Here is a 55632-nt window from a genome sequence, read left to right as displayed (position 1 = left end):
TGCAGGATCTCCGCCAGCGGCGCCGGGTCGGCGACCAGCGCGTCGAGCCGGAACGACCACGGCAGGCGCGGTCGGCAGCCCTCGCTGGCCAGGCGGCGGACGTGCTCGTCGCGATCGGTGGTCCAGCGCGTCATCGTCTTCAACGTGCCGGTCAGGTCCTGGCGCAGGAAGGGCCGGATCGCGAATTCGGCGGTGCCATGCGCCGTCATCCGCTTGAGCGCCTTCAGCGACGCGGCAGGGTCGTGCAGGCCGTAGCTCGCGACGAAATCGCACAGCCCCATGTTCACGAACGCGCCGCCCGTGTGCGGCGCCGCGGTGACCACGGCATCGAGCTTCGCCGCGAAGCTGCCGGGCAGCGCGGCGTCGAGCGCCTCGGCGACGCGGTGCACGCGCTGCATGATCGACAGCGGCTCGAGCCCCTCGGTCGCCACGGCCAGGAAGCGCTTGCGCTGGAAGCCGGGCGCGGACTCCGCGAACACCGATGCCAGCGATCGCAGCGCGGTGTCGCCGATCAGGTCCTTGAGGTTGTAGCTGGAGGTCGAGGCGGCGTCCGTCATGGGGCTCGGTGAACACGAAGTGCGCCGCAGCGTAGCGCGCGCGCCGCCATCGGCTGTCAGCAGGCGCAGCAAGCTCGTACAAGCAGCGGGTGCGGGCAGCGCGGAGAATCACGGCATGAGCAAGAAATCCGCCCATGTCAGCGAAACGCTGGCGACGCAGATGCTGCGCCAGCACAAGGTCGCGTTCGGGGAACATGTCTACGACTACGTCGATCACGGCGGCACCGGCGAGTCCTCCAAGCAGCTCGGCGTGCCCGAGCACGAGGTCGTCAAGACGCTGGTGATGCAGGACGAGAAGGCGCAGCCGCTGATCGTGCTGATGCACGGCGACTGCACCGTCAGCCTGAAGGAACTCGCCCGGCAGATCCCCTGCAAGAAGGTCGAGCCCTGCAAGCCGGACGTCGCCCAGCGTCACAGCGGCTACCTCGTCGGGGGCACCTCGCCGTTCGGGACGCGCAAGGCGATGCCGGTGTTCGTCGAGTCCACCGTGCTGGCGCTGCCCCGGATCCTGATCAACGGCGGGCGTCGCGGCTACCTGGTCAGCATCGAACCCCGGGTTTTGACGGAGCTGCTCGAGGCCCGTCCGGTCGAGTGCGCGCTGAAGTCCGGGGCAGAATAGCGCCCCATGCAAAGTGTCCTGTTTCCCTTGTTGGCTGTCGTGGCCGGGTATCTGATCGGTTCGCTGTCCTTCGCGGTGATCGTCAGCCGGTTGATGGGCCTGTCCGATCCGCGCAGCTACGGCAGCGGCAACCCGGGCGCGACCAACGTGCTGCGCTCCGGCAACAAGGCCGCGGCGATCCTGACGCTGGTCTTCGACGCGCTCAAGGGCTACGTCCCGGTCCTGCTGGTGCTGAAGTTCGGCGAGCCGTACGGCCTGGAGGAGGGCACCGCCGCGCTGGTCGGCCTGGCGGCCTTCATCGGGCACCTGTGGCCGGTCTTCTTCAGGTTCGTCGGCGGCAAGGGCGTCGCGACCGCGGCCGGCGTGCTGCTCGCGATCAACCCGTGGCTCGGCCTGTCCGTGCTCGGCGTGTGGATCGTGATGGCAGCCGTGTTCCGCTACTCGTCGCTGGCGTCGCTGTCCGCTGCCATCGGCGCGCCGCTGCTGCAGATGCTGGTCTGGGACGTCGGTCCCGAGCTGCCGGCCATCGCGCTGATGAGCCTGCTGCTGATCTGGCGCCACGCCGCCAACATCAGGAAGCTGATGGCGGGCACCGAGAGCAAGCTCGGCCAGAAGGCGGCCCCGGTGGCCGCCGGGCCCGCCGCCAAGTCCCATCGACACGAGCAGTCGCGCGCGCGCAAGCGCGATCACAAGCATTCCAACAAGCCCCATCAGCACAGCAAATGAGCAACATCGAACGTTTCGACGTCGGCCCGCGTCTCTCCGAGATGGCCATCCACAACGGCGTGGTCTACCTGGCCGGCCAGGTGCCGGACGATGCCACCGCCGACGTCAAGGGCCAGACCGAACAGGTGCTGGCCATGATCGACAAGCTGCTGGCCCGCGCCGGCAGCGACAAGACGAAGATCCTGCGCGCGCAGCTGTACATCGCCGACGTCAAGGACCTGGCCGGCATGAACGCCGCCTGGGACGCCTGGGTGCCGGCCGGCCACACGCCGCCGCGCGCGACGGTCGAGGCCAAGCTGGCCAAGCCCGAGTGGAAGATCGAGATCGTGATCACCGCGGCGGTCTGAACCTCCGAGAGGCCTGCGGGCCTCTTCAAGCAAAACGCCGGCTTCGCGCCGGCGTTTTGCTTGGTGCCTCGAACGGGCGTAGCACCCGCTCGCGATTCACTCGTCGGCTTCGGCCTCTTGGAGCTCCAGGCCGAGGCAGGCCGGATCTCCGCAGCCGCGCCGCACGAGCACCGGCGGCTCGGCCGTGAGGTCGACGACGGTGGTCGGCTTCATCGGGCAGGCGCCGGCGTCGATGATCAGCTGGATCAGCTTGTCGTAGCGGGCGGTGATCTCTTCGGGGTCGTTGATCGGCTCATGCTCGCCGGGCGGGATCAGCGTGGTGGCCAGCAGCGGGCCGCCGATCAGCGCAAGCAGGTCCTGCGTGACGCGGTGGTCCGGCACGCGCAGGCCGATGGTGCGGCGCGACGGGTGCGAGAGCCGCCGCGGCACTTCCTTGGTCGCTTCCAGGATGAAGGTGAACGGCCCCGGCGTGGCCGTCTTGATCATCCGGTACTGCTTGTTGTCGACGCGCGCGTAGCTGCCGAGCTCGCTGAGGTCGCGGCACAGCAGCGTCATGTGGTGCTTGTCGTCGACGCCGCGGATGCGGCGCAGCGCCTCGGCGGCGGCCTTGTCGTCGAGCTGGCAGACCAGCGCGTAGCTGGAGTCGGTCGGGATGGCGCCGACGCCGCCCTGGCTCAGGATCTGCGCCGCCTGGCGCAGGAATCGGGCCTGCGGGTTGTCGGGATGGACTTCGAAGATCTGGGCCATGGTCCTCACCTGTGGCAATCGGCGTGCGAGCCGATCATGGAGCCGGTCTGCGCCGGCGGATGATTCCGGTGATCCCTGCCGCGATGCCCGGGGATCCGAAGCGGTCCCCGGCGGTCCGCTGCAGTGGGGGGATCAGGCCGGCCAGTGGATGCGATGCTCGAGCGCGCCCCACACCGGTTTCAAGCGGCCGGAGAGGTGCTGGTCGAGTTTGCCGACGTCCACGCGGCTCTCCTCCGGACTGTGGAAGTCGGAGCCGCGCGACGCGAGCAGGTCGAATTCGAGCGCCGTGTCGGTGTACTGGACCATGTCGCCCGACGTGTGGCTGCCGGTGACGACCTCGATGCCGCGGCCGCCGTGCGCGATGAATTCGGTGATCAGCGCGTACTCCTCGGTCGGCGTGAAGCCGTAGCGGCCCGGGTGCGCGATGACGGCCAGCCCGCCGGCGTCGACGATCCAGCCCACCGCGTCGCGCAGCGCCGCCCAGCGGTGCGGCACGAAGCCGGGCTTGCCTTCGGTGAGGTAGCGGCGGAAGACCTCGGGCACGTCCGAGCACTGGCCGGTTTCCACCAGGAAGCGCGCGAAGTGGGTGCGGGAGATCAGTTCCGGGTTGCCGGCGAACTTGAGCGCGCCTTCATAAGCGCCGTGGATGCCGGCCCTGGCCAGATCGTCCGACATCTCCTTCGCCCGCGCGCCGCGACCGCCGCGCGTGGCGCGCAGGCCGGCGACGATGCGCGGGTCTTCATGGTCGAAGCCCAGCCCCACGATGTGCACGACCTTGCCGGCGAAGGTCACGGAGATCTCGACGCCGGTCAGGTAGGGCAGCCCCGCCGCCCGCGCGGCAGCCATGGCGCGCTGCTGGCCGCCGACCTCGTCGTGGTCCGTCAGCGCCCAGAGCTCGACGCCGTTGGCCTTGGCGCGCGCGGCCAGCGCTTCCGGCGACAGCGTGCCGTCGGAGACGGTCGAGTGGCAGTGGAGGTCCGCGTTCGTCTGCGCGTGCAGCGCAGGCACCGCCATCTGCCCGGGCGCGGCGGCGGAAGCCGGCGGCGCGTCGGTGGGGGCGGAGGAAACCGGCGGAACCGGCAGAACGGGGGAAGGGGTGTTCACCCCACCGATTCTAGGAGCGGCGCCATGTCCGTGGCGCCGGCGCTGGATCGACGGCGGTCGACGAAGTAGCGGCTCGGTCCGGTGCCGCACTTGGCCACGTGCTTGGGCTCGGCCAGCGCGGCGGACAGCGCGCGCACGCTGTCGAAGGCGCCGGGCTGCACCTGGATCACGCCGGCGCTCAGCGTCGGCAGCGGATTGAAGGACTCCTGGTTCTGGCGATTCAGCGTCACGTAGCCGCCCAGCGCCTGGTGTTCCGCCGAGAAGAAGGGGCGGATCTGGCGATCGAACTCGCGGCAGACGCGCGTGATGCGGGCGGTCCAGTCGGGCGAGCCCAGCACCATCACGAAGTCGTCCCCGCCGATGTGGCCGACGAAGTCCAGCGCCGGGTCGGCGGCGTCCTGCAGGATCTGCGCGCAGAGCTTGATGATGTCGTCGCCGGCGGCGTAGCCGTAGACATCGTTGAAGGGCTTGAAGTGGTCGATGTCCCAGGCGACGACGACGAACTCGCGGCCCTCGTGCAGCAGCGCGTCGAGGTGCTGGTCGGTCGGCACGTTGCCCGGCATCAGCGTCAGCGGGTTGGCGTAACGCGCGCTGTGGACCTGCAGGTCGGAGACGGCCTTCAGCAGGTCGGTGCTGCGGCCGGTGCCGAAGTATTCGCCATTGCGGGTGACGATGAAGCCGTCGACCATCAGCCGGTCGTCGAGGCTGGAGATCGCGTCGCTCATCTCGCGCAGCGAGGTGCCCGCGTCGAAGATCAGCGGCTGCGGGTCCATCAGCGCGGTGCACGAGCGCTTCTCGTGGATGTCCATGAAGTAGCGCTCGGCGCTGCGCTTGAGCACCTGCAGCGAGCGCAGGATGCCGATCGGGCGGTTCGATTCGTCCAGCACCGGCATCGAGAACAGCTGCTCGTCGCGCTGGAACATGTCGGCGACGGTCTGGCAGTTGAGCTTGGGCGTGACGGTGTGGCTACGGCGGGCCAGCTGCGCGGCGGTCGTGATCGCGTCGGGCGGCAGACGCATCCAGTCGGCGTTGCGGCGGCGGTGCTCGGGCGCAAGCAGCGCGTCCACCTCGGCCCGCAGCGCGGCGCGCGGCGCGGCGCTCGGACGCGCGAGCAGGTAGCCCTGGCAGACCGGCACGCCGAGGCGGCGCAGCACGGTGAGATCACTGAGCTGTTCGAGGCCCTCGGCGACGACGGTGCAGCCGGAGCTGGCGGCCATCTCGAGGATCGAGCGCACGAACTGCTGCTTGAGCGGTTCCTGCGCGATGCCGTCGATGAAGTGGCGGTCGATCTTGACGAAGTCCGGCCGGATGTCCATCCAGCGCTTCAGGCTCGCGAAGCCCTCGCCCAGGTCGTCCAGCGCGACGACGAAGCCCAGCTCCCGCAGGCTGCGCATGCTGTCCTGCAGGCGTTCGGGCTCGAGGATGGGCCGCGTTTCGGTAAGTTCGATGACGACGCGCGACGCAGGCAGGTCGAGTTGCGCGAACTCGCGGGCGATGAGCGCGCCGCGATCGCTGGTGGCGAGCAGCGTGTCGGCGGTGAGGTTCAGGAAGAGCTGGCCGGGGAGCTTGAGTTCCTTGAACCGGCGCAGCGCGCGGCGCACGACCAGCCGCTCCAGTTCCACGAGCCGACCCAGGCGCGCGGCGGTCTCGAACAGCACCAGCGGCGAATGCAGCGGCGTGTCCGCCGGCCCGCGCGTCAGCGCTTCGTAACCCAGGATGTTCGCGCGCTCGACCTCGACCAGGGGCTGGAAGTGGATGTCCAGCGCGCCATCGCGAATGATGGCGGACAGGGCGATGCTCAGCGGGTCGGGCGGTTGCAGATGGGTGGTCGGCATGGGAGGACACCACGACGGACGGTGCGCCGCGTGGTGTCCCCATTCTGGGTGGCCTCTATGTCATCGATTTGACAAACAGTTACAGCAGGGGTCAGGTGTGAAGGACCTCACGGCTTCTGCTTGCTGAAGTCCCGCTCCGGGAACAAGCGGGTCGTGAGCGCGCCCAGGCTTTCGTGGACGACGTCGACGTTGGTCTCGTCGATGATCAGCTTGGTGATCTGCGGACTCAGCGCCTTGCGCAGCAGGCCCAGGAAGCGCGGTGCGGCCACGACACGCAACTGCGTCACCTCGCCGTTGTTGTAGCCGTCGTCCAGGGTCTTGGCCACGCGCGCGGCGAAGCTGATCGCCTCCTGATGCGATTCATCGACGCTCGCCGACGAGGTCACGTTGTTGCCGCGCCGGCCTTCGGCGTCGCGGCGCAGGTCCGCGTTGTTCGCATGGGCGGCGGCATCGGTCAGCGTCGTGACGTCCTCCAGGTCGCCACCTTCCTCCGGCAGCTTCAGCAGGCGCGCCACGCCCTCGTCGGCCACCAGCACCCAGAGCTTCCCGTCGTCCTTGTAGGCAGTCATCTCGTTCCTTCAACAGAGTTCTCGTTGGACCCAGGGCGGCAATCGTCGTACCCATCGCCCTCTGCGTTCCCTGCACCGCTGGGGAAACACCGGTAGAACGGGCACTCCCGGGCATGGTCCACTTCTTGTTCGAAGAACAGACATCGATTTTCGGGAGGGATATGACACACGAGAGGGAGAGCCGCCGGGCGTCGAGCCGGCTCGCGGGGTGGGCGTTGCCGGTCGTGGCGGCGCTGTTGACCGGCTGCGCCGCCAGCAACGTCGCGCCAACCTACGTCCCGAAGGTGGAGTCCGGGAAGGGCGTGCTCGTGGGGTCGATCACCTACACCGGCCCGTTGGGCAGTTATGGTTTCAGCATGCGGCCCGTGGAGGGCGGCGGGCCTTCGACCAAGATCGCTCACGGCACGGCGATGATCGTGAATCCGTTCGAGATCCGTGATCTGAAGCGGATCGACCCGGACTTCAAGTCCCGCGGCTCGCTCTTCGCCGTCGAGATGCCGGCGGGACGCTACGTGATCGAGGAATGGGCCATCGACGTCGGCACCGTCCACGTCCGATCGACGGGCATCCTCAACGACGTCGTCATCGACCTCGAACCCGGCAAGGCCGTGTACCTGGGCAACTACCACTTCGTGGCGGATCGGGAGTTCCTCAACCTGATCTCCGGTGGTCGGGTCACGCTGACCGAGAAGTTCGAGCGCGACCAGGCCGCCTTCCGCAAGCGCTATCCGGGCATGAGCGACACGCCCTTCAGTTCGGCGATCCAGTCCGGCACGAAGATCGAGAACTTCGGCGGCCGGACCCAGACGCGCATGGACCCCATCTACGTTCCGATCGTCCGTTGAGACGCACCGCGGCGCCCGCGTGCGAGACGGTCCGTCCGGCATGCGGTTTGCCCGACACCGGCAGGCGGGCCGCCTCGGGCACGTCTCCTTTCGCGAGTGAACGATTCCATGGACACCTCCGCCGCCGTCAGCCTCCACATCGTCTGCCCCTCGTGCGGCGCGAAGAACCGCGTGCCGCGCGAGCGCCTGGGCGAAGCGCCCGATTGCGGACGCTGCGGCACGCCGCTGATGCGGCCGGAGGCCGTGGACCTCACGCCGGAGGTGTTCGACAAGTTCATCGCGGGCACTGAACTGCCGGTCGTCGTCGACTGCTGGGCGGCGTGGTGCGGCCCCTGCCGGATGATGACGCCGCAGTTCGAGAAGGCTGCGGCGATGTTGCCCGAGGTGCGCTTCGTCAAGCTCGATACCGAGGCCGCGCCGCAGCAGAGCGCGCGCTACGGCATCCGCAGCATTCCCACGATGCTGCTGTTCCTCGACGGGCAGGAGATCGCCCGGGAGTCCGGCGCGATGCCGGCGGCGGCGATCGTGGAGTGGGTGCGCAAGCAGTTGCTCGGCTGAGCGCCCCGGCCGATCTACTCGGCCATCGCCTCCACGACCATCTGCACGCGCTGCTGGCCCTGGAATTCGTCGAGGCTCAGGCGATACGCCAGCGTCACCTGCTCCGGCAACTGCTCGGTGTGGCCGAACCAGATGGCATCGCGGATCCAGGCCCCCTGGCGCAGGCGCAGCTTGAGGTGGCGCTCCCCGACGATGCGCTGGTTCACGACCTGCACGCGGTCGCAGAACAGTGGCGCCTCGAAGGCCTGGCCCCAGACCTGCGCTTCCAGCTCCTGGACGGTTTCGGCGCAGAAGGCCTCCGGCGGCAGCGGGCCGTCGGTGCGCAGCGTGCGGGTGAGCGAGGCTTCGTCCAGCCATTCGCGTGCGACGTCCTCGAAGGCCGCGGCGAAGGCCTCGACGCCGCCGGGCGCGAGCGTGCAGCCCGCCGCCATCGCGTGGCCGCCGAACTTGCGCAGCAGGTCCGGGTGGCGTTTCGACACGAGGTCCAGCGCATCGCGCAGATGGAAGCCGGGGATGGAGCGGCCCGAGCCCTTGAGCTGGCCGTCCGCGCCCTCGGCGAAGACGAACACCGGGCGATGCAGCCGGTCCTTGATCCGCGAGGCCACGATGCCGACGACGCCTTCGTGGAAGTCGGCGTCGAACAGTGCCAGTGCGGGCGGCGGCGCGCCGTTCAGGCGCGGATCCGTCATCAGGCGTTCGAGCAGCGCGAGCGCCTGCTCCTGCATGCCGGCTTCGATCTCGCGACGCTCGCGGTTGATGCGATCGAGTTCGCGCGCGAGGGCCAGGGCCTGCTCGCTGTCGTCCGTCGTCAGGCAGGTGATGCCCAGCGTCATGTCGTCGAGACGGCCGGCGGCGTTGATGCGCGGGCCGAGCGCGAAGCCGAGGTCGAAGCTGTTGGCGCGTGACGCGTCGCGGCTGGCCGCGGTGAACAGCGCCTGCACGCCCGGCTGCATGCGGCCGGCGCGCATGCGCCGCAGGCCTTGCGCCACCAGGCGCCGGTTGTTGGCGTCGAGTCGCACCACGTCGGCGACGGTGCCCAGCGCGACCAGGTCGAGCAGGCCGTCGAGCCGCGGCGGCGCGTTCTCGCCGAAGGCGCCGCGGCGGCGCAGCTCGCCCCGCAGCACCGTCAGCACGTAGAACGCCACGCCGACGCCGGCGAGGCTCTTGCCGGGGAAGGGGCAGCCCGGCTGGTTGGGATTCACCAGCGCGTCGGCGTCGGGCACGGTGGGCTGGCCGTCGGCGGTGACCGCGGGAAGGTGGTGGTCGGTGACCAGGACCTTCAGCCCGAGCGCGCGCGCGAAGGCCACGCCGGCGTGGCTGGCGATGCCGTTGTCGACGGTCACGAGCAGCTTGGGCTCGTGCTTCAGCGCCAGCTCGACGATGGTCGGGGTCAGGCCGTAGCCGTGGACCGCACGGTCAGGCACGACGTAGCTGACCGTGCCCGGCTTCGCGTCGAGCAGCGCCAGTCCGCGCAGCATCACCGCACAGGCGGTGGCGCCGTCGCAGTCGTAGTCCGCCACGATGCAGATGTGTTCACCCCCGGAGATCGCGTCGGCCAGCAGCACTGCGGCCTTGTCGATGCCGAGCATGCCCAAGGGACCTTCGGGCGGCAGCAGGTGCTTCAGGTCGGGGTCGAGCTCATCGCGGGACAGCACGCCCCGTGCCGCGAAGAGGCGCGACAGCAGCGGCGAGAAACCGGCCGCCTGCAGTGCGTGCGCGGAGTCCGGCGGGACGTCGCGGGTCAGGATGCGGGGACTGCTCACAGATGCTCCAGGGCGGTGGCGACGGCGGCGCTCGGCGCCGCGAATCGTTCCTTGAGCCGCTGCCAGCCGCTGGCCGGCTGGCGTCTCCAGGTGCGGGCCAGGCGCTCGCCGCTCAGGGTCAGCGAGACCGGCTCGCCCGTGCGCGCGGCGTTCAAGGCCTGCTCGATCGGGCCCTGGTCCAGCGCCTTCCATCCTTCGCTCCACGCGTACAGGTCGCCGGTCAGCATCGGCGCGCGCAGGCGCGTGTCGATGAGGAGTCCGGCAGGCAAGGCATTGCCGCGCTCACGGGCGCCGCCGCCGATCCAGACGGCGTTCAGCGGGCGCAGGCCGCGCTCGTCGCGGGCCTGGTTGAGGGGGTGATCGTGCAGCAGCATCTGCGCCTCGTTGAGCAGCGTGCGCAGGCGGCGCGCGCGCGGGTACCAAGTCTCGACACCGCGGTTGAGCACGCGATCCGCGCTGGCGGCCTCCAGGCCGTCGAGGTCGTCATGGGCGATCGCCCATTCGCCGGTGGACAACCAGGCGGTCCGCCATCCCTCGGCGGCGGGGAACAGCACGGTCGACAGCGCGTCGAGGAAGGCGCGGGATTCCGCCTCGTCCAGATCGAGCGTCTCGGGACCGAGCGCGGTGACGCCCTCGGTGCCGACGGCGAAATGGGCCGGCGTCAGCAGGGCCCAGGCGGCGTCGGCGGGATCCTGCCCGGCGGCACGCACGCGCCAGGCGGCGATCGGTGGATGGTCGTCGGCGACGCCGCGGCGTCGCGCCAGGAAAAGGTCGTGCGGGGGGAGCGGGGAAGTCTCGTCGGCGTCGCCGACATCCTCCACCGGGGCCAGCAACCCGAGCAGGCGGCTCAGGTTCGGCAGCTCCAGCTCGCGCAGGGCGCCCTCGAAATGAGGGTCCAGCGAGCTGGCGAAGGGGATCATCACGTGCATGGCGGGGGATTATCGGCGGTCCGGTCATCAAGCTTTCATCCAGGGTCGGCAACCTGTGGGGCCATGCTGACCGACACCCTCATGGCCGCCGCTGTTTCGAACGAACCGCCTGGGGCCGAGGCGGAAGACGGCGGGTCGATCCGCGTGCGCACGGTGTGGATCTCCGATCTGCACCTGGGCACGCCGGGTTGCCAGGCCCGGGCGCTGCTCGACTTCCTCAGGGAGGTCGAATGCGAGCAGCTCTTCCTCGTCGGCGACATCGTCGACGGCTGGCAGCTGCGCCGCAGCTGGTACTGGCCGCAGGAGCACAACGACGTCGTCCAGAAGCTGCTGCGCAAGGCACGCAAGGGCACCCGCGTGATCTACGTGCCGGGCAACCACGACGAATTCGCCCGCAAATACCTGCAGCACAGCTTCGGCGGCATCGAGGTCGCGCACGAGTGGATCCACGAGACCGCCGACGGCCGCAAGTTCTGGGTCACGCACGGCGACCTGTTCGACGGCGTCATCCAGCATGCGAAGTGGCTCGCCCATCTGGGCGACACGCTCTATGAGTTCACGCTGAAGCTGAACCGCCACCTCAACTCGCTGCGCGCGCGCATGGGCCTGCCGTACTGGAGCCTCAGCAAGTACCTGAAGCTCAAGGTCAAGCGCGCGGTCTCGTTCATCGGCGAGTTCGAGCAGGCGCTGGCCCGCGAGGCCCGCAAGCGCGGTGTGCAGGGCGTCGTCTGCGGCCACATCCACCATGCCGAGCTGCGCGACATCGACGGCATCACCTACGCCAACGACGGCGACTGGGTCGAGAGCCTCACCGCCCTGGTCGAGCATGCGGACGGCCACCTCGAGATCCTGGACTGGGCCGAGCGCCAGCGCCTGATCGCCGAGCAGGGGACTGCCGAAGCGCTGGCCGCCGCGATGCGCCAGCCGGCCTGACACGACCCGACCCTGGCAGGGGGCTCCGTCGTCCTGACGGGGGCCGGACCTCGTCCTCGACCGCGGTGCAACGGGGTGTGACCCGCCCGAAAGAGGGTCACCTGACTGTCACACCAGCTTCATAGAATCAGTCCATGACTTTGCCTGACGTTCCGCTGCTCAACCGCGAAAACGCGATCCTCGAGTTCAACCGGCGCGTCCTGGCCCAGGCCCAGCGCGTCGACGTGCCGCTGCTGGAGCGGCTGCGCTACATCTGCATCGTGTCCAGCAACCTCGACGAGTTCTTCGAGGTGCGCTTCGCCGACATGCTGGACGTGCAGCGCGACGGCAGCGGGCTGGTGACGCCGCGCGACGTGGAGCGTGTCGGCCGCGCCGCCCACGACCTGATCGACGAGCAGTACGGGATCTTCAACGATCAGGTCATGCCCGCGCTGCGCGAGCACAACATCCAGATCCTGAACCACGCCGACCGCACCGATGAGATCCGCGCGTGGGTCGCCAAGTTCTTCGAGCGCGAGGTGCGTCCGCTGCTGGTCCCGGTGGGCCTGGACCCGGCGCATCCGTTCCCGCAGGTCGGCAACAAGTCGCTGCACTTCATCGCCCGCCTCTCGGGCAAGGACGCGCTGGGGCGCGACAACCGCATCGCCATCGTCAAGGTGCCGCGCGTGCTGCCGCGCGTGATCAAGGTGCCGACGGCCATCAGCGGCGGCAAGCAGAGCTTCGTGCTGCTGACCAGCGTCATCCGCGCGCATCTGGAAGAACTGTTCCCGGGCCGGCATGTCGAGGCGTTCTCGCAGTTCCGCGTCACGCGCGATTCCGACCTCGAAGTCGACGAGGAAGAGATCGCCAACCTGCGCCACGCGCTGCGCTCCGGCCTGACGACGCGGCACTTCGGACGCGCCGTGCGACTGGAGGTGGTCAACACCTGCCCCGAGGAACTGTCGCGTTTCCTGCTCGAGCAGTTCGACCTGCCGGAGGCGGCGTTGTACCGGGTCAACGGACCGGTCAACCTCGTGCGCCTGAACGAGCTGATCGACCAGACCGACGCCGAAGACCTGCGCTTCCAGCCCTACGAGCCGAGCTGGCCCAAGGGCCGGCTGCCGCGCGGCAAGTCGATCTTCGACAAGCTGCGGACCAAGGGCGACGTGATGCTGCATCACCCGTTCGAGAGCTTCGATCCGGTGGTGCAATTGCTGCGCGAGGCGGTCGAGGATCCGGACGTGCTGGCGATCAAGCAGACGATCTACCGGACCGGCAGCCAGTCGGTGCTGGCGGACCTGCTGATCGAGGCGGCGCGGCGCGGCAAGGAAGTGCTGGCGGTCGTGGAGCTGAAGGCGCGCTTCGACGAGGAGGCCAACATCAACTGGGCGGAGCGGCTGGAGGCGGTCGGCGCGCAGGTGGTGTACGGCATCGTCGGCCTGAAGACGCATGCGAAGCTGATGCTGATCACGCGCCGCGAGGGCGGCAAGCTGCGCCGCTACGGGCATCTGTCGACCGGCAACTACAACCCGAAGACGGCGCGCTTCTACACCGACCTCGGGTATCTGACCGCCGACTCGGAGATCACGGCCGACATGGACCTGGTCTTCAGCCAGCTGGCGTCCTTGTCGAAGTTCAAGGCACCCAAGAAGTTGCTGCTGGCGCCGTTCAACCTGCACCGCACGATGTGCGAGCTCCTGACGCAGGTCGAGGAAGCGGCCCGGCGCGGCGAGACTGCGCGGGTGGTCCTGAAGATCAACGCGCTGACCGATGCCGAACTGATCAATGGCCTGATCCGTGCGGGCAAGGCTGGCGCGAAGATCGACCTGATCGTGCGGGGCGCCTGCATGCTGCCGCCGGGCCTGCCGGGCGAGACGGACAACATCCTGGTGCGCTCGGTGGTGGGGCGTTTCCTGGAGCACTCGCGGATCTTCTATTTCCGCTGGGGCAAGGACGAGCAGGAGGCGCTGTACCTGTCGAGTGCCGACTGGATGGCGCGCAACATGCTGAGACGGATCGAGGTGGCGTGGCCGATCACGGACGCGAAGCTGCGTCAGCGCGTGATCGACGAAGGCCTGACGCCCTACTTGTACGACACCCTCGACGCCTGGCAACTGGGCCCCGACGGCACGTCACAACGCATCGGCACCGAGGGCAACCCGAACAGTGTCTGTGCGCAACAGGCGCTGATGCGCCTCTACCGCGAAGAGCTCTGACCTGACCCCAAACGACGCTGCCCCAAACGGACCAGAGCCCAGACGAAGTCCTCGTTCCCGATGGACAGGCATGGCCCGGGCCGGCGACGAAGTCGAGCTTCAAAAAAACTGACTTGGGCGCCGTCTGTCCGAGCGGCGCGAACCGCAGGTGAGCAAAGCGAGTTGGCGCCCGCTCGACGCCCGGCGCCGGCCCGGGCCATGCCTGTCGCGCTCGGTGACGTCAGGCTTCCAGTGCCAACTGGACCTTCCCGACCTTGGCCCACGCTTCCAGCTCCTCCCGGAGCAGGAAGTGAGCGCGGGGATGGGTGTCGGCCCAGCCCTTGCGCATCTCGATGGTGACGTCCATGCCGTCGCGGCGGATCTTGATATCGGCCGGATCGACGTTGCTGCGCGCATGGCACTTGATGGCGGCGAGGCGGAGCGCGAGCAACTGCCAGACCATCGGTTCTTCCTGCAACTGCTCCTCCAACTTGCGCAACCCACCGCGCTGACCGAGCGCGAGATCGCCGAGGCGCCGCAGCTGGTTCTGCGAGAAGCCTGGCGCGTCGACATGCGACAGCAGATAGGCGCTGTGCCGATGGTGGTCGTGATGGGAGACCATCATGCCGATCTCGTGGAGCGCGGCGGCCCACGAGAGCTCGCGACGATGCTCTTCCTCGGCCTTCGGCGACAGCTGCGCGTGCAGACGCTGCGCCAGTGACTGGACGCGGCCGGCCTGATCGCGATCGACGGCGAAGCGGCGCTGCAGCTCGGCGACGGACTGTTCGCGCATGTCGCGGCCGGCGGCGAGCAGACGCGGATCGAGGCGTTCCGCGAGATCGAAGATGACCCCCTGGCGGAGCGCGCCCCTGGCGGGGTGCAGGCGGTCGATGTCGAAGTGGGTGAGCAGCGTGTACAGGATGCACAGACCGCCGCCGACGACGGCGCGGCGGTCTTCCTTCAGACCGGCGAGCTTGAGCGCATCGACGCGGCCGGCGACCAGGCACTGCTCGATGCACCAGCGCAGACCGTCGAGGGTGATGGAGCCGTCGGGGCTGACGCCGTTGGCGGCCAGGATCTGCGCGACGGCGCCGACGGTGCCGGACGATCCCAGCGCCTGCTTCCAGCGCGGTTGCGCCGACTGGCGCGAGAACTGGGTGATGGCTTCCTCCAGTTCCGCGCCCGCAGCGACCTGCGCGGCGCGGAAGGCTTCGGCCGTGAAGCGGCCTTCGGGGAAGAAGCGCATCGACAGGCTGACGCTGCCGATCTGGAAGGATTCCGTGCTCACCGGCTGCGGGCCGCGGCCGAGGATCATCTCGGTCGAGCGGCCGCCGATGTCGATGACCAGGCGCGGGTCCTCGGCCGTCTGCAACCGGGCGACGCCGGCGTAGATGAGACGGGCCTCCTCGCGGCCGGAGATCACCTCGATCGGATGGCCCAGCACCTCCTGCGCCCGCGCGAGGAAGGCGTTGCGGTTGCGCGCCTCGCGCAGCGTCTGCGTGGCGACCGCGCGCACCTGCCGGCCGGGCAGGCCCGACAGGCGTTCCGCGAAGCGGCGCAGGCAGGCGAGGCCGCGCTCGGTGGCCTCCTCGGTCAGCATGCTCATCGCATCCAGGCCCGCGCCCAGGCGCACCGTTTCCTTCAGGTAGTCCAGCCGGCGGTACTGCCCGTGCTGCAACTGGGCGAGTTCCAGACGGAAGCTGTTGGAGCCCATGTCGATGGCGGCCAGGATCAGGGGAACTTGCGCTTGCGTCATGGGTCGCGATTGTCGCGGTGTTTGGCGTCCCCGCCGGGAACGAAGTGCTTTCATCCTGCGGTTCATCATGCTGTCGCACGGCACCCGCGCTAGCATCCGGCGTTCCGTCCACCACGTATCCCAGCAGAGGAGCCGCAGATGACGAATTCCGATTCCCGCGCCGAAGGCGCCGCCGGCCTGTCCCCTGAACAGGCCGACGCGATCCGCGATGACATCGACACGCTGACGCCGGGCCGGGCCTTCAGCCGGCGGGCCTTCGTCGGCACGGCGGTGGGCAGCGGTTTCGCGGCCGCGGTGCTGCCGGTGTCCGCGCAGACGATCACCACCGACACGCAAGGCCTGGATGCGGGGCCGGTGTCGATTTCCGTCGGCGACTTCAAGATGCCGGCGTACGTCGCCCAGCCGGCGGGCAAGAAGAACGCCCATGTCGTGCTGGTGATCAGCGAGATCTTCGGCGTGCACGAGCACATCGCCGACGTCGCGCGCCGCTTCGCGAAGCTGGGCTATCTGGCGATCGCGCCGGATCTGTTCGCGCGGCAGGGCAACGCGACCGTGTATTCGGACATCGCCAAGCTTCAGAGCGAGATCATCCAGCGCACGCCTGATGCGCAGGTCATGAACGACCTGGACGCGGCGGTCGCGTGGGCGAAGCAGCAGGGCGGCGACACCTCGAAGCTGGCGATCACCGGCTTCTGCTGGGGCGGTCGGATCGTGTGGCTGTATTCAGCGCACAGCAAGGCGGTGAAGGCCGGCGTGGCTTGGTACGGCCGCCTGCAGGGCCAGACGAATGCGATGACGCCCAAGCATCCGATCGATGTCGTGGGGCAGTTGAACGCCCCGGTGCTGGGCCTGTACGGCGCCCAGGACAACGGGATTCCGGTCTCGACGGTCGCCGCGATGCAGGAGGCGCTCAAGCAGGGCAGTGCCGCGGCCAAGGCGAGCGAGTTCGTCGTCTACCCGGACACCGGCCACGCCTTCCACGCCGACTACCGCCCCAGCTACAAGCCCGAGCCCGCCAAGGACGGCTGGGCACGTTGCCAGGCGTGGTTCAAGCAGCACGGGGTTTGAACGTCCTCCGAAGCAGGGGGGCTTGACGAGTCTGAGACAATTTTCAGAACCCCAACCGGCGCACCCCCAGTGGTGCGCCTTTTTTATCCATGACCCTGACCTACATCCTGCTGGTGACTTTCGCCGGCGGTCTTGCCTCCGTGACGATCGCGGCGATGCTGACGGTTGGCCTGCTGAGCCGCATCGTCAAGCATCTGGTGAGTCTGTCCACCGGCGTGCTGCTGTCGACCGCGCTGCTGCACGTGCTGCCGGAGGCATTCGAGAGCGGGGCGGATCCGCACAACCTGTTCCTGGCGCTGCTGGGCGGGCTGATGTTCTTCTTCCTGCTGGAGAAGGCCGAGCTGTACCGCCACACCCACCACCACGAGGGAGACGGGCACCACCACCATCACCATTTCGACCAGGAGCAGGCGGGCCGGGGTGGGTTGTCGGTGCTGGTGGGGGACTCGATCCACAACTTCTGCGACGGGATCATCATCGCCGCCGCCTTCCTGGCGGACCACCACCTGGGCTGGGTCACCGCGATGGCGATCGTCGCCCACGAGATTCCGCAGGAAGTCGGCGACTACATCGTGCTGCTGAACGCCGGCTTCACACGCAAGAAGGCCTTGTTCTTCAACGCCGTGTCGGGGATGGCGGCGGTGGTCGGAGGGCTGGTCGGCTACTACGTCGTGGGGCCCTGGCAGCAGCTGTTCCCCTACCTGCTGGTGGCCGCTTCGAGCAGCTTCGTCTATGTCTCGGTCGCCGACCTGATCCCGCAACTGCAGCGTCGGCTGCCCTGGAAGGACACCGCCTTGCAGCTGCTGTGGCTGGGCGTGGGCATCGTGTTCGTGCTGATCGTCGTGGGCGGCAAACACGCCCACTGAAGCCGGCCGGAGGCGCCCGGGAGGGCGCTCCGGTCAAGGTCCGGGACGGATCACTGCGGCGCGCCTTCGCCGTGCACCACCAGCACCGGGAAGGCGCAGTGCGTCAGCACCTTCTGCGTCTCGCTGCCGAGCAGCAGGGCCTGCAGCCCGCGCCGGCCGTGCGTGGCCATCACCAGCAGGTCGGCGTTGACGCGCTTGGCGTGCTCGATGATGGCTTCCCAGGGGTGGAGCGCCTCCACGCTGTGGGCCTCGATCTCCAGGCCCTGCGCCTGCGCCAGTGCGAGCACCTGCGCCAGGCGCTCCTGCGCGATGCGCTCCTGGGCGTCGAAGAACTCCTGCGGCGGCGTCGGCTGCATCTCCGACACGGCGCTGTAGGGGAAGGGCTCCTTGACGCTGATGGCAAACAGCCGGGCGTCGTGGAACTTTGCCAGCTTGATGGCGGTGTCGATCGCCTTGGCGGTGATGTCGGAACCGTCGGTGGGAATCAGGATGCGCTGGAACATGGCGAGCCTCCTTCGAGCGAACGGGGTAGGGCTGAGTGGACCCGACCCCCACCACAGGCGGGGTCAGGGCTTGCCTTCGCAGTCTGACCTTCCCATGGTGCTCGCGCCATGCGCGTTGTCAATAAGGGGACGCGTCAGCCCTTTGCCAGGGGGAAGCGCGGGTTCGCGCTCCATTCGCTCCAGGAGCCGGGGTAGAGCCGGCTGCCCGGGAGCCCGGCATGGTGCATCGCCAGCAGGTTGTGGCAGGCGGTGACCCCCGATCCGCATTGGTGCACCGTCCCGTCCGCGCCCTGCGGGCCGAGCAGCGCGCTGAATTCTTCGCGCAGCTGGGCGGCGGGCTTGAAGCGGCCTTCCGGCGTCAGGTTGGACTTGAAGAACCGGTTGGTCGCGCCCGGGATGTGACCGGCCTGGGTGTCCAGCGGTTCGACTTCCCCCCGGAATCGCTCGCCCGCGCGGGCGTCGATCAGGCGGACCCGGCCGAGTCCGGCGAGCAGATCCTGCGCGGACCACGGCGCTTCGAGCGGCGCGCGTGGTTCGAAGGCGGCGGAAGCGGCCGGTGCGCCGGCGGGGACGTCCGTTGTCACCGTGGCGCCGGCCTGCTGCCAGGCGGCGAATCCACCGTCCAGCACGGCCACCTGCGCATGGCCGAGCCAGCGCAGCATCCACCACACGCGCGCCGCATACATGCCGTCGGCGGCGTCGTAGGCGACCAGCTGCCGGCCCGGTGTCATGCCGAGGTCCCGCAGCCGCGCGGCGAAAGCCTCGCGCTCGGGCAACGGGTGGCGCCCGCGGAACGCGCCGAAGGCGTCCTGCTTCGGACCGCTGAGGTCGCGGTCCAGGTGCAGATAGAACGCGCCGGGGACATGGCCGGCCGCGTAGGCGCGCTCGCCCGCCGCGGTGTCGGCCAGGTCGAAGCGGACATCGACGATCAGCGGCGGCGCCGACGAATTCATCAGCGCCTGCAACTGCTCGACCGTGATCAAGCCGTCAAGACCCGCTCCGGTGGGGGCGGTCCCGAGGGACGTCGAGGGAGAAACCGGGTGCGGCGTCGCTGGAGTCGTCATGGCCGTTCAAGATTCCTGGACCGAGTGCTGGGCGTCCTTCGGCGTGTTCCGGGCGCGCAGCAGCGTCGCCCCCAGGCCCGCGACGACGATCAGCAGGATGCCGATCCACGAGAGCAGGCCCAGCAGGTCACCGAAGATCAGCACACCATACAACGCCGAGAACACGATGCCCAGGTACTGCAGCGACGCGTTCACCAGCGGCTTGCCGGTGCCGTAGGCGCGTGTCATCAGCAGTTGGGCGGCGGTGGCCAGCACGCCGACGGCCAGCAGCAGCGCCGCGCCGGTCCAGGTGTGGGCGTGCCAGCCGCCGTGCGACACGATCGTCGTCAGCGCGCCGGCGACCACGCCGCCCATCGAGAAGTAGAAGACGATGCGGAATTCCGGCTCCCCCGCGCGACCCAGCGAGGTCACCTGCAGGTAGGCCATCGCCGACAGCATCCCCGAGGCCAGCCCGGCCAGTCCGTGCCAGACCTGCTGGTCCTCCATCGCCGGCTGCAGCACCAGCCCGACGCCGACGAAGCCCAGGAGCACGGTGATGATCAACCGCGGATCGACCTTGGCCGCGCCCATCAGCACCGCGCCGCCGATCAGGAACAGCGCCATCCACACCGAGGACATGTAGTTCAGCGTCATCGCCGTCGCGAGCGGCAGCTTGCTGATCGCGAAGAACCACAGCGACAGCGCGATCACCCCCGACAGGCTGCGCCAGAAGTGCATCGCCGGTACGCTGGTCTTCAGCGACAGCCCCTTGGCCCGCGACAGCGCGAACAGGAACAGCGTGCCGACGAGGCCGCGGTACATGACGATCTCGCCCGCGCCGTAGTAGGCCGAAGCCAACTTGACGCAGACACCCATGGTGGCGAACAGCAGTGTCGCCAACACCATCAGAAGGGGTGCAGACATGCCGGCGATTCTCGCGCCGAAGCCCGGTCCGGCCTGTTGCGCGGAGCCGCAAAAACGAACGCCCCGCAAGAGCGGGGCGTTGTGCGCACCTGGATCGATGCGAAGGGGGCGGGGCGTCAGCACGCCGTCGACACGGCGTCAGCGCTTCATCAGCCCGCGGTACCACTCGTGGAAGTGCTTCATGCCGTCTTCCATCGGGGTCTGGTAGGGGCCGACCTCGTTGTCGCCGCGTTCCATCAGCGCCTTGCGCCCGGCGTCCATGCGCAGCCCGATCTCGTCGTCCTCGATGCAGGTCTCCATGTAGGCGGCCTGCTGGGCGTCGATGAGGTCGCGCTCGAAGGCCACGACTTCTTCCGGGTAGTAGAACTCGACGATGTTGGTCGTCTTCTGCGGCCCCTTGGGGAACAGCGTCGACACCACCAGCACGTTGGGGTACCACTCCACCATGATGTTGGGGTAGTAGGTCAGCCAGATGGCGCCCTGGTCCGGGGACTGGCCGCCCGAGAAACCCAGCACCTGGTCGTGCCACTTGGCGTAGACCTCGGAGCCCGGCTTTGCCAGCGCCTTGTTCACGCCGACCGTCTGCACCGAGTAGTCGCGGCCGAATTCCCACGCCAGGTCGTCGCAGGTGACGAACTGGCCCAGGCCCGGGTGGAACGGGCCGACGTGGTAGTCCTCCAGATAGACCTCGATGAAGGTCTTCCAGTTGTAGTCGCACTCGTGGACGTGGACCTTGTCGAGCTGGTAGCCGCTGAAGTCCAGCGCGCCGCGCGGGCCCAGCTTCGCCAGGTCGGCGGCGATGTCGCGGCCGTTGTCCTCGAACAGCAGGCCGTTCCACTCGCGCAGCTTGTAGCGGTTCAGGTGCAGGCAAGGGTCCTGCTTGAAATGCGGCGCGCCGACCAGCTCGCCCTTGAGGTCGTAGGTCCAGCGGTGCAACGGGCAGACGATGTTGCTCTGCGTGTTGCCGCGGCCGCGCAGCATCACCGCCTGGCGATGCCGGCAGACGTTGGAGATCAGTTCCAGGCCTTGCGCGCTGCGCACGATGGCGCGGCCTTCGCCCTCCTGCGGCAGGGCGTAATAGTCGCCGACCTCGGGCACGGCGAGCGCGTGACCGAGGTAGCGGGGGCCGTGCTGGAAGATCAGTTCCTGTTCGCGGCGGAACAGGTCCTCGTCGAAGTAGGAGGTGACGGGCAGCTGGAGGTGGCTGGGGGCCGTGCTGCGTTCAAGCGCGCTGAGAGGGATGCTCAGGTCGGACATGATCCAAGAGGGTCTCCAAGACTCCAATGTCAACCGTGACGGCCGCCCCCCAGATTGGACGGGCCGGTATGGGGACTGAATGAAAAGCCCGCCGGCCCTTTTAGGGCATAGCAGCGGGCAAAGGAACCGGTGATTGTACCCGGCCCGCCTCTGGAGGGGAAACGGGTGGGTGTCAGGTGTCACCCAGCGCCCGAAACACCCGCTGACGCCTGTGGCGGCGCGCTCACATCCCCCGACGGTCGGAAGGCGGGCAGGGTGGTGGCGGTGCTTACAATCAGCCTTTTCGCGTTTTGAAATGAGCAAGCCTTCCGCCAGCGCCAAGACGGCGCAGCCCACGATCCAGGAGCAGGAGCCCGCCAGCTATGAGCTGGCGGTCGAGGAGTTGGAGCGTCTGGTGCAGGCCATGGAGGCCGGGCAACTGCCGCTGGACCAGTTACTGGCCAGTTACCAGCGGGGAGCCGCCTTGCTCAAATACTGCCGCGCACGACTTCAGGCCGTCGAACAACAAGTACAGGTCATTGAGGGTGGGAGCGCGCAGGCTTGGGGAGATGAATAAGTGGATGCGGGTATTTTCGAACGTTGGGTAAAGCAGTCGCTCGAGGACGTCGAGCAGGCGCTGGAGGCCTGGGTGCCCGAAGCGGCGCCGGCCGGCCTCGGCGATGCGATGCGGTATGCCGTCCTCGGCGCCGGGAAGCGCTTGCGCCCCCTGCTGGTGCTGGCCGCGGCCGACGCCGCGGGCGGCCAGCGCGAGGCCGCGATGCGCGCGGCGTGCGCGGTGGAGTTGATCCACGCGTATTCGCTGGCGCATGACGACATGCCCTGCATGGACAACGACGTCCTGCGCCGCGGCAAGCCCACGCTGCATGTGCAGTACGGCGAGGCGCAGGCGATGCTGGCCGGCGACGCGATGCAGGCGCTGGCCTTCGACGTGCTGACGCCGGACGAGGGCGTCGCCCCCGCGCTGCAGGCCAGGCTGTGCCGGCTGCTGGCGCGCGCCAGCGGTTACGACGGCATGGCCGGCGGCCAGGCGATCGACCTGGCCAGCATCGGCAAGCCGCTGGACGAAGCCAAGTTGCGCGACATGCACCGCCGCAAGACCGGCGTGCTGCTGCAGGCCAGCGTCCTGATGGGCGCCGCGTGCGGTGAGATCACGCCGGCCGCGTGGGAGTCGCTGAGCCGCTACGGCGCGGCGATCGGCCTGGCCTTCCAGGTCGTCGACGACATCCTGGACGTGACGCAGGACAGTGACGTGCTCGGCAAGACCGCCGGCAAGGATCAGGACAACAACAAGCCGACCTACGTCAGCGTGCTGGGCCTCGAGCCCGCCCGCGCGTACGCGCTCCGCCTGCGGGACGAGGCGCATCAGGCGCTCTCCGGCAGCGGTCTGGCCGACACCGCCTGGCTCAGCCTGCTGGCTGACAAGGTGGTGGAGCGCGACAACTGAGATCCTGCTCGGATCCCGCAAGGATCCGGCAACAAGGAGAGGCGACGCCATGAGCGACAACCCACCGAACGCGACGGCCGCGCAGACCCTGCTGGGCACCATCGAGAGCCCCGCGGACGTGCGCCGGCTGTCCCGCGGTCAGCTCCCGCAACTGGCGGACGAGGTCCGCGCGCACATCCTCAACAGCGTGTCCAAGACCGGCGGCCATCTGTCGTCGAACCTGGGCACCGTGGAGATGACGGTCGCGCTGCACTATGTCTACGACACGCCGCGCGACCGGCTGGTGTGGGACGTCGGTCACCAGACCTACCCGCACAAGATCCTGACCGGCCGCCGCGACGCGATGGCGACGCTGCGCCAGCAGGGCGGCATCTCCGGCTTTCCGCGCCGCGACGAGAGCGAGTACGACACCTTCGGCACCGCGCATTCGAGCACCTCGATCTCCGCCGCGCACGGCATGGCGATGGCGGCCCGGATCAAGGGCGAGTCACGCCGTGTGGTCGCGATCATCGGCGACGGCGCGATGACCGCCGGCATGGCCTTCGAGGCGCTGAACAACGCCGGCGTCGCGCATGGCGGCCTGCTCGGCGACGTGCTGGTGATCCTGAACGACAACGACATGTCGATCAGCCCGCCGGTCGGCGCGCTGAACAAGTATTTCACCCGGCTGATGAGCGGCAAGTTCTACGCCGCCGCGCGCGAGGGCGCGAAGTCGGTGCTGAAGCACACGCCGCTGTACGAGTTCGCGCGCCGCTTCGAGGAGCACACCAAGGGCATGTTCGTGCCCGGGACGATCTTCGAGGAATTCGGCTTCAACTACGTCGGCCCGATCGACGGGCATGACCTGGACGCGCTGATCCCCACGCTGGAGAACCTGCGCGACAAGAAGGGCCCGCAGTTCCTGCACCTGGTCACGCGCAAGGGCCAGGGCTACAAGCTGGCGGAGGCGGACCCGGTCAAGTACCACGGTCCGACGCCGTTCAACCCGGCCGAAGGCATCAAGCCGTCGACCTCCCCGGCGAAGAAGACCTTCACGACGGTGTTCGGCGACTGGCTCTGCGACATGGCCGAGGCCGATCCGACGCTGGTCGGCATCACGCCGGCGATGCGCGAGGGCTCGGGCATGGTCGAGTTCCACAAGCGCTTCCCGACGCGTTACTACGACGTCGGCATCGCCGAGCAGCACGCGGTGACCTTCGCCGGCGGCCTCGCCTGCGAAGGCCTGCGGCCGGTGGTGGCGATCTATTCGACCTTCCTGCAGCGCGGCTACGACCAGATGGTCCACGACGTGGCGCTGCAGAACCTGCCGGTGCTGTTCGCACTGGACCGCGCGGGCCTGGTCGGCGCCGACGGCGCGACGCACGCCGGCAACTACGACATCGCCTTCACGCGTTGCATTCCGAACATGAGCGTGATCACGCCGTCGGATGAGAACGAGTGCCGCCAGGCGCTGTACACCGGCCACGTGCACAACGGCCCGGTGACGGTCCGCTATCCGCGCGGCGCGGGCATCGGCGCGGAGATCAGGAAGGACATGGTCGCGCTGCCGTGGGGCAAGGGCGAGATGCGCCGGACCTCGTCGCAGTCTGCGGCTGGCGGTCGCGGCGCGGCGCACGCGCCTCGTATCGCGATCCTGGCCTTCGGCACGCTGCTGCATGCGGCGCTGAAGGCGGCGGAGGCGCTCGACGCGAGCGTCGCCAACATGCGTTTCGTGAAGCCGCTGGACGTCGATCTGGTCAAGGAACTGGCCCGCACGCACGATGTGCTGGTGACCATCGAGGACGGTTGCGTCATGGGCGGCGCCGGCAGCGCGGTCCTGGAAGCGCTGCAGTCCGAAGGCCTGTCGCTGCCCGTGCTGCAGCTGGGCCTGCCTGACGAATATGTCGAGCACGGCGAGCCCGGCAAGCTCATGGCGCAGTGCGGCCTGGACGCTGCCGGCATCGAGCGCTCGATCCGCGAGCGCTTCCTGTCGACCGCGAGTGCGACGCCGGCACCGGTGGCGATCAAGGCCGCCTGAGCCACACGCGTTTCATGGAACGGCGCTGGCCTCGCGGTCAGCGTCGTTTTGCTTTTCCGGCGGCCTGCGCGCGCAGTGCGCTCGGCAGGCCCCGCCCGCTGGAGGCTTGGCTGGAAGTTTGACTGGCCATCGCAGGCGCGAGCGCACGTTTCACCGCGTCGATGAAATCCTGCGTCAGCGCATGCGTGGCGCGGTGCAGCGGCCACAAGGCCTGGATGCGGAAGGGTACCGACACCGAGAATGGCCGCAGGTGCAGATCGGGGCCCGCGCAGGCCCTCGCCGTCAGTGGATTCACGAGTGCAATGCCCAGGTTTTTCTGAACCAGTGAACAGACGGCGATCGCGCTGTGTGTCTCCATTTGCAGACGCCGCCGCACGCCGGCGGCCGCGAAGATCGCGTCGAACTGGCGGCGGTAGGGATCGTCGGCGGACAGGCTGACGAAGCGCTCACCCTCGAAGTCCTCCGGGGTCAGGACTTGCCGTTCCAGCAGTCGATGGCCGGCGGGGAGCACGCACACCTCGTCGAGCTCGGCCAGCGTCTCGCTGCGCGTGCCGGGCACGGCGACGGAGACCTCGCTCAGGCCGATGTCGAAGCGCTGGGCCGCCATCCATTCCTCGAGCAGCGGTGACTCCTGCGGTGTCAGCGTCAGTTCCGCCTGGGGATGCCGGCCGAGCCAATCGGCGCTCGCGTCCGGCAGCAGCGCGTGCGCCAGTGCCGGCAGCGTCAGGACGCGCAGGCGTTCGTCCTCGGCGCGTCCCAGCGATTGGGCGCGGGCGACGACCTGGTCCAGCCCCTGGTAGGCACGCTGGACTTCGTCAAACAGCGCCAGAGCCCGCGCGGTCGGGCGCACACGTCCCGGGGCGCGGTCGAACAGGGCGTAGCCGAGCAGCGATTCCATCCGCGCCAGCTCCCGACTGACGGTCGGTTGAGACGTGAACAGCAATTGCGCAGCGCCAGTCACGCTGCCGGCAGTCATGACGGCGCGGAACACCTCGATGTGGCGGTGCGTGATCGACAGAGACATCGCGGAAGCATATCAGCGCATATCAAAAATGAATTCTGTAGGCAAAACAAAGCATTTGATTGAATGGCTAGCCGGAGGGATGCTTGCCGCAGTTCCAATCTGCATCCGTCTGAAGGACTCCTGACATGCCGCAAGCCCTGACCCCCGCCCGCGAACAGCAGTTGCAAGCGCTCGCCACGAAGTACGGCACCCCGCTGTGGGTGTACGACGCCGCCCTCATCCGCGAGCGCATCACGGCGCTGGGCGGTTTCGACACGGTGCGCTTCGCTCAGAAGGCGTGCTCCAACACCCACATCCTCAGATTGATGCGGGAACAGGGCGTGAAGGTCGATTCGGTGTCGCGCGGCGAGCTGCTGCGCGCCTTCGCCGCCGGCTTCACCGTCGGCACGGGTGCGGACGCGGTGCACTCGGACATCGTGTTCACGGCCGACCTGCTGGATCGCGAGACGCTCAAGACCGTCGTCGAACACCGCGTCCCGGTGAACGCCGGCTCGATCGACATGCTGGAGCAGCTCGGCGAGGTCTCGCCCGGTCACCCGGTGTGGCTGCGGCTGAACCCCGGCTTCGGTCACGGTCACAGCAACAAGACCAACACGGGCGGCGAGCACAGCAAGCACGGCATCTGGCATGAGCAGCTCACGGACGCGCTGGCGGTCATCGCGCGCCGCGGGCTGACGCTGATCGGGCTGCACATGCACATCGGCTCGGGCGTCGACTACGACCACCTGGGGCGTGTCAGTGGCGCGATGGTCGACCTGGTCCGCATCGTGAAGGCGCAGGGCCTGGACCTGCACGCGCTCTCGGCCGGCGGTGGGCTGTCGATCCCCTACCAGGAGGGCGGCGAGTCCATCGATACCGCCCACTACTTCAGTCTGTGGGATGCCGCGCGCAAGGAAGCGGAAGGCGTGGTCGGCCACGACCTGGCGCTCGAGATCGAACCGGGCCGCTATCTGGTGGCGGAGTCCGGCGTGCTGCTCGCCGAGGTCCGCGCGGTCAAGGCCCAGGGGCGGCAACACTTCCTGCTGGTCGACGCCGGATTCAACGAACTGATGCGGCCGGCGATGTATGGCAGCTTCCATGCGATGAGCCTGATTCCCGCGGACGGCCAGCGTCGGCCAACGCGCGAGACCGTGGTCGCCGGTCCGCTCTGCGAATCGGGCGATGTGTTCACGCAGGCCGAAGGGGGCGTGGTGCTGGCGCGGGAATTGCCACAAGCGCATGTCGGCGACTTGCTGGTCATCCACGACACGGGTGCGTACGGCGCGTCCATGTCCAGCAACTACAACAGCCGGCCGCTGATCGCCGAGGTGCTCGTCGACGGCGGTTCGGACCGCCTGATCCGTCGCCGCCAGACGGTCGAGGAACTGCTCGCGCTTGAGGCGCTGTGAACGTTTCAGGTGCGGAGAAGCACCGGACGCGGCACCAGGAGACATCAGGCAACAGCCCGCGTTCACGCGGGTTGTGACGGAGTCATGAAGTTTTTGCTATCGCACAAACGATTTTTGATAGTTTGACTCAATAGGGATAGGCAATAGGCTGCATTGGGGAATTCAAACCCGCCGATAGCCTCAGCCCCCTATCATTCCGTCCATCCCATCAACCTGACAGCGAGTACGAAGCAATGTCCCTGATCAACACCCAAGTCCAACCCTTCAAGGCCCAAGCGTTCCACAACGGCAAGTTCATCGAGGTCACTGAAGAGTCGCTCAAGGGCAAGTGGTCCGTGCTGATCTTCATGCCGGCCGCCTTCACCTTCAACTGCCCGACGGAAGTCGAAGACGCGGCTGACAACTACGGCGAGTTCCAGAAGTTGGGCGCCGAGGTCTACATCGTCACGACCGACACGCACTTCTCGCACAAGGTGTGGCACGAAACCTCGCCGGCTGTCGGCAAGGCCAAGTTCCCGCTGGTCGGTGACCCGACGCACGCGCTGACGAACGCCTTCGGCGTGCACATCCCGGAAGAAGGCCTGGCCCTGCGCGGCACCTTCGTGATCAATCCGGACGGCGTCATCAAGACCCTGGAAGTGCATGACAACGCGATCGCCCGCGACGTCAAGGAAACGCTGCGCAAGCTGAAGGCTGCCCAGTACGTCGCCAAGAACCCGGGCCAGGTCTGCCCGGCCAAGTGGAACGAAGGCGACAAGACCATCGCCCCGTCGCTGGACCTGGTCGGCAAGATCTAAGGATCTCGCCCTGGCGGGGGAAGCAGGCGATCCGTCCGGATCGACCTTCCCCCGGACCGGTGATCCGGATGAGGACGTTCCTCTCCCCCTCACTGCAAAAGCACCGCGCGTGGACCGATCCGGTCCGCGGGCGTGTGTTCGGCCGCCCCTCTGATCTGACAGGGAGGCCGGTTCTCGAAGTCGCTTAAGAAAATTGGAAGGAAGCAACGATGTTGGACGACAACCTGAAGGCGCAGCTCAAGGCCTACCTGGAGCGGGTGACGCTGCCGTTCGAGATCGAAGCCTCGTTGAACGACTCCGAGAGCTCCGCAGAGCTCAAGCAACTGCTGCAGGACATCGCCGCGATGTCCGACAAGATCACGCTGAACCTCGACGGCAACGACGCGCGCAAGCCGTCGTTCAGCCTGAAGCGTACGGGCACGGCACAGAGCCTGCGTTTCGCCGCGATTCCCCTGGGCCATGAGTTCACCTCGCTGGTGCTGGCCCTGCTGTGGACGGGCGGTCATCCCCCGAAGGTGGAGCAGTCCACCATCGACCAGATCAAGGGCCTGGACGGGGACTACCTCTTCGAGGTGTACATGTCCCTGACCTGCCACAACTGCCCGGACGTCGTGCAGGCGCTGTCGCTGATGTCGGTGCTGAATCCGCGCGTCAAGACGGTGGTCGTGGACGGCGCGCTGTTCCAGGACGAGGTGAACGCCCGCGAGATCATGGCCGTGCCCACGATCTACCTGAACGGCCAGGAGTTCGGCTCGGGCCGCATGACGGTCGAGGAGATCGCCGCCAAGCTGGACACCGGCGCGGCGGAGAAGGACGCGGCCAAGCTGTCGGCCAAGGACCCGTACGACGTGCTGATCGTCGGCGGCGGCCCGGCCGGCGCGGCGGCGGCTGTTTATGCCGCTCGCAAGGGCATCCGCACCGGCATCGCGGCCGAGCGTTTTGGCGGCCAGGTCAACGACACGCTGGCGATCGAGAACTACATCTCCGTGCTGTCGACCGACGGTCCGAAGTTCTCGATGGCGCTGGAATCGCACGTCAAGGATTACGGCGTCGACGTCATGAACCTGCAGCGCGCGGACCAGCTGATTCCGGCGGCCACGCCGGGCGGGCTGGTCGAGCTGAAGCTGGCCAACGGCGGTTCGCTCAAGAGCAAGACGGTGATCATCTCGACCGGTGCGCGGTGGAGGAACGTCAACGTGCCGGGCGAGCAGGAATACAAGAACAAGGGCGTGGCCTACTGCCCGCATTGCGACGGTCCGCTGTTCAAGGGCAAGCGCGTGGCGGTGATCGGCGGCGGCAACTCCGGCGTCGAGGCGGCGATCGACCTGGCCGGCATCGTGTCGCATGTGACGCTGCTGGAGTTCGGCGACCAACTGCGCGCGGACGCGGTGCTGGTGAAGAAGCTGGAGAGCCTGCCCAACGTCGTCATCCTGAAGCAGGCGCAGACCAGCGAGTTCACCGGCACGGCGGGCAAGCTCGACGGACTGAACTACATCGACCGCGCCACCGGTGAAGCCAAGCGCGTCGAGGTCGAAGGCGTGTTTGTGCAGATCGGTCTGGTGCCCAACACCGAGTGGCTGCGTGGCACGGTGGAGCTGTCGCGTCACGGCGAGATCATCGTCGACGCGAAGGGTCAGACCTCGGTGCCGGGCGTGTTCGCCGCGGGCGACGCGACGACGGTGCCGTTCAAGCAGATCATCATCGCGGCCGGTGACGGTGCGAAGGCCGCGCTCAGCGCTTTCGATCACCTGATCCGCAACTGACGAGCAACGCGCTCCTCTGAACTGACGCCCCGAAAGGGGCGTCAGTCGTTTTGGGGGACGATCACCGCCGGCTGCGCCAGAGGCTCTCCGCGCTGTAGACGGCCAGCGCCGACCAGATCAGCGCGAAGCCGACGAGCCGCGCGCCGGCGAGCGGCTCGTGATACAGCCAGACGCCGAGCAGGAACTGGATCGTCGGGGACAGGTATTGCACGAGGCCGAGCGTCGTCAGCGTGATGCGGCGCGCGCCGGCGGCGAACAGCAGCAGCGGCACGGCGGTCAGCGGCCCCGCCAGCAGCAGCCAGGCGATGTGGCCGGGGTCGCCGGTCGCGAACGCGCTGGTGCCCTGGTGCGTCCACCAGGCCAAGGCGATCGCGGCAAAGGGCGAGAGGATCAGCGTTTCCAGCGTCAGGCCCTCGAGCGCGCCGAGCTGCGCCGTCTTGCGCATCAGCCCGTAGACCCCGAAGCTCAGCGCCAGCACGAGCGCGATCCACGGCAACCGTCCGGCGGTGACCGTCAGCCAGATCACGCCGGCCGCGGCGAGCCCGATCGCCAGCCACTGGATCGGCCGCAGCCGTTCGCGCAGGAACACGAAGCCCAGCATCACGTTGACCAGCGGGTTGATGAAGTAACCCAGGCTGGCCTCGACGACGTGTCCCTGCTGCACCGCCCACACATAGACCAGCCAGTTGGTCGAGAGCAGCAGTGCCGACAGGGCGCAGGTCGCCAGCAGCTTTGGCGATCGCAGCACCGGCCCCAGCCACGCCCAGCGGCGCAGGCCGGTCAGCAGCAGCGCGACGAAGACCATCGACCACAGCGTCCGGTGCGCGATGACCTCGATCGCGTCGACGTCGCTCAGCCGTTTGAAGTACAGCGGGAACAGGCCCCAGGCGACGTAGGCCAGCGCGGCATAGAGCATGCCGGTGCGGGCGTGGGCGGAGTCGGCGGCGTTGCGGGTGTCGTTGGTCATGGGTCCGTGGTCGCGATTCGCGCGAGGGTGCCGCGAGCTTGCCGCGTGAGGGGCCCGCGATTCTGCCCGCGCCAGGCCGGCGGCGCTGTCGAAAGGCGGGGAGGCCATTCGTCGTGCTCGGTGGTCCCACTGTTCATGCGGACCGCTTCGTCGCAGGATCGCACCCCATGGCGCACCTTGAATTCACCTCGCAGTTGCACCGCTTCGTCGACACCCCCCAGTTGGACTGCGACGCCGGAACTTTAGGGGAGGCGCTTTCGCTCGCCTTCGCCTGCAATCCCCGGCTGCGCGGCTACATCCTGGATGAGCAGGGGCACCTGCGGACGCATGTCGCCGTGTTCATCGACGGCCACCGCGCGCGGGATCGCCAGGCGCTCAGCGACCCGCTGACGGCACAGTCCAAGGTCTACGTGCTGCAGGCACTGTCGGGCGGCTGAGCGCCGTCTCGCCGCAGACGTGTCGAGAACGGCGACGCTCGAACGTCGTGAGAGGTGACGCCAGCCATCGCAAGGAGACACCGATGACCACCACCGCCTGGGCCGCGACCCGCAAGGGCCTCTTCGAACTCCGGAACGATCCCGCCAACGGCGGATGGTCGATCGGCCGCCACAGCTTCGTGGGGGACCCCGTCAGCATGGTGCTGCCCGCGCCACAGGGCGGCGGACGGATGTTCGCCGCGCTCAATCTCGGGCACTTCGGGGCCAAGCTGCAGGCGTCGGACGACGGCGGCATCACCTGGCGCGAACTCACGGCACCGGCTTTCCCCGAGCAGCCGGAAGGCGCCGAAGGCCCGCCCTGGAAGCTTCAGCAGGTCTGGGCCCTGGAGCGCGGCGGCGACGGGCGGCTGTGGGCCGGGACCATCCCCGGAGGCCTCTTCGTCAGCGACGACCAGGGCGAGACCTGGCGGCTCGTCGAGACGCTGTGGCACATGCCCGAGCGGCTGGGCTGGTTCGGCGGCGGCTACGACGCGCCGGGCATCCATTCGATCAACGTCGATCCGCGTGATCCGAAGCGGCTGCTGCTCGGCATCTCCTGCGGTGGCGCGTGGCGCAGCGAGGACGGCGGCACGACCTGGCACATCAGCGCCAAGGGCATGCGCGCCGACTTCCTGCCGCCCGAACAGCAGGGCGAGGAAAACACACAGGATCCGCACCGCATCGTCGCCAGCACGGCGGATCCGGACGTGCTCTGGTGCCAGCATCACAACGGCGTCTGGCGCTCGGTCGACGGCGGCGCGAACTGGGGCGAGATCAAGCCGCCGCTGTCGGGCTTCGGCTTCGCGGTGGCCGCGCATGCGGGGGATCCCGCCACGGCGTGGTTCGTGCCCGGCATCAAGGACGAGAAGCGTCTGCCCGTCGACGGCGCGCTGGTGGTGAACCGCACGCGCGACGGCGGCAAGACCTTCGAGACATTGCGCAACGGCCTGCCGCAGGCGCATTGCTACGACCTCGTCTACCGCCACGGTCTGGCCGCGCACGACGACGGCCAACGTCTGCTGATGGGCAGCACGACCGGCAACCTGTGGGCCACGGACGATGCCGGCGACCGCTGGTTGCTGGTGTCCGGGCACCTGCCGCCGATCTACGCGGTGCGCTTCGGCTGAGGTGGCCCTGTCGCGTTCCGCGGCGGCTCCCGCATCAGAGGTTCAGAGGAACGGCGCCCACTCCGGGCCGGGCGGCGCTTCGAGCTCGAGCCCGGCGCCCGTGACCGGATGCGTCAGCGTCAGCCGCTGCGCGTGGAGCCACAGACGCTGCCGACCGAAGTGCGCCGCGAGCGTGCGGTTGAGTGGCCCCTTGCCATGGTTGGCATCGCCGACGATCGGATGCGCGAGGTGCTTCAGATGCCGGCGGATCTGGTGGCGCCGTCCCTGCACCGGCTCGCAGGCGAGCAAGGCGAGCCGCGTCGTCGCGAAGCGCGGATCGGTGGCGACCGGGACCTCATGCCGCCGCAGGCAGGACCACTCGGTCTGCGCGTCCAGGTGCGGCTGGCCCGTGGAGGCCAGCTCCGGATCGCGCGCCAGCGGATGGTCGATGACCCCGGCATCGCCGGCGGGCCAGCCGCGCACGAGCGCCAGGTAGCGCTTGCGGGTGCGGCGCTCGGCCAGCGCCTGGCCGAGCAGGCTCGCCACCTCGGCGCTCAGCGCGAAGACCAGCACGCCCGAGGTGCCGCGGTCCAGTCGATGCGCCGGCCAGACCGGCCGACCCAGCTGATCGCGCAGTCGCTGCAGGGCGGCGTCCTCTTCATGGGCGTCGATCGCGGTGCGGTGCACGAGCAGCCCGGCCGGCTTGTCGATCACCGCGAGGTGGTCGTCCAGATGGAGGAGCGGAAGGGCTGGTGTCATCGCTGAAGGGGACGGTGTGCGCACGCCTGGAGCGCTTTTTGCCCTCTTTTCCCCGTTTGGGGGGAGAGGACAGCCACAGGGCGGTTCGCCAAAATCCTGTCATGTCGACTGTCCATCATCGCAGCAGGCATTCCGCGCCATCGGTGGTCGGTGGCGTGATCCCCTCGGTCCGCACGCACAGTCGCCAGCAGGAGTTCGCCATGCCTCAGGAATTTCACATCGGTCACCGGTCCTTCCTGGACCGGTTCGTCCTGGTCTTGGGCAGGGTGGTGCGGCGCACGCCGGCCGTGCGGCTGGTCAGTCGATCTGGCCGTCCACATACAGCCACGCCCCGTGCTCCCGCACGAAACGGCTGACCTCGTGCATGCGGTGCGCGCGCCCGCCGACCTTGCTGCGCGCGATGAACGCCACCGTCTCGTGGTCCGCGTCCTGGCGCGTGTGCTGACGCACCTCCAGGCCCAACCACTTCAGGTCCCGTTCCCCTCGATCGAGCGACGCGGGACGGGTGCTCGGATGCCACGTCGCGAGCAGGTACTCGATCAGATCCATCGTGTAGGCCGTGTACCGCGAGCGCATCAGCGCCTGCGCGTCCGCCGCGATGAGCGCGCCGCTCTCGGCGAAGGCCCGGTGCAGGGCCCCGCAGCACGATGCATACGGGAGCTTGCTGCCGCAGGCGCACAGGGCCACCTCTGATCCCGCCCGGGTGTTCCTGCCTGCCGTGTTCGCCGCGGTCTTGGATTTTTCTGTCTTCATGAGGGCAGCATGATGCCAGCCTCTCTAGAATGGCTGGATGAATTCCCAGGATTTCGGCGACGAGCGCCCGACCCCGCCGCAGGAGGACCTGTTCACGCCGCGCGCGCCGCGCGGCCTGCTGGACAACCTCAACCCCGAGCAGTACGCCGCGGTGACGCTGGGGCAGGAGCCCGCGCTGATCCTGGCCGGCGCCGGCTCGGGCAAGACGCGCGTGCTGACGACGCGCATCGCCTGGCTGATGAGCCAGGGGCATGCGACGCCGGCCTCGGTGCTGGCGGTGACCTTCACCAACAAGGCCGCCAAGGAGATGGTCACGCGCCTGTCCGCGATGCTGCCGGTGAACGTGCGCGGCATGTGGATCGGGACCTTCCACGGCCTGTGCAACCGCTTCCTGCGCGCGCACTGGAAACTGGCCGGCTTGCCGCAAGGTTTCCAGATCCTGGACTCGGGCGACACGCTGTCCGCGGTCAAGCGCGTCATCAAGGCGATGAAGCTCGACGAGGAGCGCTTCGTTCCCAAGCAGGTCTCCTGGTACATCGCCGGCGCGAAAGAGGACGGCATGCGTCCCAAGGACATCGACCTGCGCGATGAGCAGACCCGCAAGCTGGTCGAGATCTACCAGGCCTACCAGGACCAGTGCGAACGCGAGGGCGTCGTCGACTTCGCCGAGCTGATGCTGCGCTCGTTCGAGCTGATGCGCGACAACCAGGCCGTGCGCGAGCACTACCAGCGCCGCTTCCAGTACGTGCTGGTCGACGAGTTCCAGGACACCAACAAGCTGCAGTACGCGTGGCTGAAGATGTTCGCGCCGCCCGGGCGCGGGCAGGGCGTGTTCGCGGTCGGCGACGACGACCAGAGCATCTACGCCTTCCGCGGCGCGCGCGTGGGCAACATGGCCGACTTCGAGCGCGAGTACCGCGTGCGCCAGGTCGTGAAGCTGGAGCAGAACTACCGCAGCTTCGGCAACATCCTGGACGCAGCCAATGCGCTGATCAGCAACAACAGCCGGCGCCTGGGCAAGAACCTGCGCACCGAGGCCGGTCCCGGCGAGCCGGTGCGCGTGCACGAGGCCAGCAGCGATTTCGCCGAGGCGCAATGGCTGCTGGAGGAGGCGCAGGCGCTGCACCGCCAGGGGCTGGAGCGCAAGGAGATCGCGGTGCTCTACCGCAGCAACGCGCAGTCGCGGGTGATCGAATCGGCGCTGTTCAACGCCGGCATCCCGTACCGCGTGTACGGCGGCCTGCGCTTCTTCGAGCGCGCCGAGGTGAAGCATGCGCTGGCCTACCTGCGCCTGATCGAGAACCCCAACGACGACACCAGCTTCCTGCGCGTCGTCAACTTCCCGGCGCGCGGCATCGGCGCGCGCACCATCGAGCAGCTGCAGGACGCGGCGCGTCCGAGCGGGCGCTCGCTGGTGCAGAGCATCGGCGCGGTCGGCGGTCGCGGCGGCGCCAGCCTGGCGGGCTTCGTCGGCCTGATCGACGCGATGCGCGAGGCCACGGCCGGGCTCACGCTGCGCGAGATCATCGAACACATCATCGAACACTCCGGCCTGACGGCGTTCTACCGCGCCGAGAAGGAAGGCGAGGACCGGCTGGAGAACCTGGGCGAACTGGTCAACGCCGCCGAGGCCTTCGTGACGCAGGAAGGCTTCGGCAAGGACGCGGTGGCGCTGCCGGTGGACGAGCACTCGCCCGGCGCGATCGCGGACGGGTTGCCGGCGGCGGTCGCCCCGGCCGCGCCTGCCACGCCGGACGCGGAGACCGGCGAGATCATGTCGCCGCTGGCAGCGTTCCTGACGCATGCCTCGCTGGAAGCCGGCGACAACCAGGCGCAGGCCGGCCAGGACGCGATCCAGCTGATGACGGTGCACTCGGCCAAGGGCCTGGAGTTCGACGCGGTGTTCATCACCGGCATGGAAGAAGGTTTGTTCCCGCACGAGAACTCGCTGTCCGACTCGGACGGGCTGGAGGAAGAACGTCGGCTGATGTACGTCGCGATCACGCGCGCGCGTCAGCGGCTGTACATCAGCTTCTGCCAGACGCGGATGCTGCACGGCCAGACCCGCTACAACATCAAGAGCCGCTTCATGGAGGAGCTGCCCGAGGAGACGCTGAAGTGGTTGACGCCGCGCAACCAGGGCTTCGGCTCCGGCTTCGCGCGGGACTACCAGCAGGCGTGGCAGCGCGGCTCGGGGCTGAAGTCGATGGTGGGTGCGGGTCGCGTCGATCCGTCCGCGTTCCCGCAGGCGCCGGTGCCCAGCGCGATGAAGCAGTCAGCGGCCGAGAAGACCGGCAATGAACACGGTGGGCTGCGCGTCGGCAAGGGCGTGTTCCACAACAAGTTCGGCGAGGGCGTGCTGCTGACGCTGGAAGGCACGGGACCGGACGCGCGCGCGCAGGTCAACTTCGGCCGGCACGGCACGAAGTGGCTGGCGCTCAGCGTCGCCAAGCTCACGCCGATCGATTGAGACGGTGACCGTCGGAACGGTGTTCAGGGACGAGACCTGAACGATTGAGCGGACATCGTACGGAGCACGCCTCGAGGCGTGTCTCCAGGCGCAGAATGGGCGGTGAGCGATAAAGATTCCAGCAAACAGGAATCACGATTGCCCGGGAGGGAGATCCGGCGAATACGTCTTTGATCCTGGAATCTCCATGCGCACTGTTGTACCGATTGATCCCCCCGACGACCCGATGGTCGAGGACGCGCTGGCGCTGGGCGCCGCCGTCCGCGCCGCGCGCACCACGGCGAGGCTGCCGCTGGTCGAAGCCGCCGAGGCGCTGGGCATGTCGCGCCAGACGCTGATCAACATCGAGACCGGCCAGGGCGGCGTCAGCCTGTCCACCGTGCTCAAGGCGGCGAGGGCGCTCGGCGTGAGTCTGTTCGCCGTCCCGTCGCAGCAGCGGGAGGTCGTCAGACGCGCGATCCGCACCGCACGCGATTCGAAGTTCTCCGACCTGGATGACGATGCATGAACGGTCTGGAGGTCTGGCTCGACGAGCATGAAGTGGGCTGGCTGAGAGCGGCCGATGCGCCACTGGGGCAGACGGAGTCGCCGCGCAGGCTGTCGCTGGCTTACCTCGAACGATGGACCTCGGAAGTGCTGGCCTTTCCGCTGGCGCCGTCGCTGCCGATGCCGCCGCGCGGCGGACCGGGCAGCGAGTCCACGGCGGACGCCGTGCTCGCGTTCTTCGATCATCTGCTGCCCGCCGGAGACGCCCGGTCGCGGACCTTCGCCGCGCTGGGACTGAGCGCCGACGACTGCTTCGGCGCGATGCGCCTCATGGGGCGGGATCTGGCCGGCGCGGTGCGGCTGATCGCGGACGGGCTTCAACGACCGGCAGGGCCGGTGCAACGGGCGATCGCACGCGACGAACTGTCGGAGCGCCTCCGCCATCGCGATGAGCTGCCCTTCGCCGTCTGGGACGGACAGGTGCGGGGCGCGCTCGGTGGGGAGCGGGACAAGCTCGCGGTCTACGTCGAGCGGGACGGCGGCTGGCACTTCGTCGACGGACCGCAGATGGCGTCGACGCACGTGTTGAAGCCGGCGCCTGAGGCGCAGGGATCGGGCGATCAGCCCTTCAACGAATTCTTCTGCATGCGACTCGCCGCGCGCGTGGGCCTGGACGTGGCGCCGGTGCAGCTGCATCGCGTGCCGGAACCGGTGCTGCTGGTCGAGCGCTTCGATCGGCAGCGGCTCGAGGACGGCCGCGTGCGGCGCCTGCATGCGATCAGCGCCTGTCAGGCGCTCGGCGTGCCGCCAGCTGACCGTGAGGGGGTGTCGCTGGCGCAGATCTTCTCGCTGCTGGCGCACAGTCCCACGCCGCTGGTCGACAGCCGCGCGCTGCTGCGCTGGACGATGTTCCGCCAGCTCATCGGCAGCGAAGGCTCAGGGGCGGAGGACCTGTCGTTCTTCGTCGATCACGGGGGGCTGCGCGTGGCACCGGCTCATGGCTTCGCCTGCGGCACCCATGATGCCCATGGCGACCATGGCGCCCACAACGCGCGCGCATTTGATGCGCAGGCTTGGGCCGACTTCGCGCGCGACTGCGACATCGCGCCCCGCAGCATCACGCTGGAATTGAAACGCCTGTGCGAGCTGGTGCGCGCACAGGCGGAAGTGGTGGCCGAAGAACTCGCAGTCGAAGCGCCGCGGCCCGTGATCGAGGGCCTGCTCGGTCGGATCCTTGGCGAGAGCGACCGTCAGGCCGCCCTCGCGTCGGACATCGCCCGCTAGATCAGATCCCGATCTCGCCGCCGTCCTTGCGGGTGATGACCACCGTCGCGGAACGCGGACGCTTCTTCACCGTCGGGTCGGCCTGGTTGGCCGGCCAGTAGCTGCCGAAGGTCTTCGCGTTCCAGTCCGGCGTGGTTTCCTCGCCCGGGTGCTGGACGTTGAAGAACAGCGTCTTGGCGTCCGGCGTCATGGCGATGCCGGTGATCTCGCACTCCTTCGGGCCGACCAGGAAGCGGCGCAGGGTATCCGAGGTCGCCTTGGCGCCCGCGCGGGTCTGCGTGCCGCCGGCGGCCGTGGCCACGCCGCCGTCGCCGACCTTGCCCGGCAGCGCCGCCAGCATCATGCAGTTGGTGATGTCGGTGTAGGCGCCGTCATCGGTCTGGATCCACAACATGCCGCGCTTGTCGAAGTACAGGCCGTCGGGGCTGGAGAAGTCGTTGCTGTCCGCCAGCGCCGACAGGTTGACGTCCGCGGCCGCATCGGCCTGGGCGCCGAACAGGTAGACATCCCACGTCAGCTTGGTGACGTCCGCCGCATCTTCCTTCCAGCGGATGATGTGACCGTTGGGGTTGCCCTTCTGCGAGGTCGTGCCCTTGAGATCCTCGTAGTAGCGCGGGTTCGCGGCGTCCGGCTTGAGCTGGTTGCCGGTCGGGGTCGCGGTGTTGGCCACGCGGTTGCTGTTGTTGGTCAGCGTCATGTAGATCTCGCCGTTGGTCGGGTGCACCGCACCCCACTCCGGACGATCCATCTTCGTGGCGCCGACGATGTCGCCCGCGATGCGCGCGTTGATCAGCACGTCGCCCTGGTCGGCGAAGGCGTAGGTCGCGTTGGTGGCGTCCAGGCCGTTCTTGCCGAAGCTCAGCTCGACCCAGGTGCCGCTGCCGTCGGCGTTGAACTTGGCCACGTAGAGCGTGCCTTCGTCCAGGTACTTGGCGCCGGCGGCCATGCCCTTGCCGACATCGGCCGCATCCCAGTTGGCCTTGGAGACGAACTTGTAGATGTACTCGTTGCGCGAGTCGTCGCCCATGTAGATGACGATCGGCTTGCCGGCGACGGCCTCGGCGGGCCAGGCGCCTTCATGGTTGAAGCGGCCCAGCGCGGTGCGCTTGGCGGGGACGGAGTCCGGCGCGAACGGATCGATCTCGACCACCCAGCCGAAGGTGTTGATCGTGTTGCGGTAGTCGGCGGTCGCGGCGGCGCCGGTGACCGACGAGTTCCAGCGCGCGAACAGATCGGCGGTGCCGGCCGTTTCCCACAGGTAGGGGCTCTTGCGGTTCTGCGGCAGGCCGTAGCGGTTGAGACTGGCCACGTCCTTGGCGCTGCGCTGCGCGTCGTCGCCGGCGGCACGGCTGATCACGTTGAGGTAGTTCTCCTCGCAGGTCAGGTAGGTGCCCCACGGGGTGTAGCCGTTGGCGCAGTTGTTGTTGGTGCCGCGGGTCTGGACAGCCGTCGGGCTGAACAGCGTCTGCAGCTGGACGTTGCCCTTGGCCGGGCCGGTGATGTCCATCGTCGTGGCCGAGGTCACGCGGCGGTTGTAGCGCGAGCCGCGCACCATGCTCATGCCGGTGCCCGTGGCGTCGCGCTTGACTTCGACCACGGAGATGCCGTGGGCGTAGATTTCCTTCTCGACCTCGGTGGCGTTGCGCGCGGCGCCGGCGGCGCGGCCGGCCGGGTGCAGGCCGTACGGGGCGACGACGTACTCGTGGTTGACGGCCAGCAGGCCGCGGTCCGAGCGCTTGGCGTCGAAGGCACCGGCGTCGCTCAGGCCGAACCAGTACATGCCGTCGTGACCGTCGCCGACACGGCGGTTGTAGGACTCGGCCGATTCGGAACCGTCGTCCTGCCAGGACGTGTCGCCGAAGTGCAGCGGGTCGCCCAGCGCGTGCAGGATGCTGACGTTGTAGCCGTCGGCCACGGTCACCAGGTCGTTCTTGTTCTTGGCGACGGCGGTGAAGCCGATCTTCAGCGGGGCCGGCTGCGGCGCCGGGGCGGGCGCGGGGGCCGGCGCGGGCGAATCGTCGCTGCTGCCGCAGGCGCTCAGGATCGAGCCGCCCAGCAGCGCGGACGCCGCCGTGGTGATGCCGCCCTTGAGGGCGACGCGCCGCGACAGACGTGCGGCGAGGATGTCATCGAAATGCGGGTTGGCGGACGGATTGAGGACCGCGTCCTCGTCGTACTCGTTGATGCTGTCTTGGCTGGCAACGATGTCGTGCTGCTTGCTCATTCGTGAAGGCTCCGCTGCAATGGAAAGGCGGGCGGATTCTGCGAAGAGCAAGTGACGGTGACGTGAAAAAGCCGTTAGCAATTCCTTCGACGCATGTCCGTGCGAATGGCGAAGCAATGACCGGGGATGCGACGGGCAGGCGCCGAGGCAAGCGCAGAGGCAAGACCCGGCACCTGCTTTCAGGTGACGTCGGGCGATCTGCGTCCAGGTCTGCGCTCAGGTCTGGGTTCGGAATCGCGTTCAGACCTGGTTCAGGCCGGCGTGACCGGCGTCTCGGGCAGGTCTTTCGGTGCGCCGAACATGAAGCAGTCGATGAAGGTGAAGTACAGCGAGCAGTAGAACGCCGTCGTCAGGATCATCGCCAGCGGCACGAGCAGGAAGGGCAGCAGGTTGGCCAGGCCGAGCAGCATGCCGACGATGGTCAGCACCATCGTCGCGCCGAAGGTCAGGCCGACCCAGACCAGGCCCGACAGCGCGAAGGCGCCCTTGTTGCGCCACACCCCCAGCGTGCTGGAGAAGAGGGCCTGCAGCACGCCCTGGCCGCCCCAGTGGATCAGCGCCGGCGCGTGCCAGAACGGGATCGAGATCAGGCCCGTCAGCAGCAGCCGCAGGCCGATGCCGGTGGTCAGCGAGGGATCGGCGATGGTGGCCTCGATCGCCTTCTGATCGGGCTTGGCGGCGCTGCCCGCCGCGGCCACCTGCTCGACCGCGCGCACCAGGGCGCCGCCGTCCAGCCAGTGCGCCAGGAACATCACGGCGATCGTGCTGACCGCGTAGAGCAGGCCGAGGATCAACTGGTCGCGGCGCCGTTCCTTGGTCAGCTGCAGCGGCTGCGCGAAGACGGCGGCCGTCGGCGTATGCGACTGCAGCACCTGGTGCGACGCCAGCATGAAGGACAGCGACACCAGCGGCAGCGCCGCCAGCACGACCAGTTGACCCAGCAGCGGCACCAGCTGCAGCACCGACGAGACCAGCAGGAACACGGCGAACAGCCCGATCAGCGCGATCGGCTTGCGCCGTAGCACCTTCAGCCCGTGGCGCACCCAGAGCAGGCCGTTGCGCGGCGGGACCGTTTGCAGGTGCAGGATCATGACAAGGACTCCAGCGCATGCCAGGGCCTGGCGATGCGCTCGCGCAGGACGCGCTCGAAATGGGTGGGATCGTGGGGTTTGAGGAGGCTGGCCTCGCGCGGCAGGTGGAAGTCCCACAGCCGCGAGATCCAGAAGCGCAGCGCCGCCGCGCGCAGCAGGCCGGGCAGCAGGCGGTGCTCGGCACCGGTGAGCGGGCGCACCGACTCGTAGGCCTTGACGAAGGCGCCGGCGCGCTGCTCGTCGAGGCGGCCGCTGTCCAGGTCGATGCACCAGTCGTTCAGGCAGACGCAGAGGTCGAACAGGAAGCTGTCGACGCCGGCGAAGTAGAAGTCGAAGAAGCCGCTGAGCTTCTCGCGCCCGGGCAGGCCGTCGAACATCACGTTGTCGCGGAACAGGTCCGCGTGGACGGGGCCGCGTGGCAGCGCCGCGGCGCCGGGAGCGAGCTGCTCCTGGAAGGCCAGTTCGGCGCTCAGCAGCGCGGCCTGTTCGGGCGTCAGATGCGGCAGCACGACGGGCACCGTCTCACGCCACCACGGCAGGCCGCGCAGGTTGTCCTGGTGCAGCGGGAAGTCCTGGCCGGCCAGATGCATCCGGGCGAGCCCGGCGCCGACCTGCTCGCAATGGAACACGTCCGGGGCCAGCTGATGCCCGCCACGCAGCTTGTCCACGACCGCCGCCGGCTTGCCGGCCACGGTGTGCAGGATGCGGTCCTGCGCGTCGGGCTGCGGCGCGGGCACCGGCACGCCTTTGCGCGCGAGGTGCCGCATCAGCTCCAGGTAGAAGGGCAGTTGCTCGAAGCTCAGGCGCTCGAAGATCGTCAGCACGTAGTCGTGCTGCTCGCCGCCGCGCGTCGTGGTGACGAAGTAGTTGGTGTTCTCGATACCGGCGGTGATCCCCTTGAGCGATTGCAGTTCGCCCAGGGCCAGCGTGTCCAGCAGCGCTTGCGCCTGCTCGGTCGAGACGTCGGTGAATACGGCCATGAAAAGGAAAAAGAACGGACCGGGGGCCGACCGCGGCGGATCAGCCTCGACGGGTCAGAAATTGAAGAGGCGCCAGACCCGCGCGCCCGCGTTGCCGCGGTCGTCGCCCTGGCGGGTGGGGATGTCGCGACCGGTGTCGCCGAGCAGGATCTCGTACTCGGGCGCCTTGCTGTCCTTGTTCTTGACCACGACCTTTTGGGTCAGGCCCCTCACCCGGGTTTCCTCGATGCGGACCTTGTCGTCTTCGTTGACGAGCTGTTCGACCTTCACCTCGGGCACGTCGCGGAACTTCGCGGGCTCGGCGGGGGCCGGGACCGGAGCCGGCGCGTCGGCCGCGTGAGCCTGGAACGCGAAGGCGGCCAGGACGGCGAACAGAGGGGCGAGGCGGGTGGTTTTCATGGTGGAGCCGATTCTAAGGCTCGCCCCAGGAAAACCCCGCCCCCCGGGCGAGTGCCGGTTGAAGTCCCGGTCTCCTGCCAGTCCGGGCGCCGCGCGCCTGCAACAATGTCGGGATGAGCAAACCTCTGATGCTGCTGGTCGACGGGTCCAGCTACCTCTACCGCGCGTTCCATGCCATGCCCGACCTGCGCGGTCCCGGCGGGCAGCCCACCGGTGCCATCCACGGCATGGTGGCCATGCTGAAGAAGCTGCGCGACGACTACGGCGCCGCACATGCCGCCTGCGTCTTCGACGCGTCCGGCCCGACCTTCCGCGACGAGTGGTACCCCGAATACAAGGCCCAGCGCGCGCCGATGCCCGACGCGCTGCGCGAGCAGATCGAGCCGATCCACGAGGTGGTGAAGCTGCTGGGCTGGCCCGTCCTGACGGTGCCCGGCGTCGAGGCCGACGACTGCATCGGCACGCTGTCGCGGGTGGCGGCGCAGGCGGGCCACCAGGTGGTGATCTCGACCGGCGACAAGGACCTGGCGCAGCTGGTGACGCCGGACGTCACGCTGATCAACACGATGAGCAACGAGAAGCTGGACGAGGCCGGCGTGCTGGCCAAGTTCGGCGTGCCGCCGGATCGCATCATCGATTACCTGACCCTGATGGGCGACACGGTGGACAACGTGCCCGGCGTCGAGAAGGTCGGCCCGAAGACCGCCGCCAAGTGGATCGCCGAGCACGGTTCGCTGGACGGCGTGATCGCCCACGCGGACCAGATCAAGGGCGTCGCCGGCGAGAACCTGCGCAAGGCGCTGGACTGGCTGCCGATGGGACGCAAGCTGGTGACGGTGAAGGTCGACTGCGACCTGTGCGTGCACGTCGCGGGCTGGCCGGCGCTGGAGGCGCTGGCTTTCAACCCGGTCGACGAAGCCGGCCTGCTGGACTTCTACACGCGCAACGGCTTCAAGACCTGGAAGCGCGACCTGGAAGGCAAGCTCGGCGGCGAGGCGCCCAAGCGTGCCGCGCCGGAAGCGGACCTCGGTGCCGCGCGGCCGACCGATCCCTATGCCGAGGTCCAGCATCCGGCGATCCCCGTCGACAAGCGCTACGAGACCATCGTCGACATGTCCCGGCTCGACGCCTGGATCGAGCAGCTGAACGCCGCCGAACTGGCCGCCTTCGACACCGAGACCGACTCGCTGGATCCGATGCAGGCGCGCATCGTCGGCATCAGCTTCAGCGTGAAGCCGGGCGAGGCCGCCTACATCCCGATCCGCCACGACGGCCCGGACGCGCCCGAGCAACTGCCGATGGACGAGGTGCTCGCGAAGCTCAAGCCCTGGCTCGAGGATCCGCTGAAGAAGAAGGTCGCGCAGAACGTCAAGTACGACACCCACGTGCTGGCCAACCACGGCATCGCGGTCCAGGGGACCGCCTTCGACACGATGCTGGAGAGCTACGTGCTGGAGGCGCATCGCAGCCACGGCCTGGAGGCCCTGGCCGATCGCGTGCTGGGCCGCAAGGGCCTGAGCTACGAGGACCTGTGCGGCAAGGGCGCGCACCAGATCCCGTTCGCGCAGGTCGAGGTGGCGAAGGCGTCGGAATACTCCTGCGAGGACTCCGAGATGTGCCTGCACGTGCACCAGACGCTGATGCCGCGCCTGGAGGCCGACGCCGGGCTGAAGTTCATCTACGAGCAGATCGAGATGCCGGTGTCGGCGCTGCTGGCGCGGATCGAGCGCACCGGTGTGCTGATCGATGCCGGTCGGCTGCAGGCGCAGAGCGCCGACCTCGGTCAGCGCATGGTGGCGGCGGAGCAGGCGGCTTACGAGATCGCGGGGCAGCCGTTCAACATCGGCTCGCCCAAGCAGATCGGCGAGATCCTGTTCAACCGGCTCGGCCTGCCCGTGGTGAAGCGCACCGCGACCGGCGCGCCGTCGACGGACGAGGAGGTGCTTGAGAAGCTGTCCGCGGACTTCCCGCTGCCGGCCAAGATCCTCGAGTACCGCGCGCTGTCCAAGCTCAAGAGCACCTACACGGACAAGCTGCCGTTGATGGTCAACGCCCGGACGGGCCGCGTGCACACGACCTACTCGCAGGCCGTGGCGGTGACGGGACGCCTGTCCAGCAACGAGCCCAACCTGCAGAACATCCCCATCCGCACGGCCGATGGTCGCCGCGTGCGCGAGGCCTTCATCGCGCCGACGGGACATCACATCGTGTCGGCGGACTATTCGCAGATCGAGCTGCGGATCATGGCGCACATGAGCGAGGACCCGGGCCTGCTGAAGGCGTTCCAGGAAGGGCAGGATGTGCACCGCGCGACGGCGGCCGAGGTCTTCGGCGGCGGCCTGGATGCCGTCACGCCCGAGCAGCGGCGCTATGCGAAGACGATCAACTTCGGCCTGATCTACGGCATGGGCGCGTTCGGGCTGGCACAGTCGCTGGGCATCGAGCAGAAGGCGGCGAAGGACTACATCGACCGCTACTTCACGCGTTTCGCGGGCGTGCGGAGCTACATGGACGACACGAAGCAGTTCGCCAAGGAGAAGGGCTATGTCGAGACCGTCTTCGGGCGGCGTCTGTGGCTGCCGGAGATCAACTCGGGCAATGGTCCGCGCCGCAGCGGCGCCGAGCGTCAGGCGATCAACGCGCCGATGCAGGGCACGGCCGCCGACTTGATCAAGCTGGCGATGATTGCCGTGCAGCAGGCGCTGGACGAGCAGGGCAAGAAGACGAAGATCGTCATGCAGGTGCACGACGAACTGGTCTTCGAGGTGCCGGACGAGGAACTGGACTGGGTGAAGTCCGAGGTGCCGACGCTGATGGCCGGCGTCGCCGCGCTGAAGGTGCCGCTGCTGGCCGAAGTTGGCGTCGGCGCCAACTGGGACGAGGCGCACTGACTGCCACGGTCGCAGGCCCTCACCCTCCCTCTCCCGCAAGCGGGAGAGGGGGCAAGAAGGACACCGCATGGCTCCTCTTCCGCAGGCCTCGACGCATCGCGGACTCCGGGGCGGGCCCCAGGCCGTTGGCGCATTGAGCCTCCAAAAACTGACTGGGGCGCCGTCTGTCCGAGCACAGCGAACCGCAGGTGAGCGGCGCGAGTTGGCGCCCCTGCGAGATGCGCCAACGGCCTGGGGCCCGCCCCGGAGTCCGTTGCTCATCAGCCAGCCCTAAGCGGCGAGGGCAAGGCGAGCGGTTAGCATCCACCCCCTATGAATTGGCCCTATGAGTTGCAGATCGGCTGGCGTTACACGCGAGCTGGGCGTGGAGGGCGCCGCAACCGCTTCATTTCCTTCATCTCTGGCGTGTCGATGTTCGGCATTGCGCTGGGCGTTGCCGCGTTGATCATTGTGTTGTCGGTGATGAACGGCTTCCAGAAGGAGGTGCGCGAGCGGATGCTGTCGGTGATTGCGCACGTGGAGCTGTTGAGCGAAACGGGCGAGGGGCTTCCGGACTGGCGCGCCGTGGCGGACCAGGCGAAGAAGAATCCCGAGGTCGCCGCCGCTGCGCCGTTCGTGTCGGGCCAGGCGCTGATCGCGCGGGGCTCGGACATGCGCGGCACGATCGTTCGGGGCATCGATCCGGCGTTGGAGCCGACGGTGACGCCGATCGCCGAGAAGCTGGCGAAGGACGGCCTGCTGGAGCGCCTGCAGCCGGGCCAATGGAACATCATCCTGGGCATCGAGCTGGCGCGGCAACTGGGCGTGCAGCGCGGCGACAAGATCACGCTGGCGATCCCGTCCGGTCAGGTGACGCCGCTGGGCGTGCAGCCGACGCTGCGGCAGTTCACGCTGGTGGGCGTCTTCGAGGCCGGGCATTACGAGTACGACAGTGGCCTCGCGCTCATCCATGTGGGCGATGCCGCCAAGCTGTTCCGCACCGGCACGCCGAGCGGCGTGCAGCTGAAACTGCGCGACGTGCAACTGGCCCGCCAGGTCGGCGCGCAATTGCAGCGCGAGATGCTGCAGGCCGGGCAGGCGATCTACGTCCGCGACTGGACCCGCACCAACGCCAACTGGTACGACGCGGTCCAGGTCGAGAAGCGGATGATGGGCATCATCCTGACGCTGATCGTCGCGGTGGCCGCGTTCAACCTGGTGTCGACGCTGGTGATGACGGTGACCGACAAGCAGGCCGACATCGCCATCCTGCGCACGCTGGGCGCCAGCCCGCGTTCGATCATGGGCGTGTTCATGATCCAGGGCGCGTTGGCTGGCGTGATCGGCACCTTGGGCGGACTCGGGCTGGGGCTGGTCGTCGCGCACAACCTGGACGTGATCGTTCCCACCATCGAGAAGTTGCTGCACACCACCTTCCTGCCGGCCAGCATCTACGTCATCAGCCACATGCCGAGCGATCCGCAGTGGTCCGACATCGTGCCCATCACCGTGACCTCGCTGATCCTGGCGTTCGTCGCGACGGTCTATCCGAGCTGGCGCGCCAGCCGCGTCCAGCCCGCGGAGGCGCTGCGTTATGAATGACGCCAAGAAGAACGCAACGCCAGCAGCCGCCCGCATCCCCGCCGGACAGGTGGTGTTGCAAGGGCAGGGGCTGGGCAAGCGCTTCGTCGAAGGACCGCTCGATGTGCAGGTCTTCCACGGCCTCGACGTCACCGTGAAGGCCGGCGAGACGCTGGCGGTGCTCGGTGCCTCGGGGTCGGGCAAGAGCACGCTGCTGCATCTGCTCGGCGGCTTGGACAAGCCGTCCGCCGGCCGCGTCGAACTGATGGGACGCGACCTCGGCACGCTCGGCGAGAAGGCCCGCGGCGACTGGCGCAACCAGCACCTCGGGTTCATCTACCAGTTCCACCACCTGCTGCCGGAATTCAGCGCGCTGGACAACGTCGCGATGCCGCTGCGCATCCGCCGTGTCCCGCAGGAGCAGGCGCGCGAACAGGCCGCGAAGGTGCTGACGCGCGTGGGGCTCGGCCCCCGCGTGCTGCATCGACCGGGCGAACTGTCCGGCGGCGAGCGTCAGCGCGTGGCGATCGCCCGCGCACTGGTCACGGGCCCGGCCTGCGTCCTGGCCGACGAACCCACCGGCAACCTCGACCGCTCCACGGCCGCAACGGTCTTCGACCTGATGCTCGAGATGGCCCGCGAGCTGGGCACCGCCTTCGTGATGGTGACCCACGACCAGGACCTGGCGGCCCGTTGCGAGCACCAGCGCCGGCTGGTCGGCGGCGCGCTGCAGCCACTCGCGGCCTGAGGACCTGGCGCCTCGGCGTTGCCGCCGAGGCTGGGTTGCCCGATCGCGAGGCCGCGGCCGCTCGTTCCGCCCGCGCCTGGGCCGGTGCGGCACGACCACTGCATTACGATGCGCGTCATCATGACCGCCTCGAAGCCTTCCTCGGAATCCCCGTCCACCCGCTTCATCCTGAAGCTCAGCTGTCCCGACCAGGCCGGCATCGTCCACGCCGTCACCGGCATCCTGCTCGAGCAGGGCGCCAACATCCTGACCTCGGCCCAGCACGGCGACGCCGATCACCGCCGCTTCTTCATGCGCATCGAGTTCGAGTGCGCCGAGGCCCGCCCGGCATCCGCGCTGCGCGACGCCTTCGCGCCGCTGGCGGCGCGGCTGGCCATGGATTGGGAACTGGTCGACGCGCAGCGCAAGACACGCGTGCTGCTGTTGGTGTCCAAGCTCGGCCACTGTCTGAACGATCTGCTGTTCCGCGTTCAGACCGGCCATCTGGCGATCGAGATCCCGGCCATCGTGTCGAACCACCGCGACTTCTATCAGCTGGCCGCGTCACACGACATCCCGTTCCACCACCTGCCGCTGCTGCAGGCGAGCGACGAGCAGAAGCAGGCGCAGGAACGCAAGCTCCGAGAGTTGATCGAGGAGCAGCAGATCGACCTCGTCGTGCTGGCGCGCTACATGCAGATCCTGTCGCCGGAGTTGTGCCGCTTCCTGGAGGGGCGCGCGATCAACATCCATCACAGCTTCCTGCCCAGCTTCAAGGGCGCGCGTCCGTACCACCAGGCCCACGAGCGCGGCGTCAAGCTCATCGGCGCGACTGCGCACTACGTGACCTCGGATCTCGACGAGGGGCCGATCGTGGAGCAGGACGTCGCCCGCATCGACCACTCGATGACGCCGGACCAGCTCGTGGCGATCGGCCGCGACGTCGAATGCGTGACGCTCGCCCGCGCGATCCAGTGGCACGCCGAGCACCGCGTGCTGCTCAACGGCCATCGCACGGTGGTCTTCCGCTGAGCGACGCGAAGGTCCGCGTCTCTTCCAACCTTTCCTGGTGTCGCCATGTGGACTGACACGCACTGCCACCTCGACGCCTCGGAGTTCGACGCCGACCGCGACGCCGTGGTCGCGCGCGCCGTGGCGGCGGGCGTGTCGCAGATCGTGATCCCGGCGGTGGTCGCTGGCAACTTCGAGTCGGTGAGGGCGCTCGCGCATGCGCATGGTGTCAGCTACGCGCTGGGCATCCATCCGCTGTACGTGATGCACGCGCGCGACGAGGACCTCGGCCGCCTCGATCGGATGCTGGCCGAGTGCCGCGACGACCCGCGCCTGGTCGGCATCGGCGAGATCGGTCTGGACTTCTTCGTCAAGGACCTCGACGCGGCCACGCAGCAGCACTTCTACATCGAGCAGCTGAAGCTCGCGAAGCGGCATGGGCTGCCGGTGATCCTCCATGTGCGCCGCAGCGCGGATCAACTGCTCGGCGGACTGCGTCGCATCGGCGTGCAGACCGGCGGCATCGGTCACGCATTCAACGGCAGCCGGCAGCAGGCCGATGCCTTCATCGATCTCGGCTTCAAGCTCGGCTTCGGCGGCACGCTCACCTTCGACCGTTCGCTGCAGATCCGCCGGCTCGCCGCGGAGCTGCCGGCGGAGGCGCTGGTCCTCGAGACGGATGCGCCGGACATCCCGCCGCACTGGCTGTACCGCACGGCCGAGGAGCGCGCCGCAGGCGCCACTTCTCGCAACGAGCCGGGAGAGCTGCCACGGATCGGCGCGGTGCTCGCCGGGCTGCGCGGCTGGACGCTGGAGGAAGCGGCCGAGATCACGGGCCGAAATGCGCGCGCCGCGCTGCCGCGCCTGGGCGCGCTGGATGCCGCTCGCGCGAATGGCTGACACGCCCGGCGCTCCCGACCTGCGCGAACCTGCCCGCTGGCAGGGGCTCGCGCCCGTCCACGCGCCGGACGCCGAATGGCTGCTGCTGGGGAGCTTTCCCGGTGTCGCCTCGCTGCAGGCGCAGCAGTATTACGGCCATCCGCGCAACCAGTTCTGGCGGCTGGTCGGCGAGGTCTTCGGCGTCGACCTCGTCGCGATGGGTTACCCCGAGCGCCTCGCCGCATTGCGCGCCCACCGCGTCGCGGTCTGGGACGTGATCACCGAGACCGAGCGTGAAGGCAGCCTCGACAGCGCCATCCGCAATCCCTTCGCCAGCGACCTCGGCCGGCTGCTGCAGGAACTGCCGGCGCTGCGCACGATCGGCTTCAACGGGGGCACGGCCTTGCGCTTCGGGCTGAAGCAGCTCGGACCTCTTGCAGCCCGTTACCGTGTGCTGGGGCTCCCCAGCTCCAGCCCGGCCTACACGATGCCCTACGATGCCAAGCTTCGCGCCTGGCGAGAGCTCGCCGGGCCATCGACCGACAGATGACGAGACCGGGCCCCGCGGACCCGGCATGGGAACGACAGCCGTGAGCAAGCAACGGGACTCGAAGAAGGACAAGAGCGGCAGAAGGACCGACTGGGTGGAAGCGACGCTGAGTGAATTCGACGGCGTGCGTTTCCTTCACCTCGATTCGATCTGGGTCCAGGGCGCCATGCGGCTCAAGAAGCCGGAGAAGCTCGAGCTGGAATACGTTCAGCGGATGATGGCCTGGATGCTCTGGCGCGATGTCCGCGAGATGACCAGCGGGCAGGCGGTGCAGCTCGGCCTGGGCGCCGGCGCGCTGACGCGCTTCTGTCGCAAGCAGTTGAAGATGAAGACCACGGCGGTCGAGATCAACCCGACCGTCATCAGCGCCAACCGGCACTGGTTCCACCTGCCCGACGACGACGACCGGCTGCGCGTGATCAACGAGGATGCCGGCGCGTGGGTGGCCGACGCGGAGCACTGGGGCAGTGCGCAGGTGCTCAACGTCGACCTCTACGACCATGAGGCGGCCGCACCGGTCCTCGACGACGAGGCCTTCTATGCCGACTGCCATCGCGTGCTCGCCGACGGCGGGCTGATGACGGTCAACCTCTTTGGCCGCAGCGCCAGCTTCACGCGCAGCGCGGCGCGGATCGCGAAGGTGTTCGGCTCCGACCAGGTCTGGCACCTGACGCCGACCCGCGAGGGCAATACCATCGTCGTCGCGGGGCGCGGCGTGGCGGTGCCGGAGCGCGAGGTGCTCGAACAGCGCGCCGCCCACATCGAGGCCCGCCATGACCTGCCGGCCACCAAGTGGCTCAAGCTGGTGCGGCCGCTGCCGATGAACGTGATCCATCAGCTCCACGCGGCTGCGGCCGTCGACTCTGACGAGTGACCATGAAACACAACACGTCGACGCCTCACGGCGACAAGAGCGCTGCGCCCGCTCCCGCTCCCGCAGCGAAGGCGGCCGCACCCCTCCCGGCGCCGCCGGCCCCACCCGCCAAGCCCAAGGCCGCCGAGGCCGGCGGCACGCGGCTCGATTGGCGCCAGTTGCTGCACTGGCTGTCCGAGGACGGCGTGATCGACCAGGAGCAGGTCCAGCGCACCGAGGCGCGCTTCGGCACCAGCCAGAGCGCCCAGCATCCGCTGACCCGGCTCGGCGCGGCCGGGCTCGTGCGCATCACCAATGGCCGATCGCTGGATACCGAGTCGCTGACCGAATGGCTCGCGGGCCGCCTGAAGCTGCCCTACGTCCGCATCGATCCGCTGAAGGTCGACGTCGGCCGTGTCGCCGACGTGATGTCCGCCAGCTATGCCGAGGCGCGTCGCTGCCTGCCGATCCAGGTCGGCCTGACCGAAGTGACCATTGCGGTCGCCGAACCGCAGGACACCAGCTGGGTTCCGCAGATCGAGTCGCACACCCGCAAGCGCGTGAAGCTGGCCCTGGCCAATCCGCAGGAGATCGCGCGCTTCACGACCGAGTTCTTCACGTTGGCGCGGTCGGTGCGCGCGGCGACGAAATCCGGCGAGGCAAGCCAGCAGGCGAGCTTCGAACAGCTCGTCGAGCTCGGTCGCAGCAACCGCCAGCTCGACGCCAACGACCAGGGCGTGGTGCAGGTCGTGGACTGGCTCTGGCAGTACGCCTTCGACCAGCGCGCCAGCGACATCCACCTGGAGCCGCGCCGCGAGATGGGCGTGATCCGCTTCCGCATCGACGGCGTGCTGCACACGGTCTACCAGTTGCCGCCCACGGTGATGGGCGCGATGACCGCGCGCATCAAGTTGCTGGGGCGCATGGACGTGGTCGAGAAGCGCCGCCCGCTCGACGGTCGCATCAAGACGCGCAATCCGGCCGGCGAGGAGGTGGAAATGCGTCTGTCGACGCTGCCGACCGCCTTCGGGGAAAAGATGGTGATGCGGATCTTCGATCCCGACACCGCCGTGAAGGACCTGGCGCAGCTCGGATTCTCGACCCACGACGCCGAGCGCTGGAATCGACTGACCGCGCGGCCGCACGGGATCATCCTCGTGACCGGTCCGACCGGCAGCGGCAAGACCTCGACGCTCTACTCGACGCTCAAGCGCCTGGCGACCGACGAGGTCAACGTCTGCACCGTCGAGGATCCGATCGAGATGATCGAGCCCTCGTTCAACCAGTCGCAGGTGCAGCCGACCATCGACTTCAACTTCGCCGAGGGACTGCGCGCGCTGATGCGGCAGGACCCGGACATCATCATGGTCGGCGAGATCCGCGACCTGGAGACCGCGGAGATGGCGATCCAGGCCTCGCTGACCGGTCACCTGGTGTTCTCGACGCTGCACACGAACGATTCGGCCTCCGCGATCACCCGCATGGTGGACCTGGGCGTGCCCAACTACCTGATCGATGCGACGGTGATCGGCGTGCTGGCGCAGCGCCTCGTGCGCACGCTGTGCCCGAACTGCAAGGAGCCGGATCCGGAGGTCACGCGCGATTCGCTCAACGAGATGCTCAAGCCCTGGCGCCTGAACGGAGGCGTCAAGCCTTACCGGCCGGTGGGCTGCCTGGACTGCCGCAACACCGGTTTCCGGGGACGTGCCGGGCTGTACGAGCTGCTTCTGCTGACCGACAGCATCCGCAAGCACCTGCACCCGAACACCGACATGACAGCCTTGCGCCGGCAGGCGGTGCAGGAAGGCCTGCGCCCGCTGCGCCTGGGCGGTGCGATGAAGGTCGCCGAGGGGCTGACGACCATGGATGAGGTGCTGCGCAGCACGCCCACCTGGGAGACCTGAACGGATCCGGCTGACCGGAGCCGGATCCATCCGCTTGCCGCCCCCCAGGCTCGTGGGGGCGGGTAAGCCCGCGCAGACAACGCGCAAGGCCCGTGCCGAGCGGGCGCGTGAAGATCGCCATACGCCCCGTGCGAGGTGCGGCGTCACCCCTTACGTGATAACCACAGACCTCGATGGGGACCCGATTCCTAGAATCGCGCCCATTCAAGCCGATAGAGGTTCCCTCGATGAAGATCAAGAGTCAACGCGACTTCTGGTCAGGGCTGATGTTCGTGGTCGTTGGCGTCGCGTTCGCGTGGGGCTCGGCAACGAACTACAGCTTTGGCTCCTCGGCCCGCCCCGGGCCTGGTTACTTCCCCTTCGGGCTGGGCGTGCTGCTCGCGCTGCTGGGGGCGGTGGTGCTGTTCAAGGCACTGACGATCGAGTCGGAGGGCGGCCAGCCCGTCGGCGCCTTCGCCTGGAAGCCTCTGGTGATCGTCGTCGGCGCGATCATCGTGTTCGGCCTCGCCCTGCCGCGACTGGGCATGATCATCACGCTGCCGCTGCTGATCACGATCGCTTCGCTGGCCAGCGACGAGTTCCGCTGGCGCGATGCGCTGCTCAGCAGCGTGGTCCTGACCGCGGGCAGCTACGCGATCTTCATCTGGGGTCTGAATCTGGTGATCCCCATCTGGCCAACCTTCCTGGGCGGCTGAGGAGTCACGCATGGATCTGATCAACAACCTGATGATGGGGTTCGGCACGGCGTTCACGCCGGAGAACCTCCTGTACGCCTTCGGCGGGGCGGTGCTCGGCACCCTGATCGGCGTGCTGCCGGGCCTGGGCCCGGTCGCGACCATCGCGATGCTGCTGCCGTCGATCTACTCGCTGGACGCGACGCCGGCGCTGATCATGCTCGCCGGCATCTATTACGGCGCGCAGTACGGCGGCTCGACGACGGCCATCCTGATCAACGTCCCCGGCGAGTCCTCGTCGGTCGTGACCGCGATCGACGGCTACCAGATGGCCCGGCAAGGCCGCGCCGGCGCCGCGCTGGCGGCCGCTGGCCTGGGCTCGTTCTTCGCCGGCTGCGTCGGCACGATCATCATCGCGGCCTTCGCGCCGCCGCTGACCGAGCTGGCCTTCAAGTTCGGCCCCGCCGAGTACTTCTCGCTGATGGTGCTGGGCCTGATCGGCGCCGTGGTGCTGGCCTCGGGCTCGCTGGTCAAGGCGATCTCGATGATCCTGCTGGGCTTGCTGCTCGGCCAGATCAACACCGACGTGATCTCGGGGACGCCGCGCTTCTCATTCGATGTTCCAGAGCTGACCGACGGGATCAACTTCGTCGTGATCGCGATGGGTATCTTCGGCTTCGGCGAGATCATCGCGAACCTCGGCCAGCCAGCCGAGCATCGCGAGGTCTTCACCAAGAGCGTCAAGGGCCTGTGGCCGACCAAGCAGGACTTCCATGACGCCTGGCCGGCGGTGTTGCGCGGCACGGCCCTGGGCTCGGTGCTGGGCGTGCTGCCCGGCGGCGGCGCGTTGCTGGCATCGTTCGCGGCCTATACGCTGGAGAAGAAGATCTCCAAGCACCCGGAGAAGTTCGGCAAGGGCGCCATCCAGGGCGTGGCGGGTCCGGAATCGGCCAACAACGCCGGCGCGCAGACCTCCTTCATCCCGATGCTGACGCTGGGCATCCCGCCCAACGCGGTGATGGCGCTGATGGTGGGTGCGATGACGATCAAGGGCATCCAGCCCGGTCCGCAGGTCATGACCAGCAACCCGGAACTCTTCTGGGGGCTGATCGCCTCCATGTGGGTCGGCAACCTGATGCTGGTGATCCTGAACCTGCCGTTGATCGGCATCTGGATCAAGCTGCTGACCGTGCCTTACCGCTTCCTGTTCCCGGCGATCGTGGTGTTCTGCTGCATCGGCACCTACACGCTGAACAACAACAACTTCGACGTGTTCATGACGGCGGCGTTCGCGGTGGTCGGATATCTCTTCTACAAGCTGAGCTGTGAGCCGGCCCCGCTGCTGCTGGGCTTCATCCTCGGTCCGATGATGGAAGAGAACCTGCGTCGCGCGCTGCTGCTGTCGCGCGGCGACTGGAGCACCTTCCTGTCCCGGCCGCTGTCGGCGGGCCTGTTGATCGCCGCGGCGCTGATGGTGGTGGTGGTGATGCTGCCGTCCATCAAGAACAAGCGTGACGAGGCGTTCCAGGACGCGGATTGACCGGCCAGACGCCCTCATGCTTCATCGAAGACCCGCCTCGGCGGGTCTTTTTCTTTGGTGTGTCGCCGCTGGGCCTCCAGGAGAAACAAGGGCTTAGTGGTACTCCGTGCGAGTCGCGGCCAGCTGTCAACAACTTTCCCTTGTAGTTCTTGCGAGCCGCTTCATCAGCGTGCTACAGTCGCTGTCTTCGCTGCACAGACATCTGTCTTGCAGCGGCCCCTGAAGGAACTGTCGGGGGTGTCGAATGACTAACCGGGTTTGTCCTGGGTTTCATTTGACGGCGAGATTCTCGCAGTCGCTGATGAAAATAATTTCTCTGACTGCTTGACGGGTTCGAAAGAAATCGTTCATAATCTCGCTTCTGCGCTGCTGACGACAAATCAGCTGTGCGACGAAGCAAGGCGGAAGGCCTGAGGCGAAAGCTGCTTCGATGTTCTTTAAGAATTTACAGCCGATAAGCGTGGGCGTCTGGACGAGCGACCTGAGAAGGTT

Annotated in this window: 51 protein-coding genes (1 of these 51 only partly in view); 30 read left to right on the top strand and 21 right to left on the bottom strand. The window is 68.3% G+C overall.

The genetic code is table 11. The annotated features are described in order from the left end of the window. Nucleotides 1-557, bottom strand: the 5' portion of a protein-coding gene (locus AC07PR_RS14280; protein ID WP_495135676.1) for a DNA alkylation repair protein. 553 nt of this gene lie to the left of the window's left edge; 557 of the gene's 1110 nt are visible here — the first part of the coding sequence; it begins with the start codon at nucleotides 555-557; the stop codon falls past the left edge of the window. A 115-nt stretch (nucleotides 558-672) separates the two neighbouring features. Here AC07PR_RS14280 and AC07PR_RS14275 point away from each other — a divergent pair, with 115 nt between their 5' ends. From AC07PR_RS14275 to AC07PR_RS14265, 3 genes are read left to right on the top strand one after another with little or no spacing between them, the layout of a single operon-like run. Further along, nucleotides 673-1176 carry an aminoacyl-tRNA deacylase gene (locus AC07PR_RS14275; protein ID WP_495135675.1) on the top strand — a complete coding sequence of 168 codons (504 nt, stop codon included), beginning with the start codon at nucleotides 673-675 and terminating at the stop codon, nucleotides 1174-1176. A 6-nt stretch (nucleotides 1177-1182) separates the two neighbouring features. After that, nucleotides 1183-1902, top strand: a complete 720-nt coding sequence (gene plsY / locus AC07PR_RS14270) for a glycerol-3-phosphate 1-O-acyltransferase PlsY (RefSeq protein ID WP_495135674.1) — start codon at nucleotides 1183-1185, stop codon at nucleotides 1900-1902. Further along, nucleotides 1899-2249 (top strand): RidA family protein, encoded by a 351-nt coding sequence (locus tag AC07PR_RS14265; RefSeq protein ID WP_495135673.1) that lies wholly within the window; start codon nucleotides 1899-1901, stop codon nucleotides 2247-2249. The genes plsY and AC07PR_RS14265 overlap by 4 nt, the downstream gene beginning before the upstream one ends. 96 nt (nucleotides 2250-2345) lie before the next feature. Here AC07PR_RS14265 and AC07PR_RS14260 read toward each other — a convergent pair whose 3' ends face one another. The 4 genes from AC07PR_RS14260 to AC07PR_RS14245 form a co-directional block, all read right to left on the bottom strand. Beyond that, nucleotides 2346-2996 carry an L-threonylcarbamoyladenylate synthase gene (locus tag AC07PR_RS14260; protein ID WP_377156886.1) on the bottom strand — a complete coding sequence of 217 codons (651 nt, stop codon included), beginning with the start codon at nucleotides 2994-2996 and terminating at the stop codon, nucleotides 2346-2348. A gap of 132 nt (nucleotides 2997-3128) precedes the next feature. Next, the gene (locus AC07PR_RS14255) at nucleotides 3129-4010 is read right to left on the bottom strand and encodes a 3',5'-nucleoside bisphosphate phosphatase (protein WP_495135959.1); all 882 of its coding nucleotides are present in this window, start codon (nucleotides 4008-4010) and stop codon (nucleotides 3129-3131) included. 86 nt (nucleotides 4011-4096) lie between these two features. Beyond that, nucleotides 4097-5935, bottom strand: coding sequence for a bifunctional diguanylate cyclase/phosphodiesterase (locus AC07PR_RS14250; RefSeq protein WP_377156883.1), 1839 nt, complete (start codon nucleotides 5933-5935; stop codon nucleotides 4097-4099). A gap of 107 nt (nucleotides 5936-6042) precedes the next feature. Further along, nucleotides 6043-6504 carry a host attachment protein gene (locus AC07PR_RS14245; protein WP_377156882.1) on the bottom strand — a complete coding sequence of 154 codons (462 nt, stop codon included), beginning with the start codon at nucleotides 6502-6504 and terminating at the stop codon, nucleotides 6043-6045. Nucleotides 6505-6665: 161 nt separating this feature from the next. Between AC07PR_RS14245 and AC07PR_RS14240 the strand changes: the two genes are divergently transcribed. Together AC07PR_RS14240 and trxC are read left to right on the top strand one after the other, a co-directional pair. Continuing rightward, entirely contained in the window at nucleotides 6666-7349 is a 684-nt protein-coding gene (locus AC07PR_RS14240; protein ID WP_495135672.1) for a hypothetical protein, read from the top strand. Between the two features lie 108 nt (nucleotides 7350-7457). Beyond that, nucleotides 7458-7907 (top strand): thioredoxin TrxC, encoded by a 450-nt coding sequence (gene trxC, locus AC07PR_RS14235; protein WP_495135671.1) that lies wholly within the window; start codon nucleotides 7458-7460, stop codon nucleotides 7905-7907. A gap of 14 nt (nucleotides 7908-7921) precedes the next feature. Here the strand turns inward: trxC and recJ are convergent, their stop codons facing one another. Then, nucleotides 7922-9670: a single-stranded-DNA-specific exonuclease RecJ gene (gene recJ, locus AC07PR_RS14230; protein ID WP_495135670.1), complete on the bottom strand. Its 1749-nt coding sequence runs from the start codon at nucleotides 9668-9670 to the stop codon at nucleotides 7922-7924. Beyond that, nucleotides 9667-10599: a hypothetical protein gene (locus AC07PR_RS14225; protein ID WP_495135669.1), complete on the bottom strand. Its 933-nt coding sequence runs from the start codon at nucleotides 10597-10599 to the stop codon at nucleotides 9667-9669. Before AC07PR_RS14225 ends, recJ begins: the two co-directional genes overlap by 4 nt. Before the next feature lie 81 nt (nucleotides 10600-10680). Between AC07PR_RS14225 and AC07PR_RS14220 the strand changes: the two genes are divergently transcribed. Together AC07PR_RS14220 and ppk1 are read left to right on the top strand one after the other, a co-directional pair. After that, complete coding sequence (locus AC07PR_RS14220; RefSeq protein ID WP_377161506.1) at nucleotides 10681-11532, top strand: UDP-2,3-diacylglucosamine diphosphatase; 852 nt, start codon at nucleotides 10681-10683, stop codon at nucleotides 11530-11532. Nucleotides 11533-11666: 134 nt separating this feature from the next. After that, complete coding sequence (ppk1, locus tag AC07PR_RS14215) at nucleotides 11667-13727, top strand: polyphosphate kinase 1 (RefSeq protein WP_377156875.1); 2061 nt, start codon at nucleotides 11667-11669, stop codon at nucleotides 13725-13727. Between the two features lie 220 nt (nucleotides 13728-13947). On the opposite strand, the gene AC07PR_RS14210 is transcribed toward ppk1, so the two are convergent. Then, a complete protein-coding gene (locus tag AC07PR_RS14210; RefSeq protein ID WP_377156874.1) occupies nucleotides 13948-15462 on the bottom strand; it encodes a Ppx/GppA phosphatase family protein in 1515 nt (504 codons plus the stop codon). A gap of 138 nt (nucleotides 15463-15600) precedes the next feature. Between AC07PR_RS14210 and AC07PR_RS14205 the strand changes: the two genes are divergently transcribed. Together AC07PR_RS14205 and AC07PR_RS14200 are read left to right on the top strand one after the other, a co-directional pair. Then, nucleotides 15601-16530, top strand: coding sequence for a dienelactone hydrolase family protein (locus tag AC07PR_RS14205; protein ID WP_377156873.1), 930 nt, complete (start codon nucleotides 15601-15603; stop codon nucleotides 16528-16530). Nucleotides 16531-16619: 89 nt separating this feature from the next. Beyond that, nucleotides 16620-17396, top strand: a complete 777-nt coding sequence (locus tag AC07PR_RS14200) for a ZIP family metal transporter (RefSeq protein ID WP_377156871.1) — start codon at nucleotides 16620-16622, stop codon at nucleotides 17394-17396. Nucleotides 17397-17446: 50 nt separating this feature from the next. On the opposite strand, the gene AC07PR_RS14195 is transcribed toward AC07PR_RS14200, so the two are convergent. From AC07PR_RS14195 to AC07PR_RS14180, 4 genes are all read right to left on the bottom strand, one after another. Beyond that, the gene (locus AC07PR_RS14195) at nucleotides 17447-17899 is read right to left on the bottom strand and encodes a universal stress protein (RefSeq protein ID WP_377156870.1); all 453 of its coding nucleotides are present in this window, start codon (nucleotides 17897-17899) and stop codon (nucleotides 17447-17449) included. A 134-nt stretch (nucleotides 17900-18033) separates the two neighbouring features. Further along, nucleotides 18034-18882, bottom strand: a complete 849-nt coding sequence (locus AC07PR_RS14190) for a sulfurtransferase (protein ID WP_377156868.1) — start codon at nucleotides 18880-18882, stop codon at nucleotides 18034-18036. Nucleotides 18883-18969: 87 nt separating this feature from the next. After that, a complete protein-coding gene (locus tag AC07PR_RS14185; protein ID WP_495135668.1) occupies nucleotides 18970-19866 on the bottom strand; it encodes a DMT family transporter in 897 nt (298 codons plus the stop codon). 138 nt (nucleotides 19867-20004) lie between these two features. Continuing rightward, nucleotides 20005-21123, bottom strand: a complete 1119-nt coding sequence (locus AC07PR_RS14180) for an aromatic ring-hydroxylating oxygenase subunit alpha (RefSeq protein ID WP_495135667.1) — start codon at nucleotides 21121-21123, stop codon at nucleotides 20005-20007. 295 nt (nucleotides 21124-21418) lie between these two features. Between AC07PR_RS14180 and AC07PR_RS14175 the strand changes: the two genes are divergently transcribed. Genes AC07PR_RS14175 through dxs form a run of 3 tightly spaced genes read left to right on the top strand, consistent with a single transcriptional unit; the run spans nucleotide 21419 to nucleotide 24584 of the window. Continuing rightward, nucleotides 21419-21679, top strand: a complete 261-nt coding sequence (locus tag AC07PR_RS14175) for an exodeoxyribonuclease VII small subunit (protein ID WP_377156866.1) — start codon at nucleotides 21419-21421, stop codon at nucleotides 21677-21679. After that, nucleotides 21680-22567, top strand: a complete 888-nt coding sequence (locus AC07PR_RS14170) for a polyprenyl synthetase family protein (RefSeq protein WP_377156865.1) — start codon at nucleotides 21680-21682, stop codon at nucleotides 22565-22567. It abuts the gene before it with no gap. Between the two features lie 49 nt (nucleotides 22568-22616). Next, the gene (dxs, locus tag AC07PR_RS14165) at nucleotides 22617-24584 is read left to right on the top strand and encodes a 1-deoxy-D-xylulose-5-phosphate synthase (RefSeq protein ID WP_495135666.1); all 1968 of its coding nucleotides are present in this window, start codon (nucleotides 22617-22619) and stop codon (nucleotides 24582-24584) included. 37 nt (nucleotides 24585-24621) lie between these two features. On the opposite strand, the gene AC07PR_RS14160 is transcribed toward dxs, so the two are convergent. Then, on the bottom strand, nucleotides 24622-25608 hold the full coding sequence (locus tag AC07PR_RS14160) for a LysR family transcriptional regulator (RefSeq protein WP_495135665.1): 987 nt from the start codon (nucleotides 25606-25608) through the stop codon (nucleotides 24622-24624). 125 nt (nucleotides 25609-25733) lie between these two features. Here AC07PR_RS14160 and lysA point away from each other — a divergent pair, with 125 nt between their 5' ends. The 3 genes from lysA (at nucleotide 25734) to ahpF (ending at nucleotide 29556) form a co-directional block, all read left to right on the top strand. After that, the gene (gene lysA, locus AC07PR_RS14155; protein ID WP_495135664.1) at nucleotides 25734-26996 is read left to right on the top strand and encodes a diaminopimelate decarboxylase; all 1263 of its coding nucleotides are present in this window, start codon (nucleotides 25734-25736) and stop codon (nucleotides 26994-26996) included. Nucleotides 26997-27229: 233 nt separating this feature from the next. Continuing rightward, nucleotides 27230-27793 carry an alkyl hydroperoxide reductase subunit C gene (gene ahpC / locus AC07PR_RS14150; RefSeq protein ID WP_067283909.1) on the top strand — a complete coding sequence of 188 codons (564 nt, stop codon included), beginning with the start codon at nucleotides 27230-27232 and terminating at the stop codon, nucleotides 27791-27793. 209 nt (nucleotides 27794-28002) lie between these two features. Further along, nucleotides 28003-29556 (top strand): alkyl hydroperoxide reductase subunit F, encoded by a 1554-nt coding sequence (gene ahpF / locus AC07PR_RS14145; RefSeq protein ID WP_431102182.1) that lies wholly within the window; start codon nucleotides 28003-28005, stop codon nucleotides 29554-29556. Between the two features lie 61 nt (nucleotides 29557-29617). Here ahpF and rarD read toward each other — a convergent pair whose 3' ends face one another. Beyond that, nucleotides 29618-30523, bottom strand: a complete 906-nt coding sequence (rarD, locus tag AC07PR_RS14140) for an EamA family transporter RarD (RefSeq protein WP_495135663.1) — start codon at nucleotides 30521-30523, stop codon at nucleotides 29618-29620. Between the two features lie 167 nt (nucleotides 30524-30690). Here rarD and AC07PR_RS14135 point away from each other — a divergent pair, with 167 nt between their 5' ends. Both AC07PR_RS14135 and AC07PR_RS14130 read left to right on the top strand, forming a co-directional pair. Further along, nucleotides 30691-30960, top strand: coding sequence for a ubiquitin family protein (locus tag AC07PR_RS14135; RefSeq protein ID WP_377156855.1), 270 nt, complete (start codon nucleotides 30691-30693; stop codon nucleotides 30958-30960). A gap of 83 nt (nucleotides 30961-31043) precedes the next feature. After that, on the top strand, nucleotides 31044-32126 hold the full coding sequence (locus AC07PR_RS14130) for a WD40/YVTN/BNR-like repeat-containing protein (protein ID WP_495135662.1): 1083 nt from the start codon (nucleotides 31044-31046) through the stop codon (nucleotides 32124-32126). A 42-nt stretch (nucleotides 32127-32168) separates the two neighbouring features. On the opposite strand, the gene AC07PR_RS14125 is transcribed toward AC07PR_RS14130, so the two are convergent. Both AC07PR_RS14125 and AC07PR_RS14120 read right to left on the bottom strand, forming a co-directional pair. Further along, nucleotides 32169-32864: a pseudouridine synthase gene (locus AC07PR_RS14125; protein WP_495135661.1), complete on the bottom strand. Its 696-nt coding sequence runs from the start codon at nucleotides 32862-32864 to the stop codon at nucleotides 32169-32171. A gap of 297 nt (nucleotides 32865-33161) precedes the next feature. Beyond that, nucleotides 33162-33617 (bottom strand): YchJ family protein, encoded by a 456-nt coding sequence (locus tag AC07PR_RS14120; RefSeq protein WP_377156851.1) that lies wholly within the window; start codon nucleotides 33615-33617, stop codon nucleotides 33162-33164. Between the two features lie 37 nt (nucleotides 33618-33654). Here AC07PR_RS14120 and AC07PR_RS14115 point away from each other — a divergent pair, with 37 nt between their 5' ends. The 3 genes from AC07PR_RS14115 (at nucleotide 33655) to AC07PR_RS14105 (ending at nucleotide 37857) form a co-directional block, all read left to right on the top strand. Further along, on the top strand, nucleotides 33655-36087 hold the full coding sequence (locus AC07PR_RS14115; RefSeq protein ID WP_377156849.1) for a UvrD-helicase domain-containing protein: 2433 nt from the start codon (nucleotides 33655-33657) through the stop codon (nucleotides 36085-36087). A 187-nt stretch (nucleotides 36088-36274) separates the two neighbouring features. Continuing rightward, the gene (locus tag AC07PR_RS14110) at nucleotides 36275-36595 is read left to right on the top strand and encodes a helix-turn-helix transcriptional regulator (RefSeq protein WP_377156847.1); all 321 of its coding nucleotides are present in this window, start codon (nucleotides 36275-36277) and stop codon (nucleotides 36593-36595) included. Continuing rightward, complete coding sequence (locus AC07PR_RS14105) at nucleotides 36592-37857, top strand: HipA domain-containing protein (protein WP_495135660.1); 1266 nt, start codon at nucleotides 36592-36594, stop codon at nucleotides 37855-37857. Before AC07PR_RS14110 ends, AC07PR_RS14105 begins: the two co-directional genes overlap by 4 nt. Before the next feature lies 1 nt (nucleotide 37858). On the opposite strand, the gene AC07PR_RS14100 is transcribed toward AC07PR_RS14105, so the two are convergent. The 4 genes from AC07PR_RS14100 to AC07PR_RS14085 all read right to left on the bottom strand — a co-directional run bounded on the left by AC07PR_RS14100 (nucleotide 37859) and on the right by AC07PR_RS14085 (nucleotide 42551). Then, the gene (locus tag AC07PR_RS14100) at nucleotides 37859-40081 is read right to left on the bottom strand and encodes a PhoX family protein (protein WP_495135659.1); all 2223 of its coding nucleotides are present in this window, start codon (nucleotides 40079-40081) and stop codon (nucleotides 37859-37861) included. A gap of 251 nt (nucleotides 40082-40332) precedes the next feature. Next, nucleotides 40333-41172: a BPSS1780 family membrane protein gene (locus tag AC07PR_RS14095; RefSeq protein ID WP_377156843.1), complete on the bottom strand. Its 840-nt coding sequence runs from the start codon at nucleotides 41170-41172 to the stop codon at nucleotides 40333-40335. Continuing rightward, entirely contained in the window at nucleotides 41169-42152 is a 984-nt protein-coding gene (locus AC07PR_RS14090; protein ID WP_495135658.1) for a homoserine kinase, read from the bottom strand. Before AC07PR_RS14090 ends, AC07PR_RS14095 begins: the two co-directional genes overlap by 4 nt. A gap of 54 nt (nucleotides 42153-42206) precedes the next feature. After that, a complete protein-coding gene (locus AC07PR_RS14085) occupies nucleotides 42207-42551 on the bottom strand; it encodes a hypothetical protein (RefSeq protein ID WP_483109207.1) in 345 nt (114 codons plus the stop codon). A gap of 113 nt (nucleotides 42552-42664) precedes the next feature. On the opposite strand from AC07PR_RS14085, the gene polA reads away from it, so the two are divergent. From polA to AC07PR_RS14035, 10 genes are all read left to right on the top strand, one after another. Beyond that, a complete protein-coding gene (gene polA, locus AC07PR_RS14080; RefSeq protein ID WP_495135657.1) occupies nucleotides 42665-45442 on the top strand; it encodes a DNA polymerase I in 2778 nt (925 codons plus the stop codon). A 312-nt stretch (nucleotides 45443-45754) separates the two neighbouring features. Beyond that, entirely contained in the window at nucleotides 45755-47023 is a 1269-nt protein-coding gene (locus AC07PR_RS14075; RefSeq protein WP_495135656.1) for a lipoprotein-releasing ABC transporter permease subunit, read from the top strand. Continuing rightward, entirely contained in the window at nucleotides 47016-47750 is a 735-nt protein-coding gene (locus AC07PR_RS14070) for an ABC transporter ATP-binding protein (protein ID WP_377156834.1), read from the top strand. Before AC07PR_RS14075 ends, AC07PR_RS14070 begins: the two co-directional genes overlap by 8 nt. A 120-nt stretch (nucleotides 47751-47870) precedes the next feature. Then, nucleotides 47871-48761 (top strand): formyltetrahydrofolate deformylase, encoded by an 891-nt coding sequence (purU, locus tag AC07PR_RS14065; RefSeq protein WP_377156833.1) that lies wholly within the window; start codon nucleotides 47871-47873, stop codon nucleotides 48759-48761. 45 nt (nucleotides 48762-48806) lie between these two features. After that, nucleotides 48807-49640 (top strand): TatD family hydrolase, encoded by an 834-nt coding sequence (locus AC07PR_RS14060; RefSeq protein ID WP_495135655.1) that lies wholly within the window; start codon nucleotides 48807-48809, stop codon nucleotides 49638-49640. Beyond that, entirely contained in the window at nucleotides 49633-50169 is a 537-nt protein-coding gene (locus tag AC07PR_RS14055; RefSeq protein ID WP_377156830.1) for a DNA-deoxyinosine glycosylase, read from the top strand. The genes AC07PR_RS14060 and AC07PR_RS14055 overlap by 8 nt, the downstream gene beginning before the upstream one ends. Nucleotides 50170-50209: 40 nt before the next feature. After that, nucleotides 50210-51043, top strand: a complete 834-nt coding sequence (locus tag AC07PR_RS14050) for a spermine/spermidine synthase domain-containing protein (RefSeq protein WP_483109213.1) — start codon at nucleotides 50210-50212, stop codon at nucleotides 51041-51043. Nucleotides 51044-51045: 2 nt separating this feature from the next. Next, on the top strand, nucleotides 51046-52926 hold the full coding sequence (tfpB, locus tag AC07PR_RS14045) for a type IV pilus assembly ATPase TfpB (RefSeq protein ID WP_495135654.1): 1881 nt from the start codon (nucleotides 51046-51048) through the stop codon (nucleotides 52924-52926). A 227-nt stretch (nucleotides 52927-53153) separates the two neighbouring features. Then, nucleotides 53154-53621, top strand: coding sequence for a tripartite tricarboxylate transporter TctB family protein (locus AC07PR_RS14040; RefSeq protein WP_377156824.1), 468 nt, complete (start codon nucleotides 53154-53156; stop codon nucleotides 53619-53621). Between the two features lie 10 nt (nucleotides 53622-53631). After that, nucleotides 53632-55140, top strand: coding sequence for a tripartite tricarboxylate transporter permease (locus AC07PR_RS14035; protein ID WP_377156822.1), 1509 nt, complete (start codon nucleotides 53632-53634; stop codon nucleotides 55138-55140). Nucleotides 55141-55410: 270 nt separating this feature from the next. Here the strand turns inward: AC07PR_RS14035 and AC07PR_RS14030 are convergent. Next, a partial coding sequence (locus AC07PR_RS14030; protein ID WP_495135653.1) for a hypothetical protein occupies nucleotides 55411-55632 on the bottom strand: 222 nt, incomplete at its 5' end.

The organism is Roseateles sp. GW821-FHT09H11, assembly GCF_059415845.1.
This window is presented reverse-complemented; position numbering and strand designations above follow the sequence as displayed.

Bases quoted from the DNA above. Each gene is read 5' to 3' on its own strand.
- AC07PR_RS14115 (WP_377156849.1), top strand. From the start codon at position 33,655: ATGAATTCCCAGGATTTCGGCGACGAGCGCCCGACCCCGCCGCAGGAG.
- AC07PR_RS14240 (WP_495135672.1), top strand. From the start codon at position 6,666: ATGACACACGAGAGGGAGAGCCGCCGGGCGTCGAGCCGGCTCGCGGGG.
- dxs (WP_495135666.1), top strand. From the start codon at position 22,617: ATGAGCGACAACCCACCGAACGCGACGGCCGCGCAGACCCTGCTGGGC.
- AC07PR_RS14040 (WP_377156824.1), top strand. From the start codon at position 53,154: ATGAAGATCAAGAGTCAACGCGACTTCTGGTCAGGGCTGATGTTCGTG.
- AC07PR_RS14250 (WP_377156883.1), bottom strand. From the start codon at position 5,935: ATGCCGACCACCCATCTGCAACCGCCCGACCCGCTGAGCATCGCCCTG.
- AC07PR_RS14090 (WP_495135658.1), bottom strand. From the start codon at position 42,152: ATGGCCGTATTCACCGACGTCTCGACCGAGCAGGCGCAAGCGCTGCTG.
- AC07PR_RS14200 (WP_377156871.1), top strand. From the start codon at position 16,620: ATGACCCTGACCTACATCCTGCTGGTGACTTTCGCCGGCGGTCTTGCC.
- AC07PR_RS14095 (WP_377156843.1), bottom strand. From the start codon at position 41,172: ATGATCCTGCACCTGCAAACGGTCCCGCCGCGCAACGGCCTGCTCTGG.
- AC07PR_RS14085 (WP_483109207.1), bottom strand. From the start codon at position 42,551: ATGAAAACCACCCGCCTCGCCCCTCTGTTCGCCGTCCTGGCCGCCTTC.
- AC07PR_RS14260 (WP_377156886.1), bottom strand. From the start codon at position 2,996: ATGGCCCAGATCTTCGAAGTCCATCCCGACAACCCGCAGGCCCGATTC.
- AC07PR_RS14225 (WP_495135669.1), bottom strand. From the start codon at position 10,599: ATGCACGTGATGATCCCCTTCGCCAGCTCGCTGGACCCTCATTTCGAG.
- AC07PR_RS14160 (WP_495135665.1), bottom strand. From the start codon at position 25,608: ATGTCTCTGTCGATCACGCACCGCCACATCGAGGTGTTCCGCGCCGTC.
- polA (WP_495135657.1), top strand. From the start codon at position 42,665: ATGAGCAAACCTCTGATGCTGCTGGTCGACGGGTCCAGCTACCTCTAC.
- lysA (WP_495135664.1), top strand. From the start codon at position 25,734: ATGCCGCAAGCCCTGACCCCCGCCCGCGAACAGCAGTTGCAAGCGCTC.
- AC07PR_RS14135 (WP_377156855.1), top strand. From the start codon at position 30,691: ATGGCGCACCTTGAATTCACCTCGCAGTTGCACCGCTTCGTCGACACC.
- AC07PR_RS14070 (WP_377156834.1), top strand. From the start codon at position 47,016: ATGAATGACGCCAAGAAGAACGCAACGCCAGCAGCCGCCCGCATCCCC.
- AC07PR_RS14210 (WP_377156874.1), bottom strand. From the start codon at position 15,462: ATGACGCAAGCGCAAGTTCCCCTGATCCTGGCCGCCATCGACATGGGC.
- AC07PR_RS14265 (WP_495135673.1), top strand. From the start codon at position 1,899: ATGAGCAACATCGAACGTTTCGACGTCGGCCCGCGTCTCTCCGAGATG.
- AC07PR_RS14195 (WP_377156870.1), bottom strand. From the start codon at position 17,899: ATGTTCCAGCGCATCCTGATTCCCACCGACGGTTCCGACATCACCGCC.
- AC07PR_RS14245 (WP_377156882.1), bottom strand. From the start codon at position 6,504: ATGACTGCCTACAAGGACGACGGGAAGCTCTGGGTGCTGGTGGCCGAC.
- ahpF (WP_431102182.1), top strand. From the start codon at position 28,003: ATGTTGGACGACAACCTGAAGGCGCAGCTCAAGGCCTACCTGGAGCGG.
- tfpB (WP_495135654.1), top strand. From the start codon at position 51,046: ATGAAACACAACACGTCGACGCCTCACGGCGACAAGAGCGCTGCGCCC.
- AC07PR_RS14035 (WP_377156822.1), top strand. From the start codon at position 53,632: ATGGATCTGATCAACAACCTGATGATGGGGTTCGGCACGGCGTTCACG.
- AC07PR_RS14110 (WP_377156847.1), top strand. From the start codon at position 36,275: ATGCGCACTGTTGTACCGATTGATCCCCCCGACGACCCGATGGTCGAG.
- ppk1 (WP_377156875.1), top strand. From the start codon at position 11,667: ATGACTTTGCCTGACGTTCCGCTGCTCAACCGCGAAAACGCGATCCTC.
- AC07PR_RS14125 (WP_495135661.1), bottom strand. From the start codon at position 32,864: ATGACACCAGCCCTTCCGCTCCTCCATCTGGACGACCACCTCGCGGTG.
- rarD (WP_495135663.1), bottom strand. From the start codon at position 30,523: ATGACCAACGACACCCGCAACGCCGCCGACTCCGCCCACGCCCGCACC.
- AC07PR_RS14275 (WP_495135675.1), top strand. From the start codon at position 673: ATGAGCAAGAAATCCGCCCATGTCAGCGAAACGCTGGCGACGCAGATG.
- AC07PR_RS14255 (WP_495135959.1), bottom strand. From the start codon at position 4,010: ATGGCGGTGCCTGCGCTGCACGCGCAGACGAACGCGGACCTCCACTGC.
- AC07PR_RS14205 (WP_377156873.1), top strand. From the start codon at position 15,601: ATGACGAATTCCGATTCCCGCGCCGAAGGCGCCGCCGGCCTGTCCCCT.
- plsY (WP_495135674.1), top strand. From the start codon at position 1,183: ATGCAAAGTGTCCTGTTTCCCTTGTTGGCTGTCGTGGCCGGGTATCTG.
- ahpC (WP_067283909.1), top strand. From the start codon at position 27,230: ATGTCCCTGATCAACACCCAAGTCCAACCCTTCAAGGCCCAAGCGTTC.
- AC07PR_RS14105 (WP_495135660.1), top strand. From the start codon at position 36,592: ATGAACGGTCTGGAGGTCTGGCTCGACGAGCATGAAGTGGGCTGGCTG.
- AC07PR_RS14075 (WP_495135656.1), top strand. From the start codon at position 45,755: ATGAATTGGCCCTATGAGTTGCAGATCGGCTGGCGTTACACGCGAGCT.
- AC07PR_RS14120 (WP_377156851.1), bottom strand. From the start codon at position 33,617: ATGAAGACAGAAAAATCCAAGACCGCGGCGAACACGGCAGGCAGGAAC.
- purU (WP_377156833.1), top strand. From the start codon at position 47,871: ATGACCGCCTCGAAGCCTTCCTCGGAATCCCCGTCCACCCGCTTCATC.
- AC07PR_RS14060 (WP_495135655.1), top strand. From the start codon at position 48,807: ATGTGGACTGACACGCACTGCCACCTCGACGCCTCGGAGTTCGACGCC.
- trxC (WP_495135671.1), top strand. From the start codon at position 7,458: ATGGACACCTCCGCCGCCGTCAGCCTCCACATCGTCTGCCCCTCGTGC.
- AC07PR_RS14175 (WP_377156866.1), top strand. From the start codon at position 21,419: ATGAGCAAGCCTTCCGCCAGCGCCAAGACGGCGCAGCCCACGATCCAG.
- AC07PR_RS14055 (WP_377156830.1), top strand. From the start codon at position 49,633: ATGGCTGACACGCCCGGCGCTCCCGACCTGCGCGAACCTGCCCGCTGG.
- AC07PR_RS14185 (WP_495135668.1), bottom strand. From the start codon at position 19,866: ATGTCTGCACCCCTTCTGATGGTGTTGGCGACACTGCTGTTCGCCACC.
- AC07PR_RS14180 (WP_495135667.1), bottom strand. From the start codon at position 21,123: ATGTCCGACCTGAGCATCCCTCTCAGCGCGCTTGAACGCAGCACGGCC.
- AC07PR_RS14130 (WP_495135662.1), top strand. From the start codon at position 31,044: ATGACCACCACCGCCTGGGCCGCGACCCGCAAGGGCCTCTTCGAACTC.
- AC07PR_RS14220 (WP_377161506.1), top strand. From the start codon at position 10,681: ATGGCCGCCGCTGTTTCGAACGAACCGCCTGGGGCCGAGGCGGAAGAC.
- AC07PR_RS14100 (WP_495135659.1), bottom strand. From the start codon at position 40,081: ATGAGCAAGCAGCACGACATCGTTGCCAGCCAAGACAGCATCAACGAG.